We start from the raw sequence: 56683 nt of genomic DNA, 5'->3' as shown, positions 1-56683 counted from the left end.
CTCCCGGAGAGGTCCGCCAGGACCCCCGGTTGGTGTGACACCTACGGGGCTTTCCGGACGCGCGCGGCCCGATTCGAAAGAGGGGAACGGCGGGGAGACCAGGTTCCCCGGTCTCCCCGCCGTTTCCGGTGCCGCCCGGAAGAGGAACGGGTAATCCGCGTCGAATAGCGCTCAGCGAAGGTGATCCCGTTCCGATTGCCGTATTTCCCTACGGAATCCGCCGCCGACTGCACCCTTCAGACGCGTCGCCCGCCTCAGGCGGTGGCGACTCGCACCGAGTCCGGCATCTCCAGTTCCCGCAGCAGTTCCTCCTGCCGCCGCCGGTAGGCCGCCACGTTGGCCAGCTTGATGTCCTCGTACCCGCGCACCGAGTCCGGCAGCGAGGCCAGTTCGACCAGCCGGGCGTCGCCCCGGTCGGCCACCTCGAGCGCGCGCGTCAGCGCCTGCCGGTACTCCCCGATCAGCGCCCGCTCGACCCGCCGGACCTCCGCGCGGCCGAACGGGTCCAGCCGCGTGCCGCGGAGTTTGCGCATGGCCCGCAAGGCCGCGAGCGCGGGCCGGAAGCCGCGTCCGCCGAGGCTGATCTTGCGGTTCATGCCCAGCGCGCGCAGCACCGGCGGGTGCAGCCGGTGCGCGAACCGCGTGCCGACGCCGAACTGGGCTTCGATTTCCGCGGTCAGCTGCGGGTCCAGCGACAGCCGCGCCACCTCGTACTCGTCCTTGTAGGCCATGAGCTTGTAGAGGTTCCGCGCGACCGCCTCGGTCACCGAAGCGCTGGCCCGGATGCGGACCCGTTCGACGAACTCCGCGTACTCCCGGGCGTAGCGTTCGTCCTGGTAGGCGATGAGGTCCGGGACGCGCAGGTCGAGCAGCCGGGCGAGTTCGCCCTCCGCTCGCACCAGCGCACGCACGCGGCGGACCGCTTCCGCGTCGACCGCGGCCGGAGCCGACGCCTCCGCCGACGGGGAAAGTTCCGCGTTGAGCGCGTCCGGGTCCGCGACCAGCTGCCTGCCGCGCCGGAACGCCTGCAGGTTCGTCTCCACCGCGGTCCCGTTGATCTTGATGGCCTGTTCCAGACTTTCCGCGGTGACGGCCAGCGACCCGGTCTGGTAGGCCGCGCCGAGTTGGAGGATGTTGGCGAACTGGTCGTCGCCGAAGATCTGCTCGGCGAGGCCGCGGGCGTCGAGGTAGTGCCCGGTGGCGGTCGCGTCGCCGAGCGCGCCGCGGATGCTGGACTGGTCCGGATAGGAAACTTCCTTGTCCACCACCATCCGGCCGGTCGGAACCTCCGAAGTGGACACTACGGCGACCGTGCGCTCGGCATCGGCCACGCCGAGGTACGCCGGGTCGGCGGCGACCAGCGCGTCGCACGCGAGGTAGAGGTCGCACTCCCCGTTGGCGAGCTTCGGGGCCTGCTCGACCGCGCCGGTGGAGATCTTCACGTCCGAGACGACCGCGCCGCCCTTCTGCGCGAGGCCGGTCTGGTCGAGCGTGCGCACCTGCTTGCCGTCGAGAACCCCGGCGACACCGAGGATCTGCGCGACAGTGACCACGCCGGTGCCGCCGATGCCGGTGATCCGCACGGCGACGTCCGAGCGGGCTTTCGCCGGTTCCGGAAGGATGTCCGCGCTGATCGGCGCGAGATGCCGCCGTTTGACCTCACCGGTCGGGACGACGGTCAGGAACGACGGGCAGTCGCCGTCGAGGCACGAGTAGTCGACGTTGCAGGACGCCTGGTGGATCTGGGTTTTACGGCCGAACTCCGTCTCGACCGGTTGCACCGAAAGGCAATTCGACTTCACGCCGCAGTCGCCGCAGCCTTCGCAGACGCGTTCGTTGATGAACACCTTGCGCGCAGGCGTTTCCTGCTTCCCGCGACGGCGCTTGCGCCGCTTCTCCGCCGCGCACTCCTGCTCGTGAATCAACACCGTGACACCGCGGTGCTTCGCGAGTTCTTCTTGTGTGCGAAGAAGTTCTGACCGGTCACGCACCTCGACCCCGCGCGGCAGCTTGCGCTTCCGCAGCCGACGCGGAGCGTCCGATGTGATGACGACCTTCGCCGCGCCCTCGGTCAACAGCAGTGCGGCGACCTTCTCCACGGACAGCCCGCCGACAGCGTCCTGACCACCGGTCATCGCGACCGCGGAGTTGTAGAGCAGCTTGTAGGTGATGTCGACGCCCGCCGCCACCGCCGCGCGCACGGCGAGACTGCCGGAGTGCATGAACGTGCCGTCGCCGATGTTCTGCATCAGATGCGGCGTCTCGACGAACGGCGCCATGCCGATCCACTGCGCGCCCTCGCCGCCCATCTGGGTCAGCCCGACGACCTCGCCGACCTGCGCCGGCTCCATGAACAGAGCCATGGTGTGGCAGCCGATTCCGGCGCCGACGAGCGTGCCGTCCGGAACCTTGGTGGACGAGTTGTGCGGGCAACCGGAGCAGAAGTACGGCGTACGGGCCAGCAGCGGCACGGAAATACGCTCGCGGCGACGCCGTTGTTTCCACGCCGCAACGGGTTCCGCGTCGGGAAGACGCTTGGCCAGACCGCTCGCGATGCGGTCCGGGTCCAGCTCGCCGAGTTCGGTGAACAGCACCTGGCCGTGCTGATCGGACTTGCCGTACACGCGCGGCGCGCCGGTGCGGCCGTAGAGGATCTCCTTGATCGCCGGTTCGACCAGCGCGCGCTTTTCCTCGATCACCAGGATTTCGTCCAGGCCCTCGGCGAATTCCTTGATGATGCCGGGTTCGACGGGGTACACGACGCCGAGCTTCAGCAGCCGGATGCCGTAGCGGGACAGCTCGGCTTCGTCGAGGCCGAGCATCCGCAACGCCTGCCGAAGGTCCAAATAGGACTTCCCGGCGGTGACGATGCCGATCCGGTCTCCCGGTCCGGACCGGACGATCCGGTTGATTCCGCTGGCCCGCACGTAGTCCATCGCGAGCGGCAGCCGGACGCGGTGCAGGCTGTGCTCGAGCGTGATCAGCTCCGGCCCGAGCAGCCGGCTGTTCGGCTGGTGCTTGTACGCGCCCTCGGGCATTTCCGGCGCGGTCCATTCCGAATCGACCACCGCGGTGCCGCCGGAGTCGGCGACGTTCGCGACGATCTTCATCGACGACCACAGCCCGCTCGCGCGGGAAAGTTCGACGGCGTGCCTGCCGTGCTCCAGCACGTCCTGCGAATCGGCCGGGAAGAACACCGGCATCGCGAGGTCGGCGAGCGCGTGCTCGGACGCACACGGGATGGTCGAGGATTTCGCGTTCGGGTCGTCGCCGACCAGCGCGACCGCGCCCCCGCGCGGATCGGTGCCGGCGAGGTTCGCGTGCCGCAGCGCGTCGGTGGCCCGGTCCAGGCCCGGGGCTTTGCCGTACCACATGCCGACCACGCCGTCGGGTCGCATCGTGCCCGCCCGGGCGGCGAGCTGGCTGCCCATGACCGCGGTCGCGCCGAGTTCCTCGTTGACGCCCGGCTTGTGCACGATGGCGTGCTCGGCGAGCAAAGCCGACCGCCGCGCCAGCTCCAGGTCGAACCCGCCGAGCGGCGAACCCTGGTACCCCGACACGAAGGCGGCCGAATCCGCGCCGTTCCGCCGGTCCAGCCGGATCCGGTCGAGCAGGACGCGCACCAGCGCCTGCACCCCGGTCAAGTAGACGGTGCCCGCTTCGCGCACGTACCGGTCTTCCAACGTGAAGGCGTTCATCCGCACTTCCCTTCCGCACGCCATCAGCCGGCGGGCACCCGCCGTTGGGACGTGAGCCACCTCACCCGACGCCTGGATCCGGCGCAACGTGCCCGGCCACTGTAGTGGCAAGGACGCAAAGGATGACGCGCGAGAGGGCGGATCGGGCAGATCTGTTGCGTACGATGCCGCTCATGGCCGAAGAACTGCTGGACGCGACCGACCACGAGATCATCGCGTTGCTCCGCGAGGACGCCCGGCGCACGTTCTCGGACATCGCCGCGCGCGTGTCGCTCTCGACCGCGGCGGTGAAGCGGCGCGTCGACCGGCTCCGGGACAAGGGCGTGATCACCGGCTTCACCGTGCAGGTCAACCACGCGAAGCTGGGCTGGGGCATCGAGGCGTTCGCGCAGCTGAGGTTCTTCGGCAGCACGAACGTCGCCGAGATCGTCGAGACCACCACGCGGATCCCGGAGGCGCAGGCGGTGTTCACCATCGCCGGCGACCCGGACGCGGTGGTGTGGCTGCGCAGCCGCGACATGGCGCATCTGCAGAGCACGATCGACGAGCTGCGGCGCAGCCACCGGATCACGAGCACGCGCACCCTGATCGTGCTCGACTCGTGGGTGCGCGGCGAGGACCGGCCGGAGTAACCCCGGCCCTAGCGCCTCACTGACCGCTAGTCCCCGCTGTCTCTCGCGGAGCGTTAGCGCTTGCCGATCGGCCCGATCGGCAGCAGCGTGCGGCCCGCGGTGGCGTTGGTGACGACCGCGAACGAGCCGTACCAGGCGACCACCGCGGTGGCCAGTCCGAGCCAGCCGCCGATCTTGCCCGCGCCTTCCGCGCCGCCCAGTTCGCCGATGGTGAGGAAAAGGAAGGTCAGGAACAACAGGACGAAAACCCCGATGAGGACGGCATTCGTGCGCAGCGACGCGATCATCATGTAGCCGGTGAAAATAGTGAACACCAACAGGAACATCCCGGTCGCGGTCGCCGCGTTGGCGGGCGGGATTTTCGCCGCGAACTGCCAGACGTAGAAGGCGAAAGCCAGCCAGAACGCGCCGAAGGTGCCGAACGCGGTCGCACCGAAGGTGTTGTTCTTGCGGAATTCCCACATCCCGGCGAGCAACTGGGCCAGTCCGCCGTAGAACAACGCCAGCGGCAGGACGACCGGTTCGACGGCCTTGGGAATCAGTCCGGCGTTGACCGCGCTCAGCACGAAGGTGGTGGCGGCGAAGCCGGCCAGGCCGAGCGGACCGGGATCGGCGATCCCCTCGGCGGCGGTTGAGGTCGGGCGAGCAACTGCCTCACTCATCGGATCCTCGATTCTGCTTTGCGGCAGGATCTTCACATCTGACACCTGGCGCAACAGACTTGTCCACTGTCCATAACGTCCCTCTTTCGAGTGGCAATCGGCGAATGCCACTCGGCGAATCGGTATCTGCGGTTTATTCCGGACTTACCACCCCGGAGCGCGCATTCTTCGGGAATTCGACAGTCCATTGTGGATCGCGCTGGACGGTCTCGCGGCGGGCCGCAGGTGCCGCTCGATGTCCGCGACCGAGTAGTGTCACCCGGTGACAGAAGCGTCCGCGGGAGGGGGAGGCATGCCTGCTGAACCGGTCGGCGAACCTGGCGAGGACCGGCCCCGGCCCCGGCGGGGCCGTCCTCGGGGCACCAGTGCGCGGCAACTGGAGGAGATCGCGCTGCGGCTGTTCACCGAGCAGGGGTTCCACGAGACGACAGTGGACCAGATCGCGGCCGCGGCCGGAGTCAGCCGGCGGACGTTCTTCCGGTACTACGACGCGAAGTCGGACGTGCTGTGGAACGAGTTCGACTCCGAGGTGGACACGATCCGGGAGCTGCTCGCCGAGGTGCCGGACGATATTCCGGTCATGGAAGCGGTCCGGCGGGCGGTGCTGGCTGCCAATCATTACCGGGCCGAGGACGTTCCGGAGTTGCGGATGCGGATGAATCTGCTCAGCACGGTGGCGGAGTTGGCGGCTAGTGCGACGCGGCATTACGACGCTTGGGAACGGGCTGTGATCAGTTTCGTGGCTCGGCGGACTGGGCAGGTCGAGGATTCGTTGTATCCGCTCGCGGTGGGGCGGGCGGTGCTGGCCACGTGCCGGGCGGCTTATGAGCGGTGGTCGGCTCGGGCGGATGCCGATTTGACGGTGTATTTGGATGCCGGGTTGCGGGCTTTGGCGGCTGGGTTCGCTGATGAGGTGCTTGTTGGGGAGCCTGAGGGGGGTTGAGGGGCTGCTCGTCGCCTGGCGGCGACATTGCGCCGGGTCGTGCGGTGGGGCGCCCCGAAGCTGAATTGTGCTGACGGTCTGAGGGTGGTTGTCAAGGCGGGAAAGATGCCTTGACAACCACCCTCAGACCGCAGGAAGGCTTCGTATCGGGGTGCGGGGGTGGTGTGGGTGCACCGATGGTTGGGTGCGTCGGTCGCGGGTTGGGGAAGTGCGCGGGGCTTGGGAGCGTGGTCTCGTTGGGTTCGCGGGTGCTGGTTGAGGGCTCGTTAGCGGCCCCGGTGTGGCGTTGGGTGCATTGGACGCAACGAATGCCACATCGGGTGCGGCGTGGTAGGCCGGGTGGTGGGTAGTCCGTGAAGGGCTCCTTGAGGGAATCCATGTCCGTGAACGGGCCCCTCACGTACGGCAGCGGTCTCTCAGGGGTCCCCTCACGGACGGTCCAGCAGTGTGGCCAGGGCGGCGGGGGCGGCTGCGGCACCGCTGAGCGGATGCCATCGGGCGCCGGATTCGCGGGCGAAGCGTTCGGCTTCCTCGCAGTCCTCCGCGGGGGCCAGGATCAACAGCTCTTCGCACGCGCGGGCGGCGGGCAGCGGGTCTTCATCGTCGGTGGCCCGGCAGTCTGACAACAGGAGAACCGTTTTCCGGGCCGCGCGCGAGGGGGCCAGTTGCTCGTTCGCCTTGCGCAAGGCCGCCGACAATGCCGTGACTCCGTGTCCTCGCAGCGACAGTACCGATTCCACGACCGCAGCTTGAGAGCGGGAAGACCGCAGCGGGCGGATGACCTCCGCTGTCCGGGCGAACGACACCACTGCGTGCTCGACCGGTGCTCGCCACGAGCAGGCCGCGGCGGTGAGCGCGGCTGCGGCCAAGCGTGCGCCGGTCATGGAACCGCTCGTGTCAATTACCAGGCACAGAGCCAATTCTGGCCGTGCCCACCGGCGTGCCACGAGGTCGTCCAGTGCGGGGACCCCACCGACTGCTGCCGCGTCTACCAGTGCGGGCAGCGATCTGTCCAGGTCGAGTTCGCCGCCTCGGTCGGCTCGGTCTCGGCGCAGCTTTCCTACGCCTCGGCCCCGCGCTACTCCGCGTCGTGCGACGTCGATCATCAAGCGGCGGGCCAATTGTCGCGCCGCCGCGCGCAAGGATTCGTCGGTGGCTTTGCTCATCTCGACCAGCAGAGCCATGGCCTCGTCCGCGTCCTCGCGGAACACCGCGCTGAACGCTTCCTCGTCCAAGGTGCCGACCTCGGGCGAGATTTCCGCGAAACGGCCGTTGCGGGACAGTTCGGAGCGCGGCGTGGTGCTGCTGCGCGCCGAACCTGGACGGGGTGGTCGTTGTTGTTGCTGGGGGCCCGCCGGCGGCGGGCTCAGGCTTCCCCCGGCGGGTCACCGCTTTCCGAATCCTGCGGCGGAGATTCCGTTCCGAAGACTGCCACATACAGTTCGTCGATCACTGATTCCGCGGTGCGGCCGCTAGATTCGTGCAGGCCGATGCGGCCGGACAAGGCGGCCATCGCGGCGTCGTGGCCGATCCGCCAGTCTGTTGCCGAGCCGCCGCGGATGCGGGCCAGCGAAACTGCCAGTCGCACCACGTCGATCGCGCCGCGTACTGACGAACCCACCCGGACGTCGGCATGTTCGCGCGTGCGGCGTACCAGATCCACGACTTGGTCACGCCATTCGGCAGGTACCGACGGGCCGCGCCGGGCGACGATGTCGCTCTCCTCGGCTTGGCTTTGGTAGCCCATCACGATCCGGCAGACCCGGTCGTAAATCGCCGACGAGATCCGTGCGGTGCCGACGGCGTCGAACGGATTCATCGCGGCTACCAGGCGAAACCCGTCGGCCGCCCGTACCCGGCCCAGGCGTGGGACGTGCAGTTCGGCTTCGGACATGACGGTGATCAGGACGTTGAGCGTCTCCTCCGGGATCCGGTTGACCTCCTCGACGTACAGCAGGCCGCCGGTGCGCAGTGCCTCGATCAGCGGACCGTCCACAAAGGTCTCCGGCACGTAGCCTTCCGCCAGTACCCGCGAAGGATCGAACTGTCCGACCAGCCGGGCGGGCGTCAGTTCGGCGTTGCCTTCCACGAACACGAACGGCGAGCCGCCAGCCTCCGCGACGGCGCGCAAGAGCGTGGTTTTGCCGGTGCCCGGCGGGCCTTCGAGCACGACGTGCGCACCGCAGTCGAGACCGGCCAGCAGCAGTTCGATCTCGCGGCGGCGGCCGACCACGTCCGCGGCCAGGAGGGGAACCGCGGACTGCGGACCGGAAACCGGCCCGCAGTCCGCCGACAAAGCCGTCACGGCGCGTCGTGGACCAGCACGCCGCGCACGTTCCGGCCCTCCAGCAGATCGTCGTACCCCTGGTTGACCTCTTCCAGGCGGTACGTGCGGGTGATGATCTCGTCCAGCTTCAGGTCCCCGCTCTGGTACAGCCCGAGGATCTTCGGGATGTCCGTGGTCGGGTTGCAGTCGCCGAACAGGCTGCCCTTCACCGTCTTCTTGAACAGCGTCAGGATCGAACCGGGGAGGTTGACGTTGTTGACCGACAGCTTGTTCAGCCCGGTCAGCACGATCGTGCCGCCCTTGCCGGTGGCGTTGAACGCGCCGGTCACGATCTCCTCGGTGACGATGCCCGCGGTGACGATCGTCTTGTCCGCGCCGTTGCCGTTGGTGAACGACTGCGCCAGCTCGGCCGCCTCCTCCGGCGTCGCGACCGCGTGCGTCGCGCCGAGTTCCATCGCCTTTTCCCGCTTGTTCTCCAGCGGGTCCAGCGCGATCACGTTCTTCGCGCCGGCGTAGCGCGCGCCCTGCACCGCGTTGATGCCGATGCCGCCGACACCGGACACGATGACCGTCTCGCCCGGCCGGACGTTCGCCGCGTTGACCGCCGAACCCCATCCGGTCGGGACGCCGCAGCCGACGAGCACCGCCTTGTCGAGCGGAAGGTCGTCGTCGACCTTCACGACCGAGTTCTGGTGGATGGTCGAGTACTGGCTGAACGTGCCGAGCATGCACATCGCGCCGTATTCCTTGACCGGGCCGGGGCCGCTGAACGGGAACCGCTCGCCCGGCAGGTAGCCCTCGAGGATCGTGGCGCCCATGTCGCAGATCGCCTGCTGCCCGGTGGCGCACCAGCGGCACACGCCGCAGTTCGGGATGAACGAGCACACCACGTGGTCGCCCGGCTTGACCCGGGTGACGCCGGGGCCGACGTCCTCGATGATGCCCGCGCCCTCGTGGCCGAGCACCATCGGCAGCCGGGCCTCCAGGTCGCCGTGCGCGATGTGCACGTCCGAATGGCACAGCCCGGCGTGGGTGTACCGGATCAGCACCTCGCCCTCGCCGGGGCCTTCGAGGTCGAGCTCGACCACCTCGATCGGCTTGCCCACCTCGTAGACGACCGCTGCTTTCGTCTTCATCGGGAACTCCTTTGTTCGAGCGGGCGGATCACAGCGCGATGTTCACGGACTTGGTCTGCGTGTAGAGGTCGAGCGCGGCCGCGCCCAGTTCCCGGCCCCAGCCGGACTGTTTGTAGCCGCCGAACGGCATCGCCGTGTCGAAGCCGTTGTACTGGTTGACCCACACCGAGCCTGCCTTCAGTTCCTTCGCAGTACGGTGCGCCTTCGCGACGTCGCGTGTCCAGACCCCGGCGGCCAGTCCGTACTCGCTGTTGTTGGCCGCGGCCGCCACGCCGGCTTCGGCGTTGAACGGCATGGCCGCCACCACGGGGCCGAAGATTTCTTCCCGGACGATGCTGAATTCCGGTTTTACGTCAACGAAAACGGTCGGCTCGATGAAGTATCCGGTGTCGCCCCAGCGTTTTCCGCCGGTGAGCGCGCGGGCGCCGTCGGCGAGACCTTCGCCGAGATAGCGCGAAACGCGGTCGAACTGCTCTTGGGAAACCATCGGGCCCAGCTGGGTTTCCGGGTCGAGGCCCGGCCCGATCTTCACCTGGCTCGCCGCCTCCGCGACCGCCTGGGTGAACTCCTCGAAGATCGTGTCCTCCACGTACAGCCGCGTTCCGGCGACGCAGCACTGGCCGTGGTTGAACATCCACGCGTTGACCGAACCGGGCACCGCGAGGTCGAGATCGGCGTCGGCGAACACCACGTTCGGGCTCTTCCCGCCCAGCTCCAGGGAAACCTTCTTCAGGTTTCCGCTCGCCGCCTGGACGATCTTCTTGCCCACCTCGGTCGAGCCGGTGAACGCGACCTTGTCCACGCCGTCGTGCGCGGCCAGCGCGGCTCCGGCGTCGCCGAAACCGGTGACGATGTTGACCACGCCGGGCGGGAAGCCGGCTTCCTCGAACAGCTTGCCGAGCAGCAACGCGGTCAGCGGCGTCTGTTCGGCAGGCTTGAGCACCACGGTGTTGCCCGCGGCTAGCGCCGGCGCGATCTTCCACGCGGCCATCAGCAGCGGGAAGTTCCACGGGATGATCTGCCCGCACACGCCGACCGGCTCGCGCAGCGTGTAGGCGTGGAACTGCGCGTCCGGCGCGAACGGCATCGACACGTTCACCGTGCTGCCTTCGATCTTGGTCGCCCAGCCCGCGTAGTACCGGAAGACGTCGGCGGCCCAGCCGGTGTCCACGGCGGTCGCGATCGCCGCGGACTTGCCGTTGTCGAGCGCTTCCAGCTGGCCGAAGATCTCCGCCCGCTCGGACAGCAGATCGCCGATGCGCCAGATCAGCCGTTCGCGCTCGTTCGGCTTCATCGCGGCCCACGGGCCCTCGTCGAACGCCTTGCGCGCGGCGGCGACGGCGCGGTTGACGTCCTCGGCCTCGCCGTGCGCGACCTCGGCGATCTTCTCCCCGGTGGCCGGGTCGTAGGTCGGGAACGTGCGGCCCGACGCGGCCGGGACCCAGCGCCCGCCGATCAGCAGCTCCAGCGGGCCGGACACGAACTCCCGGACCTGGGTGTGCAGGGGGAATTCCACCGTTGCGGTCACCTGGCGCCTCCTCACTTCGTTGTGACGGAGGTCATCGTCACCCGGCGGGCCGGGGGCGAAGTGTTACAGAAGTGGACAGTCGTCGGTCACGCCCAGCGCCTGCATGCGGCGATAGAGCGTGGTGCGGCTGATCCCGAGTTCGCGGGCCGCGCGCAGCTTGTTGCCTTCGCTGGCGCGCAGCGCCGTGACGATCGCGTTCCGTTCGGCGAGTTCGCGCCCGCCGAGCTGCCTCGTGCGCGAACTGCCGCGGTACGCGGGCGGCAGCTGCGCGAGGTCGATCACCCCCGTGTAGGGAAGGCGGGACACTTCCCGCATCACCGCGCGCAGCTCGTGCAGGTTGCCCGGCCACGGATGCGTGCGCAGCGCGGCCAGCGCGGTGCCGGTGAAGTGCGGTTTCCGGTCCGGATATTCGTCGCGGAGCATCGCCACGGCGATCGCGGGCAGGTCGTCGAGGCGCTCGCGCAGCGGAGCGAGGGTGACGGTTTCCGCGCATCTCGCGGCGATCGCCGCGACGGCTGGCGACATCGCGTCCGACGGGACCGAAGTGAGCAGCAACCGGGCCGATCCGGGGTTGTCGAGTGCCTCGCCGACCAACGGGAGCAGGCTCTCCGGAAGAAGGTGAACGTCGTCCAGGACGACGGCGGTGCGCGGCTGGGCGACGAGGTCGGCGAACCTCGTTGCCCAGGCTCGCGGTTCCTCGCGCAGCGCGGCGGCGGCGTGCAGGACGACCGGATCGTCCACCCCGGCTCGCGCGCGGGCTTGAGCGGTCCGGCCAGTTCCCGATTCGCCGGTGACCAGGACCGAGCGTGCTGGTTTTGTCGCGGCGGGGGCCGGTTTTCGGCTGCTGCTCGGGCTCTTCGCGATACGGAAGACGGCACCGTCCGTCGAACCCTCAACGCGTTCGGCTACGACCGAAAGGCTGATTCCGTCACCCACATCGAGGCGAGTGTCGAATACTCCGCGTTCCGGCACTTGCGGCAACAACGTGCGCAGCAGGGTCGGATCGGCGGGGCGAAGCTGTTCGATGCAGGCTTCGTTGGCGAACACCAGATCGCCGCCGAGCACCGCGACCGGCACACTGCGGTGGTGCGTGGCCTGCTGGAACGCGAGGAACAGCCGTCGTTCGCAGGCGCGGGCACTCTCCAGCACGAGCTGTTCGATGTCGCCGACGACGCGTTTCACCAGCGGCCCGAAAAGCGGGTTGCTGCTGTCGCTTTCGCCGGTGATGTCGAGGACGCCCTCGATCCGCCCGGTGAGCGGATGCCGGATCGGATGGCCGTAGCAGCTGAACCGCTTCAACGCGTCGACGTAGTGCTCCTGTCCGTGGATTTCCACCGCCTGGCGCGATTCGTGCGGCGTGCCCAGCGCGTTCGTGCCGACCCGGCCCTCGCTCAGCTGCGAACCGTGCAGCACGCCGAGCTCCTCCAGCCGGTGCTGCAAGCCGCGGTCGCCGAACCAGCGGAAGACGAGACGGCAGTCGCGGTCGGCGAGCAGGATGGAGAAGCGGGTGCCGGTCAGCTGCTCGACGAGCTGGTCCAGCACCGGGCGGGCGGCGGTCATCAGCCTGCTGCGCGGATCGACCTCGGCGATCGAAATCGCGGCCCGGTCCAGCTCCGGCTCCACGCCGAACAGCCGGGACCGGCGCCACGAATCGGCGATCGGCGGCCGCAGGACGGCGGAGCCCTGCGACGGTATCCCTCCGAGCGACACTGCTCCTCCCGACTACCGGACGGCGACGTAGCGGTTCGTGTGACAGTACCTTCGCGGATCAACAAGTTCCAGACGTGCGTCTTCCCTCGTCCCGGCCTGTCCTTTGTGGACAATGGTAGGATCGGGTGAGTGCCGCGCCGTTCGATCATGTTTTTCGTCCTGCTGTTCGGCTGGGCCGAATGGGAACACTGGCGGTCCTCGCGCCGCGCGATGGGCGGCCGCCCGGGGACGTCGGGCACCGGCGAGGCAGTGGTCGTGCTCGGCTACCGCAACCGCGGGTCGCGGGCCAATTTCGTGAACCGCTGGCGAGTGCGGGCGGCAGTACGTTCCCAGGCGCCGGGGCCGTCGAGGCTGGTGCTGTGCGGCGGAGCCGTCGGCGGCCCGGAGACGGAGGCCGAGCTGATGGCACGGTACGCGCGGGAGCACGGCTATCAGGGTCCGTTGACGCTGGAGACCGAGAGCCGGTCGACGTGGGAGAACGTGCTCGGCGCGGTGCCGCTGATCGAGGACGCGGACCGGATCAAGATCGTCTCGAATCCGCTGCACGCGGAGAAAGCACGCCACTACCTGCGGCGGCACCGGCCGGACCTGGCGGAACGGCTGGTGCCCGCGAACGAGTACCGGTTCGGGGAATGGCTGGCGACGAAGCCGGTGCTGACGGTGCTGGGGAAACGCAATCTGCGGCGGTTGCGAAGGTGAGCAGGGGCTCGCGGTGCGGCTGGCATCGCGGGCAAGGCCGAGCCGGGACGCTTCGCTGCGCACTGGCACGGGCCTGCGAGCCAGCCCTGCCGCACCAAAGCCGACCCCACCCCGCCGAAGGGCGCGCGTTCAGGGCTCGTGAGCGGCAACCCCGGCTCTCGCCGCTCACGAGCCCCCGGGCAGGTGCGCGTCGATCTTGGCCACCATCGCCTCCAGTTTGTCCCGCTCGTCCCGGTCAAGCGGAGCGAAGACCATCTCGTCAGCCTCGGCCAGCACCGCGTCAAGCCCGGCGACCAGATCGAGCCCGGCTTCCGTGGCGTAAACGCGCTTGCGCCCGCCCTCCGTGCGGCGCTCGACCAGCCCGCGGCGTTCGAGCCCCTTCAGCAGCAGGGAAACGTTCGCGGGCGTCGTGTGGCTCATCTCGGCGACGTCTCGCTGGATGGCGCCAGGCTGCCGCTCCAGGTAGCCGAGCACCATGGCCTGTTCGAAGGTCAGGCCGCGGGTGCGGCTCCATTCCTCGATCCGCTTGCGCCGCACCCAGCGAATCGACCGGAAAAGGTCGCCGGACTTCGGTCGCGGCTTGTTTTCCCGACTAGGAGTTAAGTCTTTAACTCCTGCAGGCGACTGGACGAGCGGCAGGAAAAGCTCGTCGACGATCGACCGGATCCGCGCGGGCCGGAGCGGGGCGAGGTCCAGCAGCAGGTCGTGCCGCATCAACTGGAACGGCATTTCGAGCACCGTGCCGGAAAGGCGCGTCAGGTCGATCTCGCCGCGGGCGTGGGCGCGCGCGTAGATGTCTCGCGGGAGCAGCCGGTCGCCGATGATCCTGTCCCGGATCTGACCAGGAGTGGCACCGGTATGCGCCGACAGTCCGGAGATAGCGGCGGCGGCCGCGATGGCGAAGAATCCGGCCAGGGATTCGCTCGCCGCGGTCAGGTACGCGAGCAGATCGCCGCGCAAACTCCCGGTGTCGGGCATCGCGATCGGATGGTCGTCGCGGTGCCGCCGCATCGCCGCCAGCACGAGCTCGTCCTTGTTGGCCCACCGCCGATAGAGCACGGCCTCGCTCGTCCGGGCGCGGACGGCGACCGATTCCATGGTCAGCCGTGCGTACCCGGCTTCGACCAGTTCGTCCCACCCGGCGGCCAGCAACGCGGATTCCAGCTGCTCGCCACGGCGGCGGCGCACGGTTTCAGGGGCCACTCCGCCCACGATAGAAAGTTTTGCCTTTCTTAGCAAGTTTCCCTACTCTGGCGGACAGGAGTTGTTCGGAGCCAGGGGGTTGACAATGCCGAGCACAAATCTGTCCACGCCGGATTTGCCGGTCCTGATCGTCGGCGCGGGCCCGACCGGGCTGACGCTGGCCTGCGAACTCGCTCGGCGCGGCGTCGGGTTCCGGCTGGTCGAAGCGGCCCCAGGCCCGCGCCCGGGCTCGCGCGGCAAGGGCCTGCAGCCGCGCAGCCTCGAAGTGTTCGACGACCTCGGCGTCATCGACCGCATTCTCGCCAACGGCCGGTCGGCGATGCCGATCCTGCTGATCGACCCCGACGGCCGGACGAGCGGCGGCCCGACCTACGAGGAGCGTCCCGATGTTCCTTACCCGGCATCGGTTATCACCCCGCAATGGCGCGTCGAAGAAACCCTCGGCCTGCGACTGGCCGAACTCGGCGGCACGGTCGAATTCGGTGCCGCGCTCGAGAGTTTCGACCAATCCGCCGACGCCGTGACGGCGGTACTGCGCACCGGCGACCAGACCGAAACCGTCCGCGCACAGTGGCTGGTCGGCTGCGACGGCGGCCGCGGCGTCGTCCGCAAACAAGCCGGGATCGCGTTCGAAGGCGAGACGGACGAGCGGATCCGGATGATCGTCGCCGACGTGGCCGTCGACGGTCTCGACCGCGGCGCCTGGCACATGTGGCGCTGCCAGGAGGGTTTCGTCAGCCTCTGCCCGCTGCCGTCCACCGGGCTGTTCCAGTACCAAGCGCCCATCGGCGGCGAAACCGGCCTCGATCTCGCCACCCTGCAAACGATCTTCGACCGGCGAAGCGGCCGCACCGACATCCGCCTGCACGATCCGGAATGGACGTCGGTGTGGCGCTCCAACACCCGTTTGGCCGAGCGATACCGCGTGGGCCGCGTGTTCCTCGCCGGCGACGCGGCACACGTGCACTCCCCCGCGGGCGGCCAGGGCGTGAACACCGGCATCCAAGACGCGCACAACCTGGGCTGGAAACTCGCCGCCGGAACACCGGAACTGCTGGACACCTACGAGTCCGAACGCCGCCCGATCGCCGCCGGCGTGCTGCGGCTGTCGGCCGCGCGGCTGGCCGAAGCCGCCGAGCAGAAGAGCATCCCCATCCGCAGCGACCGGGACACGACCCAGCTCAGCGTCAACTACCGCGGTTCCGTCCTGTCCCGCGACGACCGCGGCGAGTCCGCCCAGCTCCGAGCGGGCGACCGCGCCCCCGACGCCCCCGGCCTCACCACCACGACCGGCGAACGCCGCCTGTTCGACCTCACCCGCGGCGGACAGTTCACCCTGGTGAACTTCGGCCCCCGGTTCGACTCTTCCGTCCGCACCTTCCACGTCGTCGCCGAGCCTGCCGCCGACGACGAGATCGCCGACTCCTCCGGCCACCTGGCCCGCGCGTACTCCCCGGCCGACCGCACCCTGGTCCTGCTCCGCCCGGACGGCTATATCGGCCTGATCTCCGACGCGGGCGACCTCTCCGCCGTCAGGGAGTACCTGCTCTAGCCTCTTCCCATGTCCGCCCCCGACGAACTGGCCGTGACGCTGTACGGCGCGGTCAGCCTGATCGCCCGCAGGCTGCGCCAGAGCCAGGTCACGGCCGAACTGTCCCTGCCGGAACGGTCCGCGCTGTCCCGTCTGGACCGCGACGGCCCGGCCACCACCGCCGCGCTGGCGCGTGCCGAGCAGATCACCCCGCAGGCGATGAGCACGACCATCAGCGGCCTGTCCGCGCGCGGCTTCGTCATCCGCACCCCCGATCCCGCCGACGGACGGCAGATGATCGTGTCCCTGACCCCCGAAGGCAGCGAGGTCCTGCGGGCTCGCCGCGACGCCCGGATGCGTCAGTTCGCGGAGTCTCTCGGGTCGGGGTTCTCACCAGAGGAGCTGGCGGTGCTGAAGAAGGCGGCGCCGCTGCTGGAGCGGCTCGGGCAGACGTTCTGAACCGCCGTCCGTCCACTGTGGAATTCGGATGCGCGTTGCCCGGTTCCTGGTATCCTGGCTCGCGGACCGCAGACTTGATCAAGAGGATTTCCATCGTGGCAGGTGAAGACGACATCTCCGGGTGAGCCCGGGGCACGGGCCAGGACGGCACCGGCCCCTCGCTGATCCCTGCGCGGCCCGCTGCCGCGCGTGGAGGTTTCCCGTGCAGGTCAGGCGGCGTACGCCAGGAGACCCACGGACCGCGAGGCAACCGACCCCAGGCAGGCGCGAGCGCGCCGCCAACCAGGTCGGGCATGGGCTGGTCGCGGATGGCCCCACCTCAGTCGTCCACACCAACACCAGCAGAGGCACCCCTCTGCCGATTCACCGCGAGGCCTCACCATGTCCGATCTCCGCATCGTCCTGTCCGCGATCTCCTTCTCCTGGCCCGACGACACCGTCGTTTTCGACCAGCTCTCGGCCACCTTCCCGGTCGGCCGGACCGGGCTCGTCGCGCCCAACGGGGCCGGGAAGTCGACGCTCCTGAAGCTGATCGCCGGGCAGCTCAAACCGTCCGCAGGCAGTGTCACCGTCGACGGCGTGCTCGGATATCTCCCGCAGGACCTGCCGCTCACCGCGGATCGCACGGTCGCGGAGGTGCTCGGCATCGACGCGATTCTCAAGGCCATCACTGCCGTCGAGGGCGGCGACGCGGCCGAGGAGCACTTCACCGCCATCGGCGCGGACTGGGACATCGAGGACCGCACCCGGGCGCAACTGGACCGGCTCGGGCTCGGCGATCTCGCGCTCGACCGGCTGCTCGGCACGCTCAGCGGCGGCCAGGTCGTCTCGCTCGGCCTCGCCGCGCAGCTGCTGCGCGGCCCGGACGTCCTGCTGCTCGACGAGCCCACCAACAACCTCGACCACACCGCCCGCCAGCAGCTCTACGGGGTGCTTTCCGACTGGTCCGGCTGCCTGCTCGTGGTGAGCCACGACCGCGCGCTGCTCGATCGGATGGACCGGATCGCCGAACTGGGCGCGGACGAAATCCGGTTCTACGGCGGCAATTTCACCGAATACGACCAAGCGGTGCAAGCCGAACGGGAGGTCGCGGAGAAGAATATCCGCAACGCCGAACAAGAGGTCAAACGCGAGAAGCGCGAAATGCAGCAAGCCCGGGAACGCGCGGCGAAACGGGCCAGCAACGCGCAGCGCAATCTGTCCAGCGCTGGTCTGCCGAAGATCTTCGCGGGCACGATGAAGCGCAACGCACAGGAGTCCGCGGCGAAGGCGGACGGCACGCACGCGGCGCGGGTCAGTGCGGCGAAGGCCAAGCTTGACCAGGCGGAACGATCGTTGCGCGAGGATCAGAAGATCAGCCTGGAACTGCCGAAAACGGCGGTACCGGCTGGGCGGACGTTATTTGCCGGCAAGCATCTTCGGGTGCGCGGGCTGTTCGCGGGCGAGGGTGCGGATCTGTCGGTCCGGGGTCCGGAAAGGATCGCGCTCACCGGACCGAACGGGGTCGGGAAATCAACGTTGTTGCGGCTGATGCACGGCACTCTCACGCCGGACGCGGGCGAGATCAGCCGTGCGGACGGGCGGATCGCGTATCTGTCGCAGCGGCTCGATTTGCTGGACGCTGAACGCACGGTCGCGGAAAATCTCGCTGACGCCGCACCCGAAATGCTGCCCGCGGACCGGATGAATCTGCTGGCGCGCTTCCTGTTCCGCGGCACGCGGGCGCACCTGCCGGTCGGGGTGCTGTCCGGCGGCGAACGGCTGCGCGCGACGCTCGCGTGCGTCCTGTTCGCCGAGCCCGCACCGCAACTGCTGCTGCTCGACGAGCCGACGAACAACCTCGACCTGGTCAGCGCCGGCCAGCTGGAGAGCGCGCTGAACGCCTACCAGGGCGCGTTCGTGGTGGTCAGCCACGACGAGCGGTTCCTGGCCGAGATCGGCGTCGACCGCTGGCTGCGGCTGGACAACGGCCAGCTTCGCGAAACGGCCGGGATCACAGAATGACCGCCCTGCGCGCGCACGAGATCGTGCGGGTGCTCGGGGGACGGCGCGTGCTCGACGGAGTGTCGGTCACCGCCGCCCCCGGCCGCCGGATCGGGGTGATCGGCGAGAACGGCACCGGGAAATCGACCCTGTTGCGAGTGCTCGCGGGCGTGGACGCGCCGGATCGCGGCGAGGTCGAACGACCGCCGGATCTGGGTTTCCTGCACCAGGAAATGCCGTTCGACCCGGCCGAGACGGTCGCCGATGTCCTCGACCAGGCCCTCGCCGCGGCCCGCGAAGTGCTGACCCAACTCGACCGGGTCTCCGCCCTGCTCGCCGAAGCACCGGAAGATGCCGGATTGCTGGCCGAGTACGCCGAATTGCTCGACCAAGCGCAGCACCACGAGGCGTGGGACGCGGACCGGCGCGCGGAAATCGTGCTCGCCGGGCTGGGGCTCGCCGAGATCGAACGCGAGCGCACGCTCGGTTCCCTTTCCGGCGGTCAGCGCGGACGGCTCGCGCTCGCCGGGCTGCTGGTCCGACGTCCGTCGGCGGTGCTGCTCGACGAACCGACCAACCACCTCGACGCCGAAGCCGCCGCGTTTCTCGAAGCCCAGCTGCGCGAACTGCCCGGCGCGGCGGTGTTCGCCAGCCACGACCGGGCGTTCCTCGACGCGGTGTGCACCGACATTCTCGACCTCGACCCGGCCCCGGACGGTCCGGTGCGCCACGGCGGCAGCTACACCGAATACCTCAGCTGGAAACGCGCCGAACGCGAGCGCTGGGAGCGGCACTACGCCGAAGAGCAGGAAGAGCTGGAGGAACTGCGCGACGCGCTCGGCGTCACCACGCATCGGGTCGCGCCGGGCCGTCTCGCGCCGGACAACGAGAAAATGGGCCTCGGCCGCAGGTCCGGCCGGGTGCAGAACCAGATCTCCCGCCGGGTCCGGGCGACCGCGCGACGGCTGGACGAGCGGGAACGCACCCAGCTTCCCGCGCCACCGCCGCCGCTCCGGTTCCGCCCGCAGGCGCTGGCGGTCGAAAATCCGCGGGAAACCCTTGCCATGCTGGACAAGGTGCACCTGCCAGACCGGCTTTCCGTCGATCGTCTGGAGATCCGGCCGGACACCCGGCTGCTGGTCACCGGCCCGAACGGCGCGGGAAAGTCCACGCTCCTTCTCCTCCTGGCCGGTGCCCTCGACGCGAACGGCATCACCCGCAAACCCGGCATAAGCACCGGAATCCTCAGCCAGGACACCACTTTCGCCCGCCCGCAGCGCACCGCCCGCGGCGCCTACCTCGCCGCGCTGGGCCCCGAACGCGCCGCCGCGGTCCCGCTGAACTCGTTGGGGCTGCTGACCCGTCGCGAGGCTTCCCGCCCGGTCGGCGAACTGTCCGTCGGGCAACGCCGCCGCCTCGCGCTCGCGCTGCTCATCGCCGACCCGCCGCATCTGCTGCTGCTCGACGAACCGACCAACCACCTCTCCCCCACGCTGTGCGACGAACTCGAGGAGGCTCTCCGAACCAGCCCGGGCGCGATCGTCGCCGCCACGCACGACCGGCGGCTGCGCGAAAACTGGGCCGGGCACGTCCTCCGCATCGGCCCCGACCACCGCGCTGCGCCGTTAGAGTGATCCGCGCCGGGCGGATGTCCGGCGGGAGGCCCGGGCAACGACCACCCCGCGGACCGTCCGCCCGCGAAGGGAACGACCGATGATGCACGAAGTCCTGCGCCGCCACGTCGACTCCGGGTTCGTCCCGGGCGCGGTCGCCCTCGTCGCGCGCGGCGACGAAGTCCAGGTGACCGCGGTGGGAAATCTCGACGTCGAGGGCACCGCGCCGATGACCCGCGACACCATCTTCCGTCTCGCCTCGATCACCAAGCCGATCACCGCGGCGGCTGTGCTGATGCTGGTCGAGGACGGCCGCTTCGGCCTGGACACCCCCGTCGCCGAATGGCTGCCCGAACTGGCCGACCCGTTGGTGGTGCGGACGCCGGAAAGCCCGGTCGACGACGTCGTGCCCGCCAAACGGCAGATCACCGTCCGCGACCTGCTGACCTTCCGCGCCGGCTACGGCTTCCCGTCGGACTTCTCCCTCCCTCAGGTCCAAGAGCTGCGTACGGTGCAGACCGACGGCCGCGAGGTCCGGCTGCGCCCGGAACCGGACGAATGGCTCGCCCGGCTGGCCCGCCTCCCGCTGCTGCACCAGCCCGGCGAGGCGTGGCTGTACGACACCTGCGCCGATCTGCAGGGCATCCTGATCGCCCGCGCGTCCGGCCAGTCGCTGCCGGACTTCCTCGCCGAGCGGCTGTTCGAGCCGCTGGGCATGGTCGACGCCGCGTTCGAGGTCCCCGCCGCCAAACGGCACCGGTTCGCCAGCTACTACCGCGGCGGCGAGAACGGCCTCGAACTGGCCGACGCGCCGGACGGTCAGTGGCGCGAGGTGCCGCGGTTCCCGGCCGGATCCGGCGGGCTGGTCAGCACCGCCGACGATTGGCTCCGCTTTGCCCGAATGCTCCTTTCCGACGGGGCGGGATTGCTGTCGAAGGAGTCCGTCCGGCAGATGACGACCAACCACCTGACCGCGGAACAAATCGCGGCCAACCCGCTCTTCCTCGAAGGCCAGGGCTGGGGGTTCGGCGGAGCGGTCGACGTCGAGCCGAGGGAGCCGTGGCAGGTCCCGGGCCGCTACGGCTGGGTCGGCGGCACCGGAACCAGCGCCTACTTGACGCCTTCGACCGGTTCAGTGGCGATTCTTCTCACCCAGCGCGGGGTGGACGGGCCGGGCGGCATCCCGCAGATGCGGGACTTTTGGCGGGAGGCGGCCGCGCCGGAGTGATCCGGCGAGGGCGGCGCAAGGTACTGTGGCCCGCGGGCACGAGGCAACGACGAGGGGTCAGACGTGGGCATCTTCGACAAGATCCGCGGCGAGTTCATCGACATCATCGAGTGGACCGACGACAGCCGGGACACCATCGTGTGGCGCTTCCCGCGCTACGACAACGAGATCAAGATGGGCGCCAAGCTCACCGTCCGCGAATCGCAGGCCGCGGTGTTCGTCAACGAGGGCCAGGTCGCCGACGCCTACCCGCCCGGCATGTACACGCTGCAGACGCAGAACATGCCGATCATGTCCACCCTCAAGGGCTGGAAGTACGGCTTCAACTCGCCGTTCAAGGCCGAGGTGTACTTCGTCAACACCCGGCAGTTCACCGACCTCAAATGGGGCACGCAGAACCCGGTCATCCTGCGCGACGCGGAGTTCGGCATGGTCCGGCTGCGCGCGTTCGGCGGCTACGCGGTCCGCGTGGTCGAGCCGGTCGCGCTGCTGAAGGAGCTGGCCGGCACCGACCCGCAGTTCCGCACCGAAGAAGTGTCGGACTACCTGCGCAGCATGGTCATCAGCAAGCTCGGGCCCGCGATCGCGGCCGCCCAGGTGCCGATGCTCGACCTGGTCACCCAGCAGGAGCAGATCTCGGGCAAGATCGCGAACGCGCTGAACCTCGAACTGCGCGAGGTCGGCATCGAGATCTCGAAGTTCATGATCGAGAACATCTCGGTGCCGCCCGAGGTCGAGGCCGCGATGGACAAGCGGACCCAGATGGGCGTGGTCGGCGACCTCGACCAGTACACGAAGTTCCAGTCCGCGAACGCGATCGAGGCGGCGGCGAACAACCAGGGCGGCGCGGGCGAGGGGCTCGGCATCGGCCTCGGCATGGCGCTCGGCCAGCGCGCGGCCGGACCGCAGCAGCAGCCCGCCCCGCAGCAGTACCAGCAGCAGGCTCCCCAGCAATACCAGCAGCCGCAGTACCAGCAGGCCCCACCGCAAGCGCAGTACCAGCAGCAGGCCCCGCCGCCGATGCCGCCGCCGCTGCCGCAGGGCGAGCAGTGGTTCGTCGGCGCGAACGGCCAGCAGCTCGGCCCGTTCGACCGTGCGGGACTCGGTCAGCAGATCTCCTCGGGCACGCTCGCCAAGGACACCCTGGTGTGGAAGGCGGGCATGGCGCAGTGGACCCCGGCCTCGCAGGTGCCGGAAGTGTCGGCGCTGTTCGGCGCGGCCCCGCCGCCGCTGCCGCCGTCCTGAGCCGCACCGACCTTCTGGGGGACCCATGACCGATCCACGTTCCCAGCAGAGCGGCGTGGCCAACACGACCTACAAGTGCGGCGGCTGCGGCGCGCGGCTGGAGTTCGCGCCGGGCACGACGGCCATGCAGTGCCCGTACTGCGGATTCCGGCAGGAAATCGCCGCCGGCGACCGGCAGATCCGCGAGATCCCGTTCGCCGAGCTGGCGAATCTGGCGCGCAAGCCGGTGGGCTCGATCGGCAAGTACGTCTTCGTATGCCAGCGGTGCGCGGCGAGGACGGAAACCAACGAGACCGCCAGCATGTGCCAGTTCTGCGGGGCGCCGCTGGTGATCGACCCCGCCGCGTCCGGCCAGCTCGTCCCCGAGGGCGTGCTGCCGTTCGCGTTCGACCGGCCCGCGGTGAGCACGCATCTGAAGAAGTGGACGTCTTCGCGCTGGTTCGCGCCGACCGCGCTGAAGAAGGTCACCACCGCGGAGTCCACGAAGAGCACGTACATCCCGCATTGGACGTATGACTCGCAAACCGTGTCGGTGTACACCGGTGCGCGCGGCGAGTACTACTACGTCACCGAGACCTATTACGAGAACGGCGAGCAAAGGACCCGCCAGGTACGCCATACCCGCTGGTACCCCGCACGCGGGCAGGTCGCCCGGAACTTCGACGACGTCCTGGTCCCGGCCAGCACCCAGCTGCCGCTGCAGGAGCTGGACAACCTCGCGCCGTGGCCGCTCCTCGACGCCGCGCCGTACCAGCCGCAGTTCCTCTCCGGACACTTCGCGCTGCGGTACGACGTCGAGCCGGAGAACGGTTTCGAAGAGGCCAAGAACCGGATGGCCCCGATCATCGCCGACGACTGCAAGTACGACATCGGCGGCGACACGCAGCGGCTGAATTCGGTCGACACGCAGCACAACAACGTGACCTTCAAGCTGATGCTGCTGCCGGTGTGGGTCGCGACCTACGTCTACGCCGGGAAGAACTGGCAGATCCTCGTCAACGGCGTCACCGGCGAGATCCACGGCCAGCGTCCGTGGAGCAAGGCCAAGATCGCGATCGCGGCGGTGCTCGCGTTGATCGTGATCGCGGCGATTGTCTACTTCGTCGTGCTGAAGGGTCACAGCACCGGCACGACCCACCATTCCGTCACCCACCATTCCGTGACCCACCACTGAGTCTTCCAGGATGTGATGCGCCGTGCTGATGGGCATGGTTCTCGGCGACCGCCGCTCCCGCGTTTCGCGGGAGCACGCGGGTTCGCCGCTGTCCTGACCGGCGGGAATCCTCGCCTGCTCTCCGCGAAGCGTCGACGGCTGACTGGCCCTTCGACCCTTCCCGGGAGCATTCATGTCCACCGTCCAGTGGACCGAAAACGGAACCATCCGCACCGCCCGTTGGCATTCCGGAAACGGAACTCCGCCGCCGGGCCGCATTGTCGTCGTCGATGACCGGCTGACCGCTGCCGCCGCACTGCGTTTCGCGCGCGCTGGCACCGGAATGTTATGGCGCGGCGACTTTCCCAACGCACGACAGCTCGTGCGCGCCATGGACCGCCGAATCCCTGAGGGCTCGGGATCTTTCGCCGAGGCGCGTTCAGCGCGCGCCGAACGCGCGACGCTGCTCGGAAAGGTCCTGGTCTTCGTGGAAGCTGACCATTCGCTTCAGCTCCGCCGAGTTCCCGACATTCGAGCCACTTGCGATCACGCATTCGGCGGCATCGCCAGCACATTGATCTCGTTGCGTGAGTTGCTCGGCGCGCTGAGCGCTTATCAATGGCACCAGAAAGGCATTCATATCAACGCTTTAAGCTCACGATTGTATCCTGCGTATAGCGTGTTCGCGCCGACACGCAGTGAATACGTAGATCTCGTCGCGCAGGAACCATTGCCAGGCAAGGGGTCTCCGGTCGTCTTCGATCTCGGTACCGGTACCGGTACCGGAGTGCTCGCTGCCCTTCTCGCCCGGCGCGGTGCCGCCGAAGTGGTGGCAACTGACCTGAATCCACGCGCCGTGCACTGCGCACGGGACAACCTCCGACGACTCGGTCTGTCCGATCGGGTCCAGGTCCTCGAAACCGACCTCTGGCCCGCCGACCGGCGTGCCGACCTGGTCGTCTGCAATCCCCCGTGGCTGCCCGGAAACCCGGCTTCGGCGCTGGAACTCGGGATCTACGACGCCTCGTCCTCGATGCTGCACCGGTTTATCGACGGCCTGCCCGACCATCTGACACCGCACGGCGAAGGCTGGCTGATTCTGTCCGACCTCGCCGAACACCTCGGCCTGCGGACCCGCGCCGAGCTGCTCGCGCGGATCTCCGCCGCGGGCCTGAAAGTCGCGGGGCGGCGCGAAACCACGCCAAGACACCGACGCGCCACGGACAGTGCCGATCCGTTGCACGCACCCCGCTCCCGGGAACGCACCATGCTGTGGCGGCTGACCAGGTCCAGAGCGTGACCCGGCGTTTCCACGCTGGACCGCACCGATCGAATATCCTCGCGCGAGACACGGGGAGGGACGATGCCCGGACCGGGTTTTGCCGTACCACGCCGGGAATTCGTGCGGACGCTCCTGCACCGGGGCAGCCCGCCGGAGCAGCCGGACTCCGGCGGGGACCTCGCCACCGTCGGCGACGCGACGCTGGCGCGCGCCGCACGGTACTGGGTCGTCGTGCCGGTCGCCTACCGGATCGCCGCGTTCGTCAAGGTGTACATCGGATTCGCCGCGGCCAACGGCAGCGCCGGGTTGTTCCCGGTGCTGCCCGCGGCCGCGGTGGGCGTCGCCGCGAACGCCGGATTCCTGTGGTGGCTGCTCCGCTCCGGCGGCCTGCCCGCGCGGCGCACGCGGCGGGTGCTCGCCGCCGACCTCGGCGCGGGGCTCGCGCTGAACCTGCTGATCGCGGTGCTCGCGCCGGAGGCGGTGCAGCCGTTCGCGATCGACGTCACCTGGACGTGGCTCGTCGGCTCGGTCGCGATGTGGGCCGGAACGTCCGGGCTGCCCGCGGCGCTGCTGCTGCTCGCCGCGGCCGTCCCGGTGCGCGTCCTGCTGACCGTGGCCGGCGGGCTGCGGCTGGACAACCCGCTCGCGACCAGCCGGTCGATCGGCTGCCTGGTCGCGCTGGCCGTGTCGATCGTGGTGGCGAGCGGAATCCTCGTGCTGCTGGGCGTCGGCACCCGGTTCGCCCTCGACATCGGCCTGCGCCGCGGCCGGGAGGCCGAACGCAAGCGCACGCGGCGGCTGCTGCACGACAGCGTGCTGCAGACCCTGGAAGCGCTCGCGATCTCCCCGTCCGACGACGCCGACCACGCGGCCGAACGGCTGGCCCAGCTGCGCTCGGTCGCCCACGCCGAGGCGGCCGAACTCCGCCGGAGCCTCACCGAGCCGATCGAACCGCGCACCGGACGCGGCTTCGTGGTCGAACTGGCCGACGTCGCCGCCGAAATGGCCCGCGAAGGCCTCCGCACCCAGCTCGTGGCCGCCGACTTCGCCGACGACGACCGCCTTTCCGCCGACCGGCGCACCGCACTGTGCGAAGCGGTGCGGGAAGCACTGCGCAACACGGTGAAACACGCCGGGACGAGCCGAGTCGTACTCCGGGTGGAGGAACGCGACGGCGGAACGGCGGTAGTCGCGCGGGACCAGGGCCGCGGTTTCGACGTGCACGAACGAGGCCCGGGATTCGGCATCCGGCAGTCGATCGAAGCCCGGCTGGCGGAGGTCGGAGGCACCGGGCAGGTGGAATCAACGCCGGGACACGGGACCCGGGTGACCTTGCGGGTGCCGCACTGACCATCGGACAGCAGATTTTTCTCTTTCTCCATGAAATTTCTACGTTTTCCGGAGTTGCCAGCGTGCTGCACTGACTAGTCGATTCACCTTGCGTCTGCATTTGCTGACAAAGAACCTCCCCGCATGCACCACGTTCGTCGGTTCCCGTTCCGCGTCCGCGAGGCTGATAATGGAGGGTCCAGCACGTTCAGTCCCAGCAGCGGGAGCACCTGCATGGACACGCCGGACGAGGCACGCGCGAACCGGACCGAGCGGAATCGCCGGATGCTCGAATCCTGGCGGGCCGGCGCGTCGATCACGGAGATCGCCAGGGAACACGGACTGTCGCTGAGCTGGACCGGTCGGCTGCTGCGGCGGGAAGGCGCCGTGCTGCCGGAAATCCGCCAAGGGGTGCGCCGCAAACTCGACGTGGCGCGAATAGTCCGCGAGTACGAATCTGGCTCGACTATGCAGAGCATCGCGGACGCGCATCAGGCGTCCTATGGCACTATCCGTCGCTTGCTGCTGCGGGAAAAAGTGACCATCCGCCCGCACGGCGGACAGAACGCTCTCGAGCGGCGCAACCCAGGAGACACCGAGCGTGATTGACCACTGTTGCGGTTAATCTACCTTCCGCAACCGCAACGCCAACGCCGGACAAGCCGCAGCCGCCCTTCGCGCTTCGGCCAGCAGCGGCTCCGGCACCGTTTTCCCGTGTACCACCGGGTAACCCCATTCGTCCACAGTGATCAGTTCCGGCAGGACGTCCGCGCACAAACCGTGTGCCCGGCAGGCGATCGGGTCTACTGTCAGGCGGTTCATGCCGCACCTGCCGTGATTCGGCATGAGCCGGCCGTCAGGTGGGCGTGGACATCCGCGGCGAAGACGCGCAGGGCGCTCGCGGCGAGGCGGACCGCTCCGTCCGGGTGGGCGCACGCGCCTCGTCCGCTGAGGAGCGGGAGGCGGCGGGCCAGGCGGCCGGTAGCGTCCCGGCCGGCCAGCAGGTCGGCGAAATCCCCGGCGATGGCGGGAAGTCCGAACATGCACGGTCCGCATTGGCGGGCGGATTCGGCGGCCAGATTGAAGAGAATGTTCCGGGTCAGCTCGATCCCGCAGTGCGGTTCCGGGAGCAGGTGCAGCGAAGACAGGCCGGGTTCGCGCCCGAGTGGCAACGGGTCGGCCAGGGAGCGCGGCATCCAGGTACCGCCGTAACCGCCGATCAGGATTGCTTGTGCGGAAACGGATCCGCCGGCGCGGGCGAGGATCGCGGAAACGGGAGTGTCCGCCGGGACTTCCAGCACACCAGGACGGGCGACCGCTCCGGTGACCGTGACCAGGTCAGTGTGGACAGACCGATAGCGGTCCGCTCCGACCCGAGCGACGATCGCGAATCGGGCCAAGGTTTCGACATTCTGGACCAGTGTCGGGCGGCCGCGGAGTCCGCGTTCGGACGGGCGGGGGAATTTGCCGGTCGGGCGGGCATCGCCGGTGCCCAGGAAATGCACCAGCGCGGTTTCTTCACTGGCGACGTATCGGGGCGGGACTGCGACCAGCTTCACCGGCACGGCGTCGCGGCGTTCGGCCAAAGCGGCCAGGACGCTTCGGTTGCCCTCATGCAGGCAGAGATAAGCCTCGGTCGCGCCGACGGCGTGAGCGGCGACCTGGATACCGTCCAGCACCAGGTGCGGCGCGAGCTCCAGCAGCGCGCGATCCTTGCTGCTGAACGGATCGCTCTCGCAGCCGTTGGCGACCACAGTGGACCGTCCTGGTGCGACGGAGCGCAGTTTCGCCGCGGCCGGAAAGCCCGCGCCACCTCGGCCGCGGATACCAGCAGCGTCGATTTCGTGGATCAGTGCATCGCGGTCCAAGCCGGGGAGTCCACCGTGGACGGACAGATGAGCGGCAAGGTTATGCCGGTGCGAGGGAAGCAAGAGTCACCTCCGAAGCGGAGAGAGGCGGCGAGCCTCGGTGTCGGGGCTGGTACTGCCGAACCGCACGCTCGCTGCGGCCAGAACGGCGATCAGGCAAACGATGTCGAGCGCGATGAGCAGCGGACGTGCGCTGTCGGACGCGACGAGACCGATGCTGTGCGCGAGCGCGACCGGCCAGCACAGGTAAGCGAGCCAATGCACCGCGCGCCATAACCGTGGCGGGATCCGGGTTCGCAGCAGGCTCGTCACGACAATGGCGAGCAGCAAATCCACCGCTACCGCACCGAGACCGATCCAGAACGGTTGGTAGCCCGAGACGAACGGAACGACGACGGAGAGCCAGCTGAGGTCCACATAACCGTCGACGACCGCGAAGACGATGTGTGCGCCCAAAAAGGCGAGACTGGCCAAGGCGAGGTTCCGATGCAGGTCCGCGAGGGCGAAGCGGGGCCAGCGCCGGGTCGCGAACCTTCCCGAATTGAGGAATCCGAGTACCACGACGGCCGTCGAGAACACCAGCGAGACGATTCCGGTGGCACGGCTGAAATACCAGAGCGCGGAACTCACGACGCACGCTCCCGGCGATCCTCGGGCCACCCCGCCGTCGTCCGGACCGCGCCGCGCGAACTCACCAGCCGTGCGGGCAATCCGCGCGAACTCAGCCAGTCCAACGCTGCCGCACCCAATACAACCGAGGCGGTGCTCGCGGTGTTGGCGTCCACACAGGACTTGGCCGCTACCGATACCGTTCGCCAGCACTGATCCGCTGGCTCGCCGGTCCGCGGATCGACGATGTGGTGCACCACGCGACCGCCGCGCCGCCAGGTTCGCCGGGCAACGCCGGAGGTCGCCAGGCCGCCGCTGGTGAGCGTGATCGTCGTACCAGGATGGGCGACCGCGTCCGTGTGGTCGTCACCGATCGCTATGTGCCAGCCGCCCGCCGGTGCCGGGCCCGCCGCCGCGAGGTCGCCACCGAGGTTCACCAGCACGCCGCAGCCGGTGCGGCGCGCGATTTCCGCGGCAGTCTGGTCCGCCGCGAACGCTTTCGCGGTCGCGCCCAGGTCCAGCATTACGCCGCGAGGCAGCACGACAACCCGTCGGGCAGGTTCGAACAGCACCCAATGCGAGCCCGGCGCGGGGACCGGCGCCGCAGCGGGTCCGTCGGCGATCTCGGCGAAGTCCCGGTCGTAGCCGAGCGCGGCCATCGATCCGCCGACCGTCGGATCGACCAGTCCGCCGCTCAGCCACGAGGCGCGCAACGCGGCCGACAGCGCGTCGGCCAGCAGCGGGCTCACCTCGACTTCCCTTCCCGCGGCACGGTGGAGTGCCGAAATTTCCGAATCCGTCCGGAACCGGCTGCAAGCCCGATCGAGTTCGGCGAGCCGCGTCCGCAGCAAGGCGGTCGCCGGGCCGAGCGCGGCCTCCTCGGTGACGAGCACGCGCGCGGTCGTGCCGAGCGCGGGAAACGCCGCCGAATACGGCCCGGTCACGACGCACCCGATCCGGTGTGCGCGTGGCCGGAGCCGGAGCCGAGGTCTTGCGAAGGCGACTGCAGCTGGTCCTGGCCGGAAGTGCTCGATCCCGTCCCGTTGCCGGTCGAGGTGGTCCCGCTGGTGGACGTCGAACCGGCCGCCGTCAGCCCGTATCCGATGCCGCCGGCCGCTGCGACTCCGAGCACTGCCGCGACCGCCGTGACGAACGCGGTGCGATGCCGGACGCGCGCCCGCTCCGCTTGCCTTCTGCTGATGTCCGGGTCCATGCCAGGTGTCCTCTCCGGTGCTGGGAACACCAGTCTCAGCCGCGTTTCTATGAGTCGGCTGGGAGCGACCTGTCAGTTTGCTGCCAGTCACTACACTCCGCGCATGAGCACGGTCCTCGCGTGGGCAACGCTGGCGGTGTGGGCCGGACTCGTGTTGTGCCACAGCTGGTTCTGGCGCACCGACCAGCGGCTGCCCGAGCTGGTCCGGCCGGACGTGTGGCCGTCCGTCGCCATCGTCGTGCCCGCCCGCGACGAGGCGGAACTGCTCCCGGAAACCCTGCCTACGCTGCTCCGCCAGGCCTATCCCGGCGACGCGCGAGTCATCCTCGTCGACGACGGCAGCAGCGACGGCACCGCCGATGTCGCCCGCTCGCTGACTGTCCCCGATGGACTCCCGCTCACCGTCACGAGCCCCGGCGAACCACCGGACGGCTGGACCGGGAAACTCTGGGCCGTCGCACACGGCGTCCGCGAGGCGGGAGACGTCGACCTCCTCCTCTTGACCGACGCTGACATCTCACACGGTCCCGATTCGCTGGAAACCCTTGTCGCCGCTTCCACCAGCGGGCGGGACCTGGTATCTCAGATGGCCGTTCTGCGCACCGCGACGTTCTGGGAACGCCTGATCGTGCCCGCTTTCGTCTACTTTTTCGCGATGCTCTACCCCTTCCGCCGCGTGAACTCCGCGCGCTGGCGCACCGCCGCCGCAGCTGGCGGTTGCGTCCTCGTCCGCCGCTCAGTGCTCGAACGCGCCGGCGGAATCGCCGCGATCCGCGGTGCGGTCATCGACGACGTCGCGCTCGCCCGCGCGGTCGCGTCCGCCGGCGGCCGGCTCTGGCTGGGGTACGCGTCGAAGGTCTGGAGCGTCCGGCCGTATCCGCGGCTGGCGGACCTGTGGCAGATGGTCGCTCGCAGCGCCTACACCCAGCTCCGGCATTCGCCGCTGCTGCTGGCCGGGACCGTCGTGGGCATGATCGCCGTTTTCCTCGCCCCGCCAGCACTCGCCCTGACCGGCTCATGGCAAGCCGCCGTGGCGTGGGCCTTGATGGCGGCGACGTTCGTGCCGGTCGCCCGGTACTACCGGCAGCCCCTGGTCGCGGGGCTGTTGCTGCCGTTCACAGCGGCGCTGTACACGCTGATGACGATCGACTCCGCACGTCGCCGGACCGGCTGGAAGGGCCGCACGTACTAAGGCCCTGCTGACCGAATTGGATGACGCCGTGCAGCAACGGATATGGCATCATCCCGACATGATGTCGACCCGAAGGGGCAATGCCTCGTAGGAAGCCCGGCGCGGTCCGCGCCGACCGACCCGAGGCCCGTGATCTGCGGGCCGGATGCGTCTCTCCAGCACTCGACCGATATCGGAGCTTCCTGCGCCAGCCTGGCCGCTGGTTGTATCTTCCGTGGCCCGATTGCCCGTGCAGCGATCCGGTCGAAGCCCGCGACGATCTGGAAGCCGCCCTGCGAGCCCTCCCTCGCCGCGCCCGTGCGGAACTGCGGCGGATCATCGCTCCCCTCGACGACGACTTCAGGCGAAGAACCCTGCCCGATCCGGCGGCGAGTTCCCTCAGCCGCTGGCACGCGTCCGCGTGGTGGCGCCAGCGGCTGCACGAGCGGTGAACGACGGACTCCCGGAACCGCGCGAGAGCGAGTTCACACCACCCGGGGATGCACGTTCATACATCGTCGTGCATAATCATTCCTATGTCCAAGGTGCTCACTTCCCTTCCCGTCGGCGAGCGGGTCGGCATCGCGTTCTCCGGCGGCCTCGACACGTCCGTGGCGGTGGCGTGGATGCGCGACAAGGGTGCGGTTCCGTGCACCTACACCGCCGACATCGGCCAGTACGACGAACCCGACATCGCGTCCGTCCCCGGCCGTGCGCACGCCTACGGGGCGGAGCTCGCGCGGCTGGTCGACTGCAAGGAAGCCCTCGTCGAGGAGGGGCTCGCCGCGCTGACCTGCGGCGCCTTCCACATCCGCACCGGCGGCCGGGCCTACTTCAACACCACCCCGCTCGGCCGCGCGGTCACCGGCACCCTGCTGGTGCGCGCGATGCTGGAGGACGACGTCCAGATCTGGGGCGACGGGTCCACCTACAAGGGCAACGACATCGAGCGCTTCTACCGCTACGGCCTGCTGGCCAACCCGGGCCTGCGGATCTACAAGCCGTGGCTCGACGCGGCGTTCGTCGGCGAGCTCGGCGGCCGCAAGGAGATGTCCGAGTGGCTGCAGGCGCACGACCTGCCCTACCGCGACAGCACCGAGAAGGCCTACTCCACCGACGCGAACATCTGGGGCGCCACGCACGAGGCGAAATCGCTCGAGCACCTGGACACCGGCATCGAAATCGTCGAACCGATCATGGGCGTGCGGTTCTGGGACCCGGAAGTCGAGATCGCGGCCGAGGACGTCACGATCGGCTTCGAACAGGGCCGTCCGGTGACCATCAACGGCAAGGAGTTCGGCACCGCGGTCGAGCTGGTGCTGGAGGCCAACGCGATCGGCGGGCGGCACGGGCTGGGCATGTCCGACCAGATCGAGAACCGGATCATCGAGGCCAAGAGCCGCGGCATCTACGAGGCCCCGGGCATGGCGCTGCTGCACGCGGCGTACGAGCGGCTGGTCAACGCGGTGCACAACGAGGACACCATCGCCAGCTACCACAACGAAGGCCGCCGTCTCGGCAGGCTGATGTACGAGGGCCGCTGGCTGGACCCGCAGGCGATGATGCTGCGCGAATCCCTGCAGCGCTGGGTCGGCACCGCGATCACCGGCGAGGTGACGCTGCGGCTGCGGCGCGGCGAGGACTACTCGATCCTCGACACGTCCGGACCGGCGTTCAGCTACCACCCGGACAAGCTGTCGATGGAGCGCACCGAGGACTCCGCGTTCGGCCCGGTCGACCGGATCGGCCAGCTGACCATGCGGAACCTCGACATCGCCGACTCGCGCGCCAAGCTGGAGCAGTACGCGAGCCTCGGCATGGTCGGCGGCAATTCGCACCCGAAGCTGATCGGCGCCGCGCAGGCGGCCTCGACCGGCCTGATCGGCGCGATGCCCGAGGGCGGGGCCGAGACGATCGCGTCCCGCGGCCGGGCCGACGACGTCGAACTGCTCGACCGCGCCGCGATGGAATCCGGCACGGACTGAGGCTTTCCTCCCGCGGATGCCCGCGCCGGACCACCGGCGCGGGCATTCCCTCTATACCAGCGACCGCACCCCGCTAACGTCTCTATATTCCGGCGGCGGTTCCCGGTTAACGTGGCGGCGTGACCCCGATTTTTCAGCTGTCCGCCGACCACGTCACGGCCGAGGCGGCGCTCGACCCGATCGCCGCGACCCTCGACGGCGTGACCACCGACGCGACCGCGCTCACCGACCTCACCCCGGACGGTTTCGCGGGCCGCGCCGACCTGGCCCGGCGCACGCTCGCCGCCCTCGCGAAGCTGACCCCCGAGTCCCGCGCGGACCGGATCGCGGCGGCGCATCTGCGGAACAGCCTCGAGGCCGAACTGGCCTGGCACGAGCTGGACGAGCCGTTTCGCCAGGTACAGGCGCATTTCGGCACGCTGAGTTCGATCGCCGATTCGGTCCGGTTGCTGCCGCGCCGCGACGCGGACGACTGGCACGTCCTCGCGGTCCGGATGGCCGGGGTCGAAACGATGCTCGCCGGCTGGCAGAAGACGCTGCAAGCCGGTCTCGACCGCGGTCTGCGCGCGGCCCGTCGGCAGGCACTGGAAACGGCGGCCCAGGCCGAGCGGTACGTCGGCGTCCACAATGCCCTCGTCGAGGAGTACGGCGATGGGCCGCAGACCGATGAACTGCGCGCCGGGGCCGACGCGGCCCACCGCGGTTACGCGGCGCTCGCCCGATTCTTGCGCGAGGATTACGCCCCGCATGCCACCGAAACCGACGGTGTCGGCGCGGAACGCTACGCCGTCGCGGCCCGGCTTTCCCTTGGCGCGGACCTCGATCTCGCCGAAGCTTACGAATGGGGCTGGGCGGAACTTCAGCGCATCGAAACGGAAATCGCCGCTGAGGTCGCGAAAATCCAGCCCGGCGCGAGCGTGGCGGAAGTCCTCGCGCTGCTGGACAAAGAGTGCTCGGTAACCGGCGAAGAGTCCTATTTGGACTGGCTGCGTTCCGCGCACGATCGCGCACTGGAGGCGGCGAGCGAACACTTCGACATCCCGGAACCGTTGCGCGCCTTGGATGTCGTACTCGCGTATGGCTCCGCGTCGGGTTCGCCGTACTACACCGGTCCCGCCGAAGACGGCTCCCGCCCCGGCCGCACGTGGTGGCCGCTGGGCGGACGGAAACGCTTCGCGACCTGGTCCGAGCTTTCGACGGTGTTCCACGAAGGCGTTCCCGGACACCATCTGCAGATCGGCGTCGCGGGCCTGGCCGGGGATTCGGTCAGCCGTTACGCACGCGTCCATTCAGTGAGCGGCCACGCGGAAGGCTGGGCGCTGTACGCCGAACGTCTCGCCGACGAACTGGGCTGGTTCTCCGAGCGCGGCACCCGGCTCGGCATGCTGGCCGGGTCCGCGCTGCGGGCCGCGCGTGTCGTGATCGACCTCGGCTCGCACCTCGATCTGCCGCTGCCGGACGGTTCCCGCTGGGACTTCGACACCGCGTGCCGATTCCTGCACGAACGGGGATTGGCCGCGGAACACCGGGTGCACGCCGAAATCGTGCGGTACCTCGGCTGGCCCAGCCAGGCGATCTCGTACAAGATCGGCGAACGCGCGTGGCTGCGGGCGCGCGCCGAAGCCGCCGCAAAACCAGGATTTACGTTGCGCCAGTGGCATCACGACGCGCTGGCCGTCGGCCCGGTCGGACTCGCGGCGCTGCAGGACGCGCTGCGTTAAGCCTTGGCTTCGCACTCCGCGCACATGCCCCACCACGTGACCTCCGCCTGGTCCACCCGGAAACCGGGCACCGGACCGGGTTCGAGGCACGGCGCGGCTCCGATCGCGCACGGCACGTCCTGGATCCGGCCGCAGCCGCGGCAGACCAGGTGGTGGTGGTTGTCGTGGGTTTCGAGTTCGAACCGCGCGGGCGACCCCGCCGGTTCGAGCGGGCGCAGCAGGCGGGCGCCGACGAGGTCGTCGAGCACGTTGTAAAGGCCCTGCCGGGACAACGCGCCGACCGCCCCGTCGGCGTCGAGCACCGTCGCGATTTCCGCGGCCGTGACGTGCGGGGTCCGCGCGACCGCGGCCAGCACCGCACGCCGCTGCGGCGTGTTGCGCAGGCCTTTGTCGCGCAGGCGCGCCCCGAACTCGTCCATGGCCCGGATCGTACCCGCAGACTTGACCGAATCAATTCTGGCGTGCAGTGGGTCACACGGCCAGAGTTGACCCGTTCTTACATTTGACTGGATCAACTTTGGGGGCTACAAATGAGGCGTGCTCACGACCTCCGCACCCCTCCCGTCCAGCGCCGACGCCGGGACCCGGCTCCGGCGCGCCGGCCTGCGCGTGACGACCGCCCGGCAGGTCGTGCTGGAAGTGCTGGCCGAACATCCGCACGTGACCGTCGCGGAACTGCTGCCGCTGGTCCGCGAACGGCTGTCGATGGCGTCCACGAGGGGCGTCCACGACGTGCTGACCACCGGCGTCACCGCCGGCCTCATTCACCGCTTCGACCACGTCGGCGTCGCGCAGCGCTACGAGCTTTCCGGCTTCGACCACCGGCACCTGCTGTGCCGCCAGTGCGGCCGGCTGGAGGCAATCCCCGGCACGCCAACGGAATCGGCCGACGAAACGGTGTCCGGACTGTGCTCGCGCTGCCATTCGGCTGAGTAAGCCTCAGCGCGGCGATATTGCGGGCCGCCCAGTCGGCGAAGGACCCAGTCGCAAGCTGTTCGACAGGATCACCCGTCGGCTAGCGCCGCGGTAACCATCCTCCCCGGTCAGGCCGGGCATTACCTGCGAGGTAATTTACATACAGACTGCATGTATGTATCTTCGCCAGCATGAACGCACACGAGAAACTCGGCACTGCCCGGCACGTCAACCTCCCGCAAGGCGAGCTCCGGTACTTCGAACGCGGACGCGGCCGCCCGGTCGTGTTCGTCCACGGCGTCCTCACCAACGCCCTGCTCTGGCGCAACGTCGTCCCGACCGTCGCGGACGCCGGGTTCCGTTGCCTGGCCCCGGATCTTCCGCTGGGCGCGCACCCGGTCCCGATGCGCTCGGACGCCGACCTCAGTGCCGCCGGCCTCGCCACCCTCCTCGGCGACTTCCTCACCGCACTCGACCTCGAAGACGTCATCCTGGTCGCCAACGACACCGGCGGCGCCATCACGCAACTGCTGCTCGCGCGGTATCCAGAGCGGGTCGGACGGGTAGTGCTGACGCCGTCGGACAGCTTCGAGTACTTCTTCCCGCCGATCTTCAAGCCGCTGCCGCCGATCGCCCGCGTCCCGGGTTCGATGGCAGTGCTCGGCCAGCTGCTGCGGATCAAGGCGCTGTACCGGCTGCCGCTGCTGTTCGGCTGGGTCACGAAACGCCCGCTGCCGCCGGACATCGCCGAGGAGTACCTGGGCAAACTGCGGAAATCCCCTGGGGTGCAACGAGATTTGCGCAAGTTCCTGCGCACCGTCGACTCGAGCCACACCCTCGCCGCGGCGGAGAAACTGCGCCAGTTCAAGCGTCCGGTACTGCTGGTATGGCCGCCCGAAGAGAAGCTGTTCCCGATCAGCCTCGCGCACCGCCTGGCGGAGATATTGCCGGACGCGGAACTCGTCGAGGTCGCGGACTCGTACACCTTCGTCTCGGAGGATCAACCGGACGCACTGGCCGGGCACATCACGCGCTTCGCCGCCGCCATGGCAGATTAGGTGCGTGCGACGTACCCAGCAAGAACGCTCCGACGCAACGCGAGCCGCACTGATCAAGGCCGCCCGAGACCTCTTCGGCGCACGCGGCTACCACGACGTGCCCGCCGAAGAAATCACTCGCACGGCAGGCGTCACGCGGGGCGCGCTGTACCACCACTTCGGCGACAAACAGGGGCTTTTCCAAGCCGTCGTCGAAGTGCTGGAACGGGAGCTGACCGCCGAGGTCTCGGAAGTCCTCGACGGCGCACCGGACCCGCTTTCCGGGCTTTCCTCCGCGCTGGGCGTTTTCCTGGACGCCTGCCTGCGACCGGACGTCCGGCGGATCTCGCTGACCGACGCCCCCGCCGTGCTGGGCTGGGACGCCTGGCGGGACCTAGAGGCCGAGTACGGCTTGGGGCTGGTCGCGGAACACCTGGCGGCCGCTCGGGAGGCTGGGTTGATCGTCGATACGCCGGTGGATGCTCTGGCGCAGCTGGTGCTGGCCGCGGTGATGGAGGCGGCTCGGATGATCGCCAATGCGGACGACCCGGACCGGGTGCGGGCGGATGTGCAGCAGGTGTTTTTGGGGTGGCTGGGTGGATTGTTGCGAACTTCTTAGGTCAGAAACCTCGCCCTGCAGCGACGTGGACCAGCGTTTGACGTCGGCGCGAGGCGGTCTGGCACAGCGCGCTTCACAGCCGGATCGACTTCTGGTTCATGAACTCCTCAATCCCCGACGGTCCCAGCTCCCGCCCCATTCCCGAGCGTTTGATCCCGCCAAACGGCAAGTCCGCCTGCGACCCGCCGGATTTGTTGAAATACACCATTCCCGCCTCCAGCCGGTCCGCGGCACGGCGCAACCGGGCCGGATCGGTGCCGAACACTGCCGCGCCCAAACCGAACGGCGAGTCGTTGGCGATCTCAATCGCGTGATCATCCGATTCCGCCCGGAACAAGATCGCCACCGGCCCGAAGATTTCCTCGCGGTAAGCGTCCATCTCCGGCGTGACATCCGTCAGGACAGTCGCTTCCAGATAAGCAGCCTCACCGCGACGGCCACCGGTCCGCAAGGTCGCGCCCTGTTCCACTGCGCGCGCTACCTGACCGGCAACTTCGTCCGCAGCGGCGACGGAAGCCAGCGGAGGAAGCTTCACCGACGGGTCCGACGGGTCACCCGGGACGTAATAGTCCGCGACCCGCTTGGTGAAGCGGTCCACGAATTCCTCATAAAGGTCAGACTGGACGATAATCCGCTTAGGTGCGTTACAGGACTGCCCACAGTTACGCATCCGGGCGGTCGCAACAGTACGCACCGTTTCGTCCAGATCCGCGGTGTCGAGCACCAGTAACGGGTCCGAGCCGCCTAGCTCCAGCACGCAGCGTTTCAGGTTGCGGCCCGCCTCGGCCGCCACCGAGATGCCCGCCTTTTCGCTGCCGGTCAGGGACACGCCTTGAATGCGCGGATCAGCGAGAATCATCGGCACCTGACGACTGGACGCGAAGACATTCGCATAAGCGTCGTCCGGTACGCCCGCTTCGTGCAGAATCTTCTCGATCGCCAGCGCCGAGCGCGGGCAGATCGACGCGTGTTTGAGCAGGATCGTGTTGCCCAGCACCAGATTCGGCGCGACGAACCGGGCCACCTGGTAACACGGGAAATTCCACGGCATCACCCCGAGCAGCGCACCGATCGGTTCCTTGCGGATCACCGCGGACCCGCCGCGGATCGCGAGCGGCTGGTCGGCGATCAGGTCCGGGCCGCGCTCCGCGTAGTAGCGGAAGATGTCCACGACGATCCCGACCTCGCCGCGGCCCTCGTTGATCCGCTTGCCCATCTCCAGGGTCATGACGGCGGCCAGTTCGTCGGCGCGCTCCTCGAACAGGTCCGCGGCTCGCGCGACGATCGCTGCTCGTTCCGCTACCGGACGGTCCCGCCAGCGGCGATATCCGTTGCCCACGCGCTCGATCGCCTCGCGAACCTCGGCGTCGGTCGCGTTCTCGATCTCCTCGATCAGCTGACCCGTGGCCGGGTCGGTCACCGTGTACATCGCGGTCTCCCTGCGGTCGGCGTTCTCGCCCGCATCCTATTGCATACAGTATCCCGTGTATAGATGACGCAGAGTAGCTGATCCTTGACTCAGTGCGGGCAGCCGAGTATGGTCTAGACCACAATTCTCCCCACCCCTCCGCCCGCGCACCACCCCACCGCGGGCTCGTCGGTCGTGCCGTGGCTCGGCCGGCCGCCCTCCGGCGCGGGAGCGGGCCCGGCTTCGAAGGAGCCACCATGCCCCGCAAACGCACGATGCTCACCGCACTCGGCGGCGCGATCCTCGCCCCGGTGCTGATGCTGATCGGACCCGGCATCGCCAGCGCGCACGGCTACGTCAACTCTCCGCCGAGCAGACAGGCCCAATGCGCGGACGGAACGGTGTCCTGCGGTGACATCAAATGGGAACCGCAGAGCGTCGAGGGCCCGAAGGGGCTGCACAGCTGCAGCGGCGGCAACGACCGCTTCGCCGACCTCGACGACGACAGCAAGGGCTGGACGGTCACCCCGGTCGGCACCCAGGTCACCTTCAACTGGGTGTTCACCGCGCGCCACCGCACTACCGACTTCGAGTACTTCATCGGCGACACCGAGGTCGCGAGCTTCAGCGGCAACGACTCGGCCCCGCCGGAAACCCTGTCGCACCAGGTCGACCTGAGCGGCTACACCGGACAGCAGAAGGTGCTCGCGGTGTGGAATATCGCGGACACCGGCAACGCCTTCTACGCCTGCATCGACCTGAACGTCTCCTGACCGCGCGAAAACGCCGGGCAGCCAGGCGGAATGTCCGCTCCGGCTGCCCGGCGCTTCATCCGGCGAATGCCTCGGCGAGGCTGTCTTCGTCAACGTGGTACCGCGTGATCAACCCGCCGCTGACGGTCAGGCACACCTGGTCGCGAAACGTTTGCCGGTCAGGGTGACCGTTTGGGCACTCGTCCCGACGAGCGCCGCGTCCGCGCCAGCGCTAACCGGGCCCCACTGACCTCTTGTGTCAGCGAAGCGAGGCTTCCGCGCTCCGTTTGCCGACCAGGAACCACAGCATCGGCCCGAGGAACGGCGCGCAGAACGCGAAGACCACCCACATGAACTTCATCCCGGCACCGAGCGGGCTGCCGAGCACGCTCACCAGCGCGCCGATGAACAGCACGACCGGAAACGCCACCAGCAGCGCGATCCCGGCGACGGCGGCGAACTGCAGGCCTTCATGGACAGTGTCGGCCAGGGCGGCGGTCATCAGAAGATTCCTCTCTCACAGCGGGCTTGCACCCATTGTGCGAGCGGAACGGCCCAGCCCGGATCGGCTTGACGGCTCGATCCGGGTACCGCTTAAGTAGTACATGCGTCCACTATGGACGTCAGGCTCCGAACAGCTCGAGCAAAGCCGCCGGTGCGTCCGCGCGGAAACAGCTCTCGAGACTCTGCGCCGACTCCGCCGCCGATTTCGCGCTGCGCGGGAACAGAGCGGCCTCGTACTCGGCGAGCGCGCGTTCGACGTCGCCTGGGTGCCGGGCGAGCGCGAGCCCCAGTTCGGCACCGTCAAGCATGGCGAGGTTCGCGCCCTCTCCGGCGAATGGCGACATCAGGTGCGCGGCGTCGCCGAGCAGCGTGACGCCAGGCACCCGCGGCCATGAATGCTCGATGGGCAGCGCGTGGATCAGCCGCGGGGTCAGGTCGCCGTCCGCGTCCGCGACCAGGGCGCGGAGCCGGTCGGACCAGCCGTCGAAATGGCTCAGCACGGCGGCCTTGGCGGCGGCGTGATCAGTGAAGTCGACGGACGCGGTCCAGGTTTCCGGGACGCGGACGGCGGCGTAGACGTGCAGGCTCCCGTCCGGCTCGCGGTGTGCGAGAAAGCCTTTGTCCTCGCCGAGCGCGAAACTCATGCCGCCGCCGAGGAGAGCTGCCGCGTCCGGGTGCCGGGAGTCGGCATCGAGGAGGTCGATCTCGACGAAGGAGATCCCGGTGTACGCCGGTTTTCCCGGCGAGACCAGTGGACGGATTCGCGACCAGGCGCCGTCGGCTCCGACGAGCACGTCCGTGGTGAGGGACGTGCCATCGGCGAGGGTGAGGCGATGTCGGCCCTCGGGTAGAGGTTCCGCGGCGGTGACCTTCGCGCCCCAGCGGACGGTGCCCTCCGGCAGCGAGTTGAGGAGGAGATCGCGCAAGGCTCCGCGGTCGACCTCCGGCCGCTCACCGCTGCCGTCGTCCGCTTCGGAGAGCAGGAGGGTGACGGCGCGGTCGTAGACGCGGGTCTCCTGGCCGCCGGAGTGGACCAGGGCCTTGAATTCGGCGTGCAGACCCGCGGCGCGGAGAGCGACCTGGCCGGAGTCGTCGTGGATGTCGAGCATGCCGCCCTGCGCGCGGGCGGACGGGGAGGCGTCGAGGTCGAGGACAGTGGCTTCGATGCCGTGGACGTGCAGGACGCGGGCGAGGCTGAGACCGCCGAGGCCGGCGCCGACGATGGTGATGGTCATGGGTTGCTCCGTTTCTACGTGGGTGACTCCGGCCAGTCTAACGAACATGTTCGTTACGAACAAGTTCGTAGGTGGGTGACGGTGGTCGACTGCCGCGCAGGTCTGCGCGGCCGCCCCTGGACGGTTCGGCCGAGTAACGGTGTTCGGCGTGCCGGGTCTCGCGGGCACAGCGACCCCCCAGGCGGGGCAACCTGATCGAGGTTCGCGCGTCGTCTGCTTACCGGGGGCCGACCAAACGGTCCCTCGACGGGTGGCGACCCAGATCACCCGATGGGGCCGGAACATTCGCGCGGTCCGCGCGTTGTACAGGGTGTCGGTACGGAGGTGCCCCCGGGCCTCACCTTCTGCCTTCCAGGAATACCGGTTCGGCCGGAGCCTGGTCGTGCCACTCGCCGCGAGGCGGCCCCCGTACCGGCGCAGAACCACCCGCTCCGCGCGCCTGCTCCCCCCAGACGCGGAACGGGATCCGGTGCTCCTGCTCCCGCCGGCCGGTAACCCCCAGCCGGTCCGGACGGAGCGGGAGCACACCCCCGGCCGCGGGAATGTTCTTGGCCCGCAACGAGTTGTACTGAGCAGAGTTCTCCTGAAGAGCGGTCGCCTTTGTTCACCGGATAAATCGAGTTCGTTCGCCAGCCGCACCAGCGGCCCCGGTCGGTGTGCCGGGCAGCCCCAGCGGTCGGCAGGGACAGTCCTGGTCTGCGCGCCTGGCGGTCCGGTCGGCCTGCTGGACAGCCCCGTTGGCCTGCCGGGCAATCCCGGTCGGCCTGCCTGGCAGTCCCGTCGATGCGGCGGGCAACCCCGTCGGTCTGCCGGACGGTCCCGTTGATGCGGCAGGCAGTCGCGACAAGACCGTCCGGACAGAACACGCAGATTTCTCCAGCCACCCCGTCCGTCGCGGCGTCTCCCCCAGTGCCCCGCGCGGACGGGGCTCCCGCGCCCCCGCTCCGGCTCCCGCAGGCCGGACGCGCGGGGCGCCCCGACCACCTCGTTCGCCGCGCCACCCCTCCCCCACGGTCGCGCGAGCGGGGACATGTGCCCGCCCGGCCGCCGGATCCCGACCGGACCGGCCGGGCGGCACCCCGGCTCGGCGAGTCTCCGGATTCGGCCACACTGCGGGCTCAACCAGACTGCGGCCTAGCCAGTCTGCGCAGGCCCCAGCCAATCTGCGGGCCCAGCCGAACCGCAGGTTCAGCCAATCTCCGGGTTCAGCCAGACTGCGAGCCTAGCCAGTCTGCGCAGGCCCCAGCCAATCTGCGGGCCCAGCCGAACCGCAGGTTCAGCCAATCTCCGGGTTCAGCCAGACTGCGCAGGCCCAACCAGACTGCGGGCCCAGCCGAACCGCAGGTTCAGCCAATCTCCGGGTTCAGCCAGACTGCGCAGGCCCAACCAGACTGCGGGCCCAGCCGAACCGCAGGTTCAGCCAATCTCCGGGCCCAACCAGTCTGTGAGTTCCGCCGGATTGCGGATTCAGCCAGCCACTGCACGGACGTCGTCGATCCACTCGCGTGCGTCGCGGAGCAACCCGAGCATTCCGGAGACCAGCCGCATCTGGTCCACCGTCCTGATGTCGGCTTCGAGCAGCTTCGGAGAGCACACCAGGACCGCGACGGACTGCGCGCGTGACAGAGCGACGTTCAACCGGTTGCGGGACAACAGAAAATCAAGGCCTCGCGGCAAGTCTACCGCCGACGACGAGGTCATGGTCGTCACCACAACGGGTGCTTCTTGGCCCTGGAACCGGTCGACCGTGCCGACCCGGACGTCGCCGAAACCAGCGTCGGACAACGCGCGCGTCACCACTCGCGCCTGCAGGTTGTACGGGGCTACCACAAGGAAATCGGCGTCAGTGAGCGGCCGGCCTTCCCACGAACGGCCGTGCAGCGACTTGATCACCGAGACCACTTGCTCAGCTTCTTCCACTGACCGCGTGGTATTCCCGCGATGCTCGACCGATGCCAGATAGAGACCTGACGGGAAGCCGTCGATCGAACGTTCCGCGGTGGGATGCGAGTGCAGCAAACCCGCGTACGACAGGTTCGAAACCGGCGCGCACACGGCGGGATGCATGCGGCGCGTCAGGTCGAGGAAATAGCCCAGTTCCGGCGGGATGATGTCCGCCTCGCCGATGAGGTGACCCAGCGCCGACGCCTCCGCGCCTGCCGGGTGCGTGCCCTGCACGACCTGCGGCAGCTGCTGCGGATCGCCCAGCAGCACCAGGTTTTTCGCGCACATCGACACGGCCAGCGCGTCCGCGAGGGCGAACTGACCGGCTTCGTCGATCACGAGAACGTCGAAGGGTTCCTCGCGCACGGCGGCGTTGGCGAAGGTCCACGCCGTGCCGCCGACCAGGTGACCGGTGTTGTGTTCTTCGCGCCAGCGGACCAGCGCGGTGTTGTTTTTCGGCTGCTCCCAAGGCAAAGACGGGTCCGGCGTCCGCTTCGCGCGCTTGGCGCAGGCCATTTCCGGCGCGTTCTCCATGGCCGCCGAGAGCACGTTCTCGACCGCTTTGTGGCTGTTCGACGTGACGCCGACTGTCCGGCCCGAACGCACGAGGTGCGCGATGAGTTTCCCGGCCAGGTAAGTCTTTCCGGCTCCGGGCGGACCTTGGACGGCGAGCACGGAACCGTCGAGCTGGTCGACCGCGGTGATCACCGTGGCGACCAGATCTTCCCCCGGTTCGGGCAATCCGCCGCGCAATCGGGGGATGCGGCGCAGCAGGTCGACGCCGGGGTGTGCCGGCAGCGCGGGCAGAGTTTCCCCTACCAGCCGGGCGAGATCGGCCACCGCCTCGTCCTTCGGCGACGGACGGACCGGGCTGCCCGGCAGGACCGCCGCGGGAAGGTCGTTGGACGTCCGGTCCGGGGCGCTGCTCTCCTCCAGCGTCACTTCGACAGCCGTGGAGGACACGACTTTCGCGTCGCGAGCATCGGCACCGTAACGCAAGCGCACGTCGTCGCCGGGCGCGAACGGATGCGGACGGTCCGGATCGCACCTCACGACCAGCGTGCGTTTCGCGGTGCGCAACCGGCCGGACGGCGGCACCCACTCGCCCGCGGTCACCGACACCGGGACCGCGCAGGTCGTGTCCACCTCGAGGTCGCTGAGCGGGGCGGCCAGCTGCCGGAAGAATTCCCACCAGGCCGGGTTCGTCTCGCGGCGGTGATAGCCGACGGACGCGGCCAGCAGCGCGCGGGCGTGATCGTCGGGAGTGAAGTCCGCGGGGTCCTCGGGGAGGCCGTCCAGGAGCGGGTCGACCAGCGCTGCCATCGCGGCGGCGCGTTCGGCTCGCCGCTGGGCGGCTTCCTCTTCCTCGGTGCGGCGAAGCAGAGCGTCCACTTCGGACTCTGGCTCCGGCTCGGCCAGGGGGATTCCGGCTTCGGTGCGCACGCGGTGGAGGAATTCGTGCAGGCGCAACGTGGAGACGCAGTCGTACTCGTTGTAGTCCGCGATACCGCGCAGCACTTCGTCGGCCTGTTCGGTGTTTCCGGCCGACGAGAGCGTCAAGTAGTCCTCGTACGCCTCGATGCTCGACACCGCCGTTTTTACCTCGCCGGCGCGGGCTTCCGGCATGTACAGTGGTTCTAAATACTTGATCGAATACGACCGCTGTCCAACCCGCAAAGCCTTGCGTACCACGGCATACAGGTCGATCATCGCGCCGCTGCGCAGCAGCTCGTCCACGGCTTCCTCCCGCGTGCCGTGGATGGCAGCGAGCCGCTTGATCGCCGTGACCTCGTACGGCGCGTAGTGGTAGACATGCGCGTCGGGGTGTTCCGCGAGCCGTGCGGTGGCGAAGTCGATGAACTCCTCGAACGCTCGTTTCTCCTGCGCGCGCGAGTGTGCCCAGAACGGGATGAAGCGCTCGTCCGGGGTGACCGCGCCGAAGAGGTACTCCAGGCCGGTGCCGGCCAGGGCGTACGGGTCGCCTTCCATGTCGAAGAAAACGTCGCCGGGGCTGGCTTCGGGCAGTTCGGCGAGCGCGTCCGGGGCGATGATTTCGTAGGCCAGCTCGCCGGTTTCGTCCTGCCGGACCTGGATCGCGGCCTGCGCGCGCAACGACGCGAACGTGCCCTCGGACATGTCGCGCGGACGGTCGGCGGGCTCGGCGCGGGCGAGCGCGTCGATGGTGCCGAGCCCGGCGGTCACCAGCTTGCGCCGCTGCTCGCTGCGCATCCCGGCGACCAGCGACAGGTCCCGGTCGGCCTCGCGCGCGGACGAACAGTGCTCGGCGAACGCGCATCCGGTGCACGCCGGACGCTCGTCAGCCCAGATCCGGTCCGGCAGCTGCGGAGGACGGTCCTGCAGCCGGTCGCGGAGCCGGTCCACGAGCGGGAGGAAGTCGTCGACGCGGAGGCTGCGCGTGCTGCCGTCGCCCAGCAGCAGGTGCATCTCCGGCCCGGCGGGCCAGCCGCCGCGGCGCAGAGCGTCGGCGTACGCGGTGAGCTGCACGACCGCGGACGGCTTGGCGTGCCGGGCGAGCTTCGTGTCGTAGACCTCGTAGCGGCCCTGGTCGTCGCGCAGAAGGAAATCGGCGCGGCCGGAGAACTCGCCGTCGTGGAACACCGCCTGGTAGATCACCGGCGCGCCCGCGCGCAACGCTTCCTCGGTGGCCTTCGCCGCGACGACCGGATCGTGCTCCTCGATCTCGACGACCTGAGTCCGCTCGCTGCGCAACCGTCCGAGCGTGGCCGCCTCGTGCGCCCGCCCGTGCTTCACCGCCAGCCGATCGGGTGCGGAAGTGGGCCGCGGCGCGCCGGGTATCCCCGCCGCCAGTGCCTGCTTGAGGATGCTCCGGTGCTCGCATTCGAGCAGGTCAGCGAGATCAGACGGCGTGTACATCGCCCGGCAGTCTGTCACGGGCGCGGACGGGCTCCGGACAGGCGGGGGACGACACGCCGCCCGGAATTGTCGGTGGCGGATGGGACGATCTTGGGGTGGCGGGAAGAGGGTGCGATGAGGAGGTGAGTGCCGGGGTTTTGGGGAGGTGATGGCGAATTGGCGGTGCCGGTGCCGGTGCCGGGAGGAGGTGCTGGCTGCAAGGGCTCTGGGTTGAAGGGAGGGCGTTGGATCGAGAGGTTGGCTCGGACGGGCTGGGTTGGGACGGCCGGGATTCGGAGGGTGGTGGTTTGGGCGAATCAGGTTCGGAAGGACCGGGTTCGAAGCGTCGCGGTTCGGCCGGACTGGGTTCGGCCGGACCGGGTCAGGAGGGTTGCGGTCTAGACGGGACCAGGCTCCGACGGACCGGGCTCGACGCGTCGCGGTTCGGCCGGGCTGGGTTCGGGCGAACCGGGTCAGGAGGATTGCGGTCTAGACCGACCAGGCTCGGACGGACCGGGCTCGACGCGTCGCGGCCTGGGTGGACTGGGACCGGACGGACCGGCTCCGAAGAGTGGCGGTTCGGACAGACCGGGCTCCGACGGACCGGAGTCCGAAGCGTTGCGGTCTGGGCGGACCGGGTCCGGAGGGCGGCGGTTTGGAGGGATCGGTTCCGAGGGTTGCAGTTTGGAGGGTTGCCGTTGGGAGGGTTGTGGTTGGGAGCATGTGCCGAGCAGGGATCGGTGAGCTGCGGGCTGGGGTTGTCGGTCAGGTCGTTCGGCGGGGTGCACACTGTCCGGGCGGGCTTGCGAGGTCGGCGTTTGTCCCGCTGTGACGCGGTGCAGAATGGCCGATCATGACGGTTGTCTTGTCCATCCCCGGACCCAATGGCTTGCGGCTGCGACCGTGGCGGCAAGAGGATCGGCGGGCTCTGGTCGCCGCGCATCGAGATCCCCTGCTGCGGCGCCGGTTGATGACTCCTCTCACCGACGACGCCGAAGCTCGGCGATGGCTGGACTCACAGGCCTCAGGCTGGGACTCCGCAACCCAGTTCAGCTTCGCGGTGGCGGCCGACGACGACACGCCTCTCGGCCACGTCGTCGTGAAGGTTCGGGCTGCTGACACCGCCGAAGTCGGCTACTGGATTGCCGCCGCGGCTCGGGGTCAGGGCATCGCTGCCCGGGCGTTGGAAGCCACGTCGCGATGGGCGCTCGGCACGCAACAGCTCGTCCGGTTGAGCCGTCTGGACTTGCTGCATGCCGAGGACAATCCGGCTTCGTGCCGGGTCGCGGAGAAATGCGGCTACGTCCTCGACGAACTGCTGCCGCCCGCGCCGCCGGAATTCCCGGTCAGCGGGCACCGGCACGTGCGCACCTCAGGTTGCTGACTGGCGCGCGTTCCGGGCATGTGCAGGGAAGGTCGGTTACGCACGGGCGAACTTGATCGACGGTGGGACTGGCCGCATCGCCGGTGGGCCGCATCGCCGGTCGGACTGGCCGCATCGTCGGTGGGCCGCGTCGTCGGTGGGCCGCGTCGCTGGTCGGACTGGCCGCGCTCGGAGTGGTGCTGCCCGCCGCACCAGATGCGTTCCCGCAAGGCACCCGACGACTCCTCGCCACGGCCCTTCGAATGGCGCTACCGCAGCTCGTCTCGCCGACGAGACAACGCGGCAGTCTCCGCTGTATTGCCCGCCAGCTCGATCGCCTTCTCGTAAGCCGCGCGTGACTCCGGATTTCGACCCAATCGGCGCAGCAGGTCGGCGCGAGTGGCGTGGTACGGGTGATAGCCCGCCAACCGGTCCTCCAGCCGGTCGACCAGCTCCAGCGCCGCTTCCGGGCCGTCGAGTTCGGCGACCGCGACGGCTCGGTTCAGGGCGACGATCGGGGACGGGTCGACGCGGACCAGCTGCTCGTAGAGGGCGAGGATCTGCGACCAGTCAGTGTCCCGCATGTCACGCGCGGACGTGTGCACGGCATTGATCGCGGCCAGGATCTGGTACCGGCCGGGCGCGACCCCGGCGGCGAGGCGTTCGCGGACCAGGCGGTGGCCTTCGGCGATCAGCGTCGCGTCCCACCGGGCACGGTTTTGCTCGTCCAGGGCGACCAGCTCGCCGCTGGGAGACACTCGGGCGGCGCGGCGGGCTTCGGTGAGGAGCATCAGGGCCAGCAGGCCGGTCACCTCGCCGTTGTCGGGCAGCAGGGCGCGGATCAGGCGCGTCAGCCGGATCGCTTCGGCGGTCAGGTCTTGGCGCACGGGATCGGTGTCGGGACCGGTGGCCAGATAGCCCTCGTTGAAGGCCAGGAACAGCACGGTGAGGACGCCGGAGACGCGAGCCGGGAGGTCTTCGGCGGACGGCACTCGGTAGGGGATGCGGGCGGCCTTGATCTTGGCTTTCGCTCGCGTGATCCGTTGTCCCATGGTGCTTTCCGACACCAGGAAGGCGCGGGCGATCTCCGGCACGGTCAGGCCGCCGACCATGCGCAGGGTCAGGGCGACCCGGGCTTCGGCCGCCAACGCGGGATGGCAGCAGGTGAAGATCAGCCGGAGGCGGTCGTCGTCGATAAGAGTGGGAGGCGTCGTGTCGTACACCGGCTGGGCCTCCCTTTGCTTGTCGTCGCGTTTGTTTTCGCGGCGGATGCGGTCGATGGCTTTGCGCGTGGCGGTGGTGGTCAGCCAGGCGCCGGGGTTCGGCGGCACGCCGTCGGCAGGCCACCGTTCGACAGCGGTCGCGAACGCCTCGGCGGCCGATTCTTCGGCGATGTCCAGGTCGCCGAAGCGTTTGGTCAAGCCGGCGACCACCCGGGCCCACTCCTCGCGGTGGGCACGGGTGATCGCCTCCCGGACGTCGCTCACAGGAACGGTCGCACCTCGACCTTCCGGTTGCATGCCTTCGACCCCTCGGCGGCGAGCTTGAGCGCCACGTCGAGGTCGGGTGCCTCGATGACCCAGAAACCGGCCAGGTACTCCTTGGACTCCAGGAAAGGGCCGTCGGTGACCATCGCCTCCGCACCCCGGTTGTCGATGACGGTCGCGGTTTCCGGCGCGGCCAGGCCGCCGGCGAAGACCCAGTGGTTCTCGGTCTGGAGGCGCTCGTTGAAGACGTCGATCGCAGCGTCTTCCTCCGGCGTGGAGAGGGTGGGCTGGTCGTGGACCACGGAAATCAGGTACTGCATCCGAGGATCGTCTCCCGTCGTGTCTGAGGTCTGAGGTCAGCGGCCCGCGTACTGCGGACGCCCGGCCGGGCGCCAGACCTGGGTCGTCACGCCCTTCGTGTCCACTCGAGACTCAACCAGATCGAGCGCCAGATCCGGGCCGTTCCGCGGAAACAGCCGGTTGCCCTGTCCGACGATCACCGGGATCACGAGAAAGATCATCTCGTCGACCAAGCCCTGTTCCAGCAGCCATTGGACGAGGGATCCGCTGCCGTGCACCTGCAGTTCTCCGCCCGGTGCGGCCTTGAGGTCCGCGACGGCGGCTGCCAGGTCGCCGGACAGGACCGTCGTGCCGGACCACTTCGGGTCGGTGAGCGTCGCCGAGGCCACGTACTTGGGCCGCTCGTTCAGCGCCCGCACGATGGGCTCCCGGCCGGGGGCATCCGCGGCGCTCATGGCTCCCCACGACCCGGCGAACAGGTCGTACGTCCGCCGGCCGAACAGGAAAGCGTCGGCGCGCTGGTAGGTCTCGTTGATGAACGCCAGCGTGTCGTGGTCGCCCTTGCCCAGCGCCCATCCGCCTCGCTCGAATCCGTTCCGGCGGTCCTCGTCGGACGCGCCGCCGTTGCCCTGAACGACTCCGTCGACGGTCAACTGGGTCACAGTCGTGAGCTTCATGATCGCGGTTCCTTAGGCTCGGTGCCGCCCCTTGCGGGCGGCTTCACCACTGCTACGAAGACCGCAGGGCCGATCCGACAGCGCGGCCAAAAAATCTTCCAGAAAATTTCCGGGCAACCGCTAACCGCGTGCCTCCAGCCAAGCCGCGACGGCACGAAAGAAGCCATCGACGCTGGTCAGCGGCTTCTCCACGAAGATCGCGCGGAGGTGCTCGACGCTGATCAGGTCGTTCCAGGCCCACGCGCGGCGGTACGGCAGGTGCGCGCATGACGTCCGAGCCGGGCCAGGGCGGGACGAGCGCGGCGTCGATCGCCGGGGCGGCCAGGCTCGCCAGGTCCCAGTCGAGGACGCCGGTCAGCCGAGCCCGCCGGTCAGCCCCGGGCCCGCCGGTCAGCCGAGCCCGCCGGTCAGCCGAGATCGCCGTGGACGAGCCTGGCCGGGGCCTCTTCGAGCCACGGTGTCCGAAGGAGGTGACCGGCGTGAGCGGCTCCGGGGACGGCGAACGGCAGACGGCCGCCGCGACCGCGCGAAGGATCTCGACCCGGCGGGGCAGGCTCGGCGGCGGAATCGGGGGCGCTTGCTGATCCGCACCGCGGCGACGCCGGGCATCAGGGCGACGTGGTGCCGATTCCCTTGCATGGCAAGGCGAGCGCGGCACCGGGCACGAGTGTTTCCAGCAGGTCAGCAGCGACCGGGCGCGGCATCCCCGCGATTCTGCCGGACAGTCGCTGCTCACCGGCGCGGAGGCAATGGCACTACGTCCAGGTCCCGAGCCACGTGGATCTCACCGTCGAACACCTTCGCCGCTTCGTCGCGGAACCGGTCTGCCTCCTCGTACGGGTAACGCTGCGAGAAGTGCGTCAGCAGCAACTCCCGGGCACCTGACTCCGCAGCGAGCCGTCCGGCGTCGGTGCTGGTCAGGTGGCCGTAGCGGTAGGCCAGGTCGGCGTCGTCGGCGCGGAAGGTCGATTCGGCGATCAGCAGGTCCGCCCCGTCCGCGCAGGCGAACGCGCCCGCGCACAGGCGGGTGTCCATCACGAACGCGACTACCTGACCCGGGCGGGGCACGCTCACGTCCTCCAGCCGGACCACGCCCTTCGCGGTCTCGAGCACGCCGTCGGCCTGGAGTTTCCGGACGGCGGGGCCTTGGACGCCTGCCGCGGCGAGCGCGTCCGGCAGCATCCGGATTCCGTCCGGTTCGGCATAGCGGTAGCCGAAGCAGTCGATGCGGTGTTCCAGCGGGTACGCCGACAGCGCACCACCCAGCGGACCCGGCACGGAGATCGGCAGCGGGACCAGTTCGGCACGTTCGTGGAACGCCGTCGAGTGCCGCAGCCGGTCGAAGTACTCCTGGCCGGACGCCGGGTAGTGGCAGCGCACCGGATGCGCGACGTCGTCCAGGGACAGCCGCTGGATGATGCCCGCGAGGCCGAGGCTGTGGTCGCCGTGGAAGTGGGTCACGCACAGGTGCGTGAGTTCGCTCGCCGTCGCGCCGGCATACATCATCTGCCGCTGAGTGCCTTCGCCCGGATCGAAGAGGACGCCGTCGGTGTCGAAGCGCAGCAGGTAGCCGTTGTGGTTGCGGTGCCGGGTCGGCGTCTGGCTCGCCGAGCCGAGCACGACTAGCTCGCGTCGGGACATGCCGATCATCTTCGCGCCCTGTCCGGTCCCGCCGCCACCGAAATGAACTGCGCGGAAACAACGGCGGCCGTCCGGGATGAATTTCCCGGACGGCCGCTCGCCATTATCGCCGAATGAATTCGTTCGATCACTTTCCGCCGAATTCGATCTTCAGCCCGCCTCGGGAATTGCCAGCGTTTCCCGATACCAGGTCCGGGCTTGGGCCAGCCGGACGCCGAGTCCCGGTCCTGGGGACACTCCGGTGACCTTCCAGACCTTGGCGCTGTCGTACCAGTGGTCCCGGGTGAGCAGCGACCATTGGTGCTCGCTGAGCCACGGCGTGCGCGCCCGATGTTCGCGCAGCGGCAGGTCAGCGCCCGGAACCGGCAGGTCGAGCACTGCGCAGACGGCTTCGAGCAGTTCCCGCATCCGCACCGGTCCCGGCTCGGCCACGTGGAACACCTCGCCGGGTCTGCCCAGTGCCGGGTCCAGCGCGAACGCGCTGAGCACAGCAGCGAGATCCCACGACGAGACCACTGACGTACGAGCCGTGCCGCCCGCCGCCCACGCCGGAACCGCCCGCAGCCACTTCGCCAGCGCCGGGACCACGTGCCGGTCGCCGTCGCCGTACACCAGGTGCGGCCGCAGAACGATCCCGCCGGCGGCGCGGACCTGCTGTTCCCCGGCCAGCCTGGTGCGGCTGGTGGCCGAGGCGGGCGCGAGGTCGAGCGTGTCCTCGAGCGCGCCTCGATGCTCGCCGTCGCGGTAGACCGCGCAGGTGCTGAGGTACACGATGCGGCGTGTGCCCGCGCGGTGCGCCTCCGCGAGGAGCCGGGCCGTCCCGCGATCGTTGACCTCGGCGCAGTCCTCTTCGGTGCCGCCGATCCGGGACGCGGCGTGCACGAGCGTCGCGACGCCCGTGCACGCCCCGGCCAGTCCGGCGGCGTCGGTGAGGTCGCCTCGGTGGATCCGCGCGCCGGATCGCGTGATCCACTCCGGCACCGCACCCCGCGCCAGCACCCGCACCGCGGCGCCGCGGGCGAGCAACGCCCGCAGCACCGCCGAGCCGATGAACCCGGTCGCTCCGGTGAGGAGGACTTCCCCGGCCGTACTGTCCGCCCCCAGGCCGGCAGTCATGACCTGCGCATCGCCAGGGTGCCGGTCGCCGCGGGGCGGCCTTTCTGCTCCAGCACCACCCGCACCACGCGAGATCCGTCAGCGTCGGGTTCGAGTTCCTCGGCCACCAGCAGGCATTCGGAGTCGAACTCGACATAGGCGGAGAACTCGAAATCCGAGCGCAGCGGCAGCGCGTGCGGATCGCCGAGCATCAGCAGCGCCGCCTGCCGCGCGCCCTCGATCAGCACCATGCCCGGGACATGGTCCACCGAATGGTCGAACAGGACCGGGTGGTCCGGGTCGAACTGCAGCGACCAGGTGCCGGGCACCGCGGTCTCCGCGACCAGCACGTCTTCCCCGCGGTCCCGGCCGACGAGCGCCGGGACCACCGTGGGCAGCGCGCGGGCCTGGAACGGCGTCGCCGCGAAGTGGTCGCCGCGCAGCCGTCGGTAGACCGCCGGGGACACGCAGCGCCAGGTTTCCGAAGCGGTGCCGACCAGTTCGTCGTCGCGGAAGCAGCCGAACTCGGCCCGCATGCCGATGAGGTTCTTGCCCCGGAACACCGGGTCGTGCGCGGTCGCCCGCAGCACCACGTCGATCGGCCGCCCCTCGGTGACCAGCCCTTCGGGGGTGATAGAGCTGGTCTTGCGGTCGGAGATGAACGCACTGCCGAGCGAAACGCCATAGGCGCGGTGCGCGATGAGCAGCCCCGCCTGACGGCAGGTTTCCGCGTACAGCATGGGGTCGTGCGACCCTGGAGCGCACGGGCCGAAGAAGCCGTGCCGGCGCGGCCACTGCGCGCCGATTTCGAACCGGCCCTCGGCCACGATGTTCAAGTCGGTGACGAAAACCTCCGAGACGGCCGCGCGGTGCACGAGATTGCGCGGGATCGTCTGCTGGAAGTCGACCGGGCTCGCGCCCGGCGAACTTTCGCCATCGGTGATGAAGGTTCCTCTGACAGACTCCTCTAACAATGTACCGACCATGTCGGTCCTCCCAGAAAAAAGTACTTCCCCAGTACCCCCACCACATTTTTAGCGGAAACGGGCGGACAAAACCATACCTACCTACCGGTTTTTTTTCTCTGGCTTCTCGACCGGGTGCGGAGGTAGACTGGCATGGCAGCGTGGCCGGTCCAGGCCCGCGGATTCCCCCGGAAGGAGTGTGCGCAGTGGCTCGCCAGGAACGCGCGGAGCAGACCCGCAAGGCCATCCTCGACGCGGCCGCGTCCAGGTTCGACGCGGTCGGCTTTCTCGGCGCGAGCCTGTCGGACATCCTCGCCGAGGCCGGGGTCACGAAGGGCGCGCTGTACTTTCACTTCAGGTCCAAGGAAGAGCTGGCGGACGCGTTGATCCGCGAGCAGTTCTCCGTGTGGGACCCGCTGGCCGACATCGAAAACCCTGGGCTGCAGACGGCCATCGACCTCACTCAGAACATGGGGCACAGCCTGCGCAGCGACGTGCGCGTGCGCGCCGGCATCCGGCTGGTCATCGAGCAGGGTTCGTTCGTCACCCCGGCCGCGAACGCCTACAAGCAGTGGATCGACACCGTGCACGGCCTGCTGCTCGCCGCGAAAGCGGCCGGCGACGTGCGGAAAGACGTCAACGCGCACGATCTCGCGCAGTACGTGGTCGCGTCGTTCACCGGGAGCCAGCTCAGTTCGCAGGTGCTGACCGGGCGGACCGACCTGCACGAGCGGATCACCTTCATGTGGCAGACGATCCTGAACGCGGTGGTGCCGCCGCGGCGGCTGCACAAGTTCAACGCGGCCGGGACTCCTCCCGCCGACGCCGAGTGAGGACTGGCCGTCCGGAGAGAACCGGGCGGTCGGTTTGCTGAGCCGCACTTGGTGCGGTTTGGTGAATTAGGCGCCGTGCCGCGGGTCCTGAGGACCAGGCGCTCGGGCTTGTCGTCCAGGAGGGCCTGCTCGACTCGCCGCGACGCGAAGAACGCGCGACCGGGAGCAGGCCGCTCAGGTGCCCGTCGCCTCGGCGGCAGCCGAATCCGCCGGCTGTGCCGCCTCGATCACCCGCCACAGTTCGGAAAGCGTGCTCGCCAGGTCCGTGCCCGCCGGGATCGTGCCGCTCGCCGCCGCCGATTCCAGGCCCACGCACGTCACCACGACCAGCAGCGCCGCCATGTCCGGGCGGACGTGCGGGCTCAGCTCGCCCGCCCCGTGCGCCGCGGCGATGTGCGCGCGCACCTGGCCCAGCCACGCGCGGACGAAGGTCACGAACCGCGGGTCGTTCGAGCCCATTTCGCGGGCGAGCCGGAAACTCGCGCCCACCTTCGCGTCTTCGGCCAGCCAGCCCATCAAAGCCCGGCTCAGGTCCGCCAGCCTGCGCAGATGCGGACGTCGCCGGCGAGCTCGCGCCACGTGCTCGTGCAAGACCGCGACCGCCGCCGCTTGCACCTCGTCGCACACCTCGTCCTTCGACGAGAAGTGGAAGTACAGGCCGCCCTTGGTGACGCCTGCTTCGCGCGCGATGTCCACCATGCTCGTGGCCGCGTAGCCGTCCCGGTGCAGCAGCACCGCCGCGGCGTCCAGCAGCATCAGCCTGGTGAGCTCGGCACGGGCCTGTTTCGTCACCGTCTTCCCCATCGTCTCGCGCCGGAGGGACACAACGCGTGCTCTCCGACCCGTCCATCATGACATACCGACCGCCCGGTTTACCAGGGTTTCGCACCCTATTACCTGGTGTCATCCCGCAGGCCTGGGCCAAAACAGACCAACCTCCCGGTTTTACCTTGAAAACCGACCTCCCGGTTTGCTATGGTCCAGTGGTGGACCCGGATCGGACCGGCAGGCAGCGGCGCTGGGGGCGCCGCCGGACGGGTCCGGCGCGAGAGACACCGGAGGGCAGTCATGCTGAACTACGAAATTCTCGGACAGATCAGAGTGAGCGGCCGGCCCGGCGTCTGCGCCCCGCGGGCCCGCAAGATCGAGACCCTGCTGTCCGTGCTGCTGGCGAAGAACAACCAGGTGGTCACCGCTGAGCACCTGATCGGCGAGATCTGGGGAGAGCACCCGCCTGCGCGAGCGAGCGCGGCGTTGTACGTCTACGTGTCACAGCTGCGGAAACTGTTGCGCGGCAATAGCAAAGACGCGGAAGAAAGCCCGGTGGTCACCAGTCCGCGAGGGTATTCGCTGCACGTCGGCATCGACGAACTCGACGCCGACCGCTTCACCCGGCTGTACGAGCAGGGCCGCACGCTGCACTGGGACCGCAGCTACGGCCAGGCCGCGAAGGTGCTGCGCGAGGCCACGAACCTGTGGCGCGGCCCGGCTTTCGGGGGCTTCACCGACTCTTCTGATGTGCAGGCGTACGCCACGTTGCTTGAGGAGAGCCGGCTTGGGTGCCTGGAACTGCTGATGGAAACCGAGTTGCTCATCGGGCGGCATCGCGAGGTGGTGGGACAGTTATCCGCGCTCGCGAAGGAGCACACGCTTCGGGAGACGTTTACCGAGTATCTGATGACTGCGCTGGCTCGGTCCAACCGGCGGGCGGAGGCGTTGGAGACGTTCGCTTCGGCTCGGCAGAATCTGGTGCAGCAACTGGGGATCGAGCCGGGGAGTTCGCTGCGGAAGCTGCACCACAGCATTCTTGTCGGGGAGATGTCGGACGCGGTTTGATCTGATCTTGGTGGTTTCGGCCCGGTCTTCCGTTGTCAGCGGGGGCCGGGTCTTTTTTATGCGGCTGCGCCGCATAAGAAGGGGGCGGTGGGGCACCCCGAAGCCCGATTGTGCTGACGGTCTGGTGGTGGTTGTCAAGGCGGGAAAGATGCCTTGACAACCACCACCAGACCGCAGGGAGGCTTCGTATCGGGGTGCAGGGCAGGGTCTGGGCGCCTCGATGGGTGGGTGCGCGGCTTGGGTGCATGGCGAGTCTGGGGGGGCGGCTGCCTGGTTAGCTTGGGGGAAAAGCCGTGAGGGGAACCCTGAG

Annotated in this window: 49 protein-coding genes; 24 read left to right on the top strand and 25 right to left on the bottom strand. The window is 69.2% G+C overall.

Annotated features, from left to right (window positions below):
* Positions 1–254: 254 nt before the first annotated feature.
* Complete coding sequence (locus tag H5411_RS32120; RefSeq protein ID WP_183125988.1) at positions 255–3698, bottom strand: indolepyruvate ferredoxin oxidoreductase family protein; 3444 nt, start codon at positions 3696–3698, stop codon at positions 255–257.
* Positions 3699–3871: 173 nt separating this feature from the next.
* On the opposite strand from H5411_RS32120, the gene H5411_RS32115 reads away from it, so the two are divergent.
* Positions 3872–4330: an Lrp/AsnC family transcriptional regulator gene (locus tag H5411_RS32115; RefSeq protein ID WP_183125987.1), complete on the top strand. Its 459-nt coding sequence runs from the start codon at positions 3872–3874 to the stop codon at positions 4328–4330.
* 53 nt (positions 4331–4383) lie between these two features.
* On the opposite strand, the gene H5411_RS32110 is transcribed toward H5411_RS32115, so the two are convergent.
* Positions 4384–4992, bottom strand: coding sequence for an acetate uptake transporter (locus H5411_RS32110; RefSeq protein ID WP_101441139.1), 609 nt, complete (start codon positions 4990–4992; stop codon positions 4384–4386).
* 292 nt (positions 4993–5284) lie between these two features.
* Between H5411_RS32110 and mftR the strand changes: the two genes are divergently transcribed.
* Complete coding sequence (gene mftR, locus H5411_RS32105) at positions 5285–5935, top strand: mycofactocin system transcriptional regulator (protein WP_101438307.1); 651 nt, start codon at positions 5285–5287, stop codon at positions 5933–5935.
* 428 nt (positions 5936–6363) lie between these two features.
* Here the strand turns inward: mftR and H5411_RS32100 are convergent, their stop codons facing one another.
* The 5 genes from H5411_RS32100 to H5411_RS32080 form a co-directional block, all read right to left on the bottom strand.
* On the bottom strand, positions 6364–7170 hold the full coding sequence (locus H5411_RS32100; protein ID WP_101438304.1) for a vWA domain-containing protein: 807 nt from the start codon (positions 7168–7170) through the stop codon (positions 6364–6366).
* A gap of 131 nt (positions 7171–7301) precedes the next feature.
* The gene (locus H5411_RS32095) at positions 7302–8240 is read right to left on the bottom strand and encodes an AAA family ATPase (protein WP_183125986.1); all 939 of its coding nucleotides are present in this window, start codon (positions 8238–8240) and stop codon (positions 7302–7304) included.
* Positions 8237–9358 carry an NDMA-dependent alcohol dehydrogenase gene (locus H5411_RS32090; protein ID WP_101438302.1) on the bottom strand — a complete coding sequence of 374 codons (1122 nt, stop codon included), beginning with the start codon at positions 9356–9358 and terminating at the stop codon, positions 8237–8239. The genes H5411_RS32095 and H5411_RS32090 overlap by 4 nt, the downstream gene beginning before the upstream one ends.
* 28 nt (positions 9359–9386) lie before the next feature.
* On the bottom strand, positions 9387–10886 hold the full coding sequence (locus H5411_RS32085; protein WP_183125985.1) for an aldehyde dehydrogenase family protein: 1500 nt from the start codon (positions 10884–10886) through the stop codon (positions 9387–9389).
* A gap of 63 nt (positions 10887–10949) precedes the next feature.
* Positions 10950–12596, bottom strand: coding sequence for a sigma-54-dependent Fis family transcriptional regulator (locus H5411_RS32080; protein WP_183125984.1), 1647 nt, complete (start codon positions 12594–12596; stop codon positions 10950–10952).
* Positions 12597–12725: 129 nt separating this feature from the next.
* Here H5411_RS32080 and H5411_RS32075 point away from each other — a divergent pair, with 129 nt between their 5' ends.
* Positions 12726–13295 (top strand): YdcF family protein, encoded by a 570-nt coding sequence (locus H5411_RS32075; RefSeq protein WP_312878662.1) that lies wholly within the window; start codon positions 12726–12728, stop codon positions 13293–13295.
* Positions 13296–13460: 165 nt separating this feature from the next.
* On the opposite strand, the gene H5411_RS47135 is transcribed toward H5411_RS32075, so the two are convergent.
* A complete protein-coding gene (locus tag H5411_RS47135; protein ID WP_312878661.1) occupies positions 13461–14498 on the bottom strand; it encodes a TetR/AcrR family transcriptional regulator C-terminal ligand-binding domain-containing protein in 1038 nt (345 codons plus the stop codon).
* 85 nt (positions 14499–14583) lie between these two features.
* Between H5411_RS47135 and H5411_RS32065 the strand changes: the two genes are divergently transcribed.
* The 10 genes from H5411_RS32065 (at position 14584) to H5411_RS32020 (ending at position 26930) form a co-directional block, all read left to right on the top strand.
* The gene (locus tag H5411_RS32065) at positions 14584–16050 is read left to right on the top strand and encodes an FAD-dependent oxidoreductase (RefSeq protein WP_183125983.1); all 1467 of its coding nucleotides are present in this window, start codon (positions 14584–14586) and stop codon (positions 16048–16050) included.
* 9 nt (positions 16051–16059) lie between these two features.
* Positions 16060–16488, top strand: a complete 429-nt coding sequence (locus H5411_RS32060; protein ID WP_183125982.1) for a MarR family winged helix-turn-helix transcriptional regulator — start codon at positions 16060–16062, stop codon at positions 16486–16488.
* 381 nt (positions 16489–16869) lie between these two features.
* Positions 16870–18492, top strand: a complete 1623-nt coding sequence (locus H5411_RS32055; protein ID WP_183125981.1) for an ABC-F family ATP-binding cassette domain-containing protein — start codon at positions 16870–16872, stop codon at positions 18490–18492.
* Entirely contained in the window at positions 18489–20105 is a 1617-nt protein-coding gene (locus H5411_RS32050; protein WP_183125980.1) for an ABC-F family ATP-binding cassette domain-containing protein, read from the top strand. The genes H5411_RS32055 and H5411_RS32050 overlap by 4 nt, the downstream gene beginning before the upstream one ends.
* Before the next feature lie 79 nt (positions 20106–20184).
* Entirely contained in the window at positions 20185–21312 is a 1128-nt protein-coding gene (locus H5411_RS32045) for a serine hydrolase domain-containing protein (protein WP_183125979.1), read from the top strand.
* A 63-nt stretch (positions 21313–21375) separates the two neighbouring features.
* A complete protein-coding gene (locus H5411_RS49070) occupies positions 21376–22557 on the top strand; it encodes an SPFH domain-containing protein (protein WP_101438294.1) in 1182 nt (393 codons plus the stop codon).
* Positions 22558–22582: 25 nt separating this feature from the next.
* Entirely contained in the window at positions 22583–23731 is a 1149-nt protein-coding gene (locus H5411_RS32035) for a TFIIB-type zinc ribbon-containing protein (RefSeq protein ID WP_183125978.1), read from the top strand.
* Between the two features lie 172 nt (positions 23732–23903).
* Positions 23904–25010 carry a methyltransferase gene (locus H5411_RS32030; protein WP_183125977.1) on the top strand — a complete coding sequence of 369 codons (1107 nt, stop codon included), beginning with the start codon at positions 23904–23906 and terminating at the stop codon, positions 25008–25010.
* Positions 25011–25073: 63 nt separating this feature from the next.
* Positions 25074–26342, top strand: coding sequence for a sensor histidine kinase (locus H5411_RS32025; RefSeq protein WP_183125976.1), 1269 nt, complete (start codon positions 25074–25076; stop codon positions 26340–26342).
* A 213-nt stretch (positions 26343–26555) separates the two neighbouring features.
* Positions 26556–26930 carry a helix-turn-helix domain-containing protein gene (locus H5411_RS32020; RefSeq protein WP_183125975.1) on the top strand — a complete coding sequence of 125 codons (375 nt, stop codon included), beginning with the start codon at positions 26556–26558 and terminating at the stop codon, positions 26928–26930.
* A 12-nt stretch (positions 26931–26942) separates the two neighbouring features.
* On the opposite strand, the gene H5411_RS32015 is transcribed toward H5411_RS32020, so the two are convergent.
* The 5 genes from H5411_RS32015 to H5411_RS31995 all read right to left on the bottom strand — a co-directional run bounded on the left by H5411_RS32015 (position 26943) and on the right by H5411_RS31995 (position 30011).
* The gene (locus tag H5411_RS32015; RefSeq protein WP_246369497.1) at positions 26943–27143 is read right to left on the bottom strand and encodes a ferredoxin; all 201 of its coding nucleotides are present in this window, start codon (positions 27141–27143) and stop codon (positions 26943–26945) included.
* Complete coding sequence (locus tag H5411_RS32010) at positions 27140–28189, bottom strand: NADH-ubiquinone oxidoreductase-F iron-sulfur binding region domain-containing protein (protein WP_246369496.1); 1050 nt, start codon at positions 28187–28189, stop codon at positions 27140–27142. Before H5411_RS32010 ends, H5411_RS32015 begins: the two co-directional genes overlap by 4 nt.
* Before the next feature lie 66 nt (positions 28190–28255).
* Positions 28256–28819, bottom strand: a complete 564-nt coding sequence (locus H5411_RS32005; protein ID WP_183125972.1) for a ferric reductase-like transmembrane domain-containing protein — start codon at positions 28817–28819, stop codon at positions 28256–28258.
* Positions 28816–29742, bottom strand: coding sequence for an FAD:protein FMN transferase (locus H5411_RS32000; RefSeq protein ID WP_183125971.1), 927 nt, complete (start codon positions 29740–29742; stop codon positions 28816–28818). Before H5411_RS32000 ends, H5411_RS32005 begins: the two co-directional genes overlap by 4 nt.
* Entirely contained in the window at positions 29739–30011 is a 273-nt protein-coding gene (locus H5411_RS31995) for a hypothetical protein (RefSeq protein WP_183125970.1), read from the bottom strand. Before H5411_RS31995 ends, H5411_RS32000 begins: the two co-directional genes overlap by 4 nt.
* Positions 30012–30114: 103 nt before the next feature.
* Here H5411_RS31995 and H5411_RS31990 point away from each other — a divergent pair, with 103 nt between their 5' ends.
* From H5411_RS31990 to H5411_RS31975, 4 genes are all read left to right on the top strand, one after another.
* Entirely contained in the window at positions 30115–31203 is a 1089-nt protein-coding gene (locus tag H5411_RS31990) for a glycosyltransferase (RefSeq protein ID WP_183125969.1), read from the top strand.
* A gap of 80 nt (positions 31204–31283) precedes the next feature.
* On the top strand, positions 31284–31634 hold the full coding sequence (locus tag H5411_RS31985; RefSeq protein WP_101438280.1) for a hypothetical protein: 351 nt from the start codon (positions 31284–31286) through the stop codon (positions 31632–31634).
* An 84-nt stretch (positions 31635–31718) separates the two neighbouring features.
* Entirely contained in the window at positions 31719–33167 is a 1449-nt protein-coding gene (gene argG / locus H5411_RS31980) for an argininosuccinate synthase (protein ID WP_183125968.1), read from the top strand.
* A gap of 119 nt (positions 33168–33286) precedes the next feature.
* Positions 33287–34888 (top strand): DUF885 domain-containing protein, encoded by a 1602-nt coding sequence (locus H5411_RS31975; RefSeq protein ID WP_101438278.1) that lies wholly within the window; start codon positions 33287–33289, stop codon positions 34886–34888.
* On the opposite strand, the gene H5411_RS31970 is transcribed toward H5411_RS31975, so the two are convergent.
* Complete coding sequence (locus H5411_RS31970; protein WP_101438277.1) at positions 34885–35307, bottom strand: Fur family transcriptional regulator; 423 nt, start codon at positions 35305–35307, stop codon at positions 34885–34887. The two genes, H5411_RS31975 and H5411_RS31970, sit on opposite strands and share 4 nt — an antisense overlap.
* A gap of 118 nt (positions 35308–35425) precedes the next feature.
* On the opposite strand from H5411_RS31970, the gene H5411_RS31965 reads away from it, so the two are divergent.
* The 3 genes from H5411_RS31965 (at position 35426) to H5411_RS31955 (ending at position 37459) form a co-directional block, all read left to right on the top strand.
* Positions 35426–35824, top strand: a complete 399-nt coding sequence (locus H5411_RS31965) for a Fur family transcriptional regulator (RefSeq protein WP_101438276.1) — start codon at positions 35426–35428, stop codon at positions 35822–35824.
* A 170-nt stretch (positions 35825–35994) separates the two neighbouring features.
* Positions 35995–36861, top strand: a complete 867-nt coding sequence (locus H5411_RS31960; protein WP_101438275.1) for an alpha/beta fold hydrolase — start codon at positions 35995–35997, stop codon at positions 36859–36861.
* Positions 36862–36865: 4 nt separating this feature from the next.
* Positions 36866–37459, top strand: a complete 594-nt coding sequence (locus H5411_RS31955) for a TetR/AcrR family transcriptional regulator (protein WP_183125967.1) — start codon at positions 36866–36868, stop codon at positions 37457–37459.
* A 73-nt stretch (positions 37460–37532) separates the two neighbouring features.
* Here the strand turns inward: H5411_RS31955 and H5411_RS31950 are convergent, their stop codons facing one another.
* Positions 37533–38888, bottom strand: a complete 1356-nt coding sequence (locus H5411_RS31950; RefSeq protein ID WP_101438273.1) for an NAD-dependent succinate-semialdehyde dehydrogenase — start codon at positions 38886–38888, stop codon at positions 37533–37535.
* A gap of 236 nt (positions 38889–39124) precedes the next feature.
* Between H5411_RS31950 and H5411_RS31945 the strand changes: the two genes are divergently transcribed.
* Positions 39125–39640: a lytic polysaccharide monooxygenase auxiliary activity family 9 protein gene (locus tag H5411_RS31945; protein WP_101438272.1), complete on the top strand. Its 516-nt coding sequence runs from the start codon at positions 39125–39127 to the stop codon at positions 39638–39640.
* Between the two features lie 238 nt (positions 39641–39878).
* On the opposite strand, the gene H5411_RS31940 is transcribed toward H5411_RS31945, so the two are convergent.
* From H5411_RS31940 to H5411_RS31930, 3 genes are all read right to left on the bottom strand, one after another.
* Positions 39879–40121 carry a PLD nuclease N-terminal domain-containing protein gene (locus H5411_RS31940; RefSeq protein WP_101438271.1) on the bottom strand — a complete coding sequence of 81 codons (243 nt, stop codon included), beginning with the start codon at positions 40119–40121 and terminating at the stop codon, positions 39879–39881.
* A gap of 121 nt (positions 40122–40242) precedes the next feature.
* Positions 40243–41358 (bottom strand): FAD-dependent oxidoreductase, encoded by a 1116-nt coding sequence (locus H5411_RS31935; protein WP_101438270.1) that lies wholly within the window; start codon positions 41356–41358, stop codon positions 40243–40245.
* Between the two features lie 1467 nt (positions 41359–42825).
* Positions 42826–46197: a TM0106 family RecB-like putative nuclease gene (locus tag H5411_RS31930; RefSeq protein WP_101438269.1), complete on the bottom strand. Its 3372-nt coding sequence runs from the start codon at positions 46195–46197 to the stop codon at positions 42826–42828.
* An 832-nt stretch (positions 46198–47029) separates the two neighbouring features.
* Here H5411_RS31930 and H5411_RS31925 point away from each other — a divergent pair.
* Positions 47030–47560 (top strand): GNAT family N-acetyltransferase, encoded by a 531-nt coding sequence (locus H5411_RS31925; protein WP_101438268.1) that lies wholly within the window; start codon positions 47030–47032, stop codon positions 47558–47560.
* Between the two features lie 248 nt (positions 47561–47808).
* Here H5411_RS31925 and H5411_RS31920 read toward each other — a convergent pair whose 3' ends face one another.
* The 6 genes from H5411_RS31920 to H5411_RS31890 form a co-directional block, all read right to left on the bottom strand.
* A complete protein-coding gene (locus H5411_RS31920; protein WP_183125966.1) occupies positions 47809–49026 on the bottom strand; it encodes an RNA polymerase sigma factor in 1218 nt (405 codons plus the stop codon).
* Positions 49023–49346 (bottom strand): YciI family protein, encoded by a 324-nt coding sequence (locus H5411_RS31915; RefSeq protein WP_101438266.1) that lies wholly within the window; start codon positions 49344–49346, stop codon positions 49023–49025. The genes H5411_RS31920 and H5411_RS31915 overlap by 4 nt, the downstream gene beginning before the upstream one ends.
* Before the next feature lie 36 nt (positions 49347–49382).
* Positions 49383–50003 (bottom strand): dihydrofolate reductase family protein, encoded by a 621-nt coding sequence (locus H5411_RS31910; RefSeq protein WP_101438265.1) that lies wholly within the window; start codon positions 50001–50003, stop codon positions 49383–49385.
* Between the two features lie 732 nt (positions 50004–50735).
* Entirely contained in the window at positions 50736–51644 is a 909-nt protein-coding gene (locus H5411_RS31900; protein WP_101441136.1) for a ribonuclease Z, read from the bottom strand.
* A 150-nt stretch (positions 51645–51794) separates the two neighbouring features.
* Entirely contained in the window at positions 51795–52760 is a 966-nt protein-coding gene (locus H5411_RS31895) for an NAD-dependent epimerase/dehydratase family protein (RefSeq protein WP_208637448.1), read from the bottom strand.
* Positions 52757–53713, bottom strand: coding sequence for a ScbA/BarX family gamma-butyrolactone biosynthesis protein (locus H5411_RS31890; RefSeq protein ID WP_244194760.1), 957 nt, complete (start codon positions 53711–53713; stop codon positions 52757–52759). Before H5411_RS31890 ends, H5411_RS31895 begins: the two co-directional genes overlap by 4 nt.
* A 197-nt stretch (positions 53714–53910) precedes the next feature.
* On the opposite strand from H5411_RS31890, the gene H5411_RS31885 reads away from it, so the two are divergent.
* Positions 53911–54537 (top strand): ScbR family autoregulator-binding transcription factor, encoded by a 627-nt coding sequence (locus H5411_RS31885; protein ID WP_101438263.1) that lies wholly within the window; start codon positions 53911–53913, stop codon positions 54535–54537.
* A 174-nt stretch (positions 54538–54711) separates the two neighbouring features.
* Here the strand turns inward: H5411_RS31885 and H5411_RS31880 are convergent, their stop codons facing one another.
* Positions 54712–55329: a ScbR family autoregulator-binding transcription factor gene (locus H5411_RS31880; RefSeq protein ID WP_244194759.1), complete on the bottom strand. Its 618-nt coding sequence runs from the start codon at positions 55327–55329 to the stop codon at positions 54712–54714.
* A 276-nt stretch (positions 55330–55605) separates the two neighbouring features.
* Here H5411_RS31880 and H5411_RS31875 point away from each other — a divergent pair, with 276 nt between their 5' ends.
* A complete protein-coding gene (locus H5411_RS31875; RefSeq protein WP_101438262.1) occupies positions 55606–56373 on the top strand; it encodes an AfsR/SARP family transcriptional regulator in 768 nt (255 codons plus the stop codon).
* Positions 56374–56683 lie beyond the last annotated feature (310 nt).

This window comes from Amycolatopsis echigonensis, from assembly GCF_014174495.1.
GTDB classification, from domain to species: Bacteria; Actinomycetota; Actinomycetes; order Mycobacteriales; family Pseudonocardiaceae; genus Amycolatopsis; species Amycolatopsis echigonensis.
This window is presented reverse-complemented; position numbering and strand designations above follow the sequence as displayed.

Bases quoted from the DNA above. Each gene is read 5' to 3' on its own strand.
- H5411_RS32035 (WP_183125978.1), top strand. From the start codon at position 22,583: ATGACCGATCCACGTTCCCAGCAGAGCGGCGTGGCCAACACGACCTAC.
- H5411_RS32110 (WP_101441139.1), bottom strand. From the start codon at position 4,992: ATGAGTGAGGCAGTTGCTCGCCCGACCTCAACCGCCGCCGAGGGGATC.
- H5411_RS32020 (WP_183125975.1), top strand. From the start codon at position 26,556: ATGGACACGCCGGACGAGGCACGCGCGAACCGGACCGAGCGGAATCGC.
- H5411_RS32055 (WP_183125981.1), top strand. From the start codon at position 16,870: ATGTCCGATCTCCGCATCGTCCTGTCCGCGATCTCCTTCTCCTGGCCC.
- argG (WP_183125968.1), top strand. From the start codon at position 31,719: ATGTCCAAGGTGCTCACTTCCCTTCCCGTCGGCGAGCGGGTCGGCATC.
- H5411_RS31925 (WP_101438268.1), top strand. From the start codon at position 47,030: ATGACGGTTGTCTTGTCCATCCCCGGACCCAATGGCTTGCGGCTGCGA.
- H5411_RS32025 (WP_183125976.1), top strand. From the start codon at position 25,074: ATGCCCGGACCGGGTTTTGCCGTACCACGCCGGGAATTCGTGCGGACG.
- H5411_RS31910 (WP_101438265.1), bottom strand. From the start codon at position 50,003: ATGAAGCTCACGACTGTGACCCAGTTGACCGTCGACGGAGTCGTTCAG.
- H5411_RS31950 (WP_101438273.1), bottom strand. From the start codon at position 38,888: ATGTACACGGTGACCGACCCGGCCACGGGTCAGCTGATCGAGGAGATC.
- H5411_RS32015 (WP_246369497.1), bottom strand. From the start codon at position 27,143: ATGAACCGCCTGACAGTAGACCCGATCGCCTGCCGGGCACACGGTTTG.
- H5411_RS31940 (WP_101438271.1), bottom strand. From the start codon at position 40,121: ATGACCGCCGCCCTGGCCGACACTGTCCATGAAGGCCTGCAGTTCGCC.
- H5411_RS32065 (WP_183125983.1), top strand. From the start codon at position 14,584: ATGCCGAGCACAAATCTGTCCACGCCGGATTTGCCGGTCCTGATCGTC.
- mftR (WP_101438307.1), top strand. From the start codon at position 5,285: ATGCCTGCTGAACCGGTCGGCGAACCTGGCGAGGACCGGCCCCGGCCC.
- H5411_RS31985 (WP_101438280.1), top strand. From the start codon at position 31,284: ATGCCTCGTAGGAAGCCCGGCGCGGTCCGCGCCGACCGACCCGAGGCC.
- H5411_RS31970 (WP_101438277.1), bottom strand. From the start codon at position 35,307: ATGGACGAGTTCGGGGCGCGCCTGCGCGACAAAGGCCTGCGCAACACG.
- H5411_RS31990 (WP_183125969.1), top strand. From the start codon at position 30,115: ATGAGCACGGTCCTCGCGTGGGCAACGCTGGCGGTGTGGGCCGGACTC.
- H5411_RS31995 (WP_183125970.1), bottom strand. From the start codon at position 30,011: ATGGACCCGGACATCAGCAGAAGGCAAGCGGAGCGGGCGCGCGTCCGG.
- H5411_RS31930 (WP_101438269.1), bottom strand. From the start codon at position 46,197: ATGTACACGCCGTCTGATCTCGCTGACCTGCTCGAATGCGAGCACCGG.
- H5411_RS32050 (WP_183125980.1), top strand. From the start codon at position 18,489: ATGACCGCCCTGCGCGCGCACGAGATCGTGCGGGTGCTCGGGGGACGG.
- H5411_RS32060 (WP_183125982.1), top strand. From the start codon at position 16,060: ATGTCCGCCCCCGACGAACTGGCCGTGACGCTGTACGGCGCGGTCAGC.
- H5411_RS31935 (WP_101438270.1), bottom strand. From the start codon at position 41,358: ATGACCATCACCATCGTCGGCGCCGGCCTCGGCGGTCTCAGCCTCGCC.
- H5411_RS32030 (WP_183125977.1), top strand. From the start codon at position 23,904: ATGTCCACCGTCCAGTGGACCGAAAACGGAACCATCCGCACCGCCCGT.
- H5411_RS31895 (WP_208637448.1), bottom strand. From the start codon at position 52,760: ATGACTGCCGGCCTGGGGGCGGACAGTACGGCCGGGGAAGTCCTCCTC.
- H5411_RS31915 (WP_101438266.1), bottom strand. From the start codon at position 49,346: ATGCAGTACCTGATTTCCGTGGTCCACGACCAGCCCACCCTCTCCACG.
- H5411_RS32045 (WP_183125979.1), top strand. From the start codon at position 20,185: ATGATGCACGAAGTCCTGCGCCGCCACGTCGACTCCGGGTTCGTCCCG.
- H5411_RS32120 (WP_183125988.1), bottom strand. From the start codon at position 3,698: ATGAACGCCTTCACGTTGGAAGACCGGTACGTGCGCGAAGCGGGCACC.
- H5411_RS32090 (WP_101438302.1), bottom strand. From the start codon at position 9,358: ATGAAGACGAAAGCAGCGGTCGTCTACGAGGTGGGCAAGCCGATCGAG.
- H5411_RS31945 (WP_101438272.1), top strand. From the start codon at position 39,125: ATGCCCCGCAAACGCACGATGCTCACCGCACTCGGCGGCGCGATCCTC.
- H5411_RS31960 (WP_101438275.1), top strand. From the start codon at position 35,995: ATGAACGCACACGAGAAACTCGGCACTGCCCGGCACGTCAACCTCCCG.
- H5411_RS32115 (WP_183125987.1), top strand. From the start codon at position 3,872: ATGGCCGAAGAACTGCTGGACGCGACCGACCACGAGATCATCGCGTTG.
- H5411_RS31875 (WP_101438262.1), top strand. From the start codon at position 55,606: ATGCTGAACTACGAAATTCTCGGACAGATCAGAGTGAGCGGCCGGCCC.
- H5411_RS31900 (WP_101441136.1), bottom strand. From the start codon at position 51,644: ATGTCCCGACGCGAGCTAGTCGTGCTCGGCTCGGCGAGCCAGACGCCG.